General features: G+C 43.6%; 38 protein-coding genes (2 of these 38 cut by a window edge). 15 read left to right on the plus strand and 23 right to left on the minus strand.

The window, feature by feature from the left end; translation table 11 throughout:
- The 5 genes from BMW53_RS07400 to BMW53_RS07420 form a co-directional block, all read left to right on the plus strand.
- Nucleotides 1-1,425 carry the 3' portion of a carboxylesterase/lipase family protein gene (locus tag BMW53_RS07400; protein ID WP_051567505.1) on the plus strand. The gene continues 141 nt to the left of window position 1, outside the view, so 1,425 of the gene's 1,566 nt are visible here — the last part of the coding sequence; its start codon lies off the left edge, out of view; it ends in the stop codon at nucleotides 1,423-1,425.
- A gap of 12 nt (nucleotides 1,426-1,437) precedes the next feature.
- Nucleotides 1,438-3,756 (plus strand): glycoside hydrolase family 3 protein, encoded by a 2,319-nt coding sequence (locus BMW53_RS07405; RefSeq protein ID WP_038554388.1) that lies wholly within the window; start codon nucleotides 1,438-1,440, stop codon nucleotides 3,754-3,756.
- A gap of 422 nt (nucleotides 3,757-4,178) precedes the next feature.
- On the plus strand, nucleotides 4,179-5,360 hold the full coding sequence (locus tag BMW53_RS07410; protein WP_038554386.1) for a glycoside hydrolase family 88/105 protein: 1,182 nt from the start codon (nucleotides 4,179-4,181) through the stop codon (nucleotides 5,358-5,360).
- 24 nt (nucleotides 5,361-5,384) lie between these two features.
- Nucleotides 5,385-6,239, plus strand: a complete 855-nt coding sequence (locus BMW53_RS07415; protein WP_051567504.1) for a DUF4861 family protein — start codon at nucleotides 5,385-5,387, stop codon at nucleotides 6,237-6,239.
- Nucleotides 6,240-6,242: 3 nt separating this feature from the next.
- Nucleotides 6,243-7,235: an alpha/beta hydrolase gene (locus BMW53_RS07420; protein ID WP_074780418.1), complete on the plus strand. Its 993-nt coding sequence runs from the start codon at nucleotides 6,243-6,245 to the stop codon at nucleotides 7,233-7,235.
- 19 nt (nucleotides 7,236-7,254) lie between these two features.
- On the opposite strand, the gene BMW53_RS07425 is transcribed toward BMW53_RS07420, so the two are convergent.
- The 16 genes from BMW53_RS07425 to BMW53_RS07500 form a co-directional block, all read right to left on the minus strand.
- Entirely contained in the window at nucleotides 7,255-8,250 is a 996-nt protein-coding gene (locus BMW53_RS07425) for a glycoside hydrolase family 43 protein (RefSeq protein ID WP_038554382.1), read from the minus strand.
- A 39-nt stretch (nucleotides 8,251-8,289) separates the two neighbouring features.
- Nucleotides 8,290-9,414 (minus strand): glycoside hydrolase family 88/105 protein, encoded by a 1,125-nt coding sequence (locus BMW53_RS07430; protein ID WP_038554380.1) that lies wholly within the window; start codon nucleotides 9,412-9,414, stop codon nucleotides 8,290-8,292.
- Nucleotides 9,415-9,568: 154 nt separating this feature from the next.
- Nucleotides 9,569-11,473, minus strand: a complete 1,905-nt coding sequence (locus BMW53_RS07435; protein ID WP_074780421.1) for a glycoside hydrolase family 28 protein — start codon at nucleotides 11,471-11,473, stop codon at nucleotides 9,569-9,571.
- On the minus strand, nucleotides 11,470-14,322 hold the full coding sequence (locus tag BMW53_RS07440; RefSeq protein ID WP_074780424.1) for a glycosyl hydrolase: 2,853 nt from the start codon (nucleotides 14,320-14,322) through the stop codon (nucleotides 11,470-11,472). The genes BMW53_RS07435 and BMW53_RS07440 overlap by 4 nt, the downstream gene beginning before the upstream one ends.
- A gap of 25 nt (nucleotides 14,323-14,347) precedes the next feature.
- Nucleotides 14,348-16,441 (minus strand): beta-galactosidase, encoded by a 2,094-nt coding sequence (locus tag BMW53_RS07445; protein ID WP_074780427.1) that lies wholly within the window; start codon nucleotides 16,439-16,441, stop codon nucleotides 14,348-14,350.
- 182 nt (nucleotides 16,442-16,623) lie between these two features.
- Nucleotides 16,624-18,342, minus strand: coding sequence for a T9SS type A sorting domain-containing protein (locus BMW53_RS07450; RefSeq protein ID WP_074780430.1), 1,719 nt, complete (start codon nucleotides 18,340-18,342; stop codon nucleotides 16,624-16,626).
- On the minus strand, nucleotides 18,318-19,274 hold the full coding sequence (locus BMW53_RS07455; protein WP_038554377.1) for a pectinesterase family protein: 957 nt from the start codon (nucleotides 19,272-19,274) through the stop codon (nucleotides 18,318-18,320). Before BMW53_RS07455 ends, BMW53_RS07450 begins: the two co-directional genes overlap by 25 nt.
- Nucleotides 19,275-19,276: 2 nt before the next feature.
- Nucleotides 19,277-20,014, minus strand: a complete 738-nt coding sequence (locus BMW53_RS07460; RefSeq protein ID WP_038554374.1) for a rhamnogalacturonan acetylesterase — start codon at nucleotides 20,012-20,014, stop codon at nucleotides 19,277-19,279.
- 11 nt (nucleotides 20,015-20,025) lie between these two features.
- The gene (locus BMW53_RS07465) at nucleotides 20,026-21,711 is read right to left on the minus strand and encodes a glycoside hydrolase family 28 protein (RefSeq protein ID WP_038554371.1); all 1,686 of its coding nucleotides are present in this window, start codon (nucleotides 21,709-21,711) and stop codon (nucleotides 20,026-20,028) included.
- Nucleotides 21,708-22,691 carry a pectinesterase family protein gene (locus tag BMW53_RS07470; RefSeq protein ID WP_051567501.1) on the minus strand — a complete coding sequence of 328 codons (984 nt, stop codon included), beginning with the start codon at nucleotides 22,689-22,691 and terminating at the stop codon, nucleotides 21,708-21,710. Before BMW53_RS07470 ends, BMW53_RS07465 begins: the two co-directional genes overlap by 4 nt.
- 3 nt (nucleotides 22,692-22,694) lie before the next feature.
- On the minus strand, nucleotides 22,695-24,317 hold the full coding sequence (locus BMW53_RS07475; RefSeq protein ID WP_038554368.1) for a glycoside hydrolase family 43 protein: 1,623 nt from the start codon (nucleotides 24,315-24,317) through the stop codon (nucleotides 22,695-22,697).
- 1 nt (nucleotide 24,318) lies between these two features.
- A complete protein-coding gene (locus tag BMW53_RS07480; RefSeq protein ID WP_051568124.1) occupies nucleotides 24,319-25,701 on the minus strand; it encodes a pectate lyase family protein in 1,383 nt (460 codons plus the stop codon).
- A gap of 111 nt (nucleotides 25,702-25,812) precedes the next feature.
- Nucleotides 25,813-27,396 (minus strand): DUF5123 domain-containing protein, encoded by a 1,584-nt coding sequence (locus BMW53_RS07485; protein ID WP_038554365.1) that lies wholly within the window; start codon nucleotides 27,394-27,396, stop codon nucleotides 25,813-25,815.
- 32 nt (nucleotides 27,397-27,428) lie between these two features.
- Nucleotides 27,429-29,198 (minus strand): RagB/SusD family nutrient uptake outer membrane protein, encoded by a 1,770-nt coding sequence (locus BMW53_RS07490; RefSeq protein WP_038563475.1) that lies wholly within the window; start codon nucleotides 29,196-29,198, stop codon nucleotides 27,429-27,431.
- 17 nt (nucleotides 29,199-29,215) lie between these two features.
- A complete protein-coding gene (locus BMW53_RS07495; protein ID WP_081804730.1) occupies nucleotides 29,216-32,452 on the minus strand; it encodes a SusC/RagA family TonB-linked outer membrane protein in 3,237 nt (1,078 codons plus the stop codon).
- 356 nt (nucleotides 32,453-32,808) lie between these two features.
- Nucleotides 32,809-36,900: a hybrid sensor histidine kinase/response regulator transcription factor gene (locus tag BMW53_RS07500; protein WP_175463507.1), complete on the minus strand. Its 4,092-nt coding sequence runs from the start codon at nucleotides 36,898-36,900 to the stop codon at nucleotides 32,809-32,811.
- A 205-nt stretch (nucleotides 36,901-37,105) separates the two neighbouring features.
- On the opposite strand from BMW53_RS07500, the gene BMW53_RS07505 reads away from it, so the two are divergent.
- Nucleotides 37,106-37,435 (plus strand): cupin domain-containing protein, encoded by a 330-nt coding sequence (locus tag BMW53_RS07505; RefSeq protein ID WP_038554357.1) that lies wholly within the window; start codon nucleotides 37,106-37,108, stop codon nucleotides 37,433-37,435.
- 207 nt (nucleotides 37,436-37,642) lie between these two features.
- Here BMW53_RS07505 and BMW53_RS07510 read toward each other — a convergent pair whose 3' ends face one another.
- Together BMW53_RS07510 and BMW53_RS07515 are read right to left on the minus strand one after the other, a co-directional pair.
- A complete protein-coding gene (locus tag BMW53_RS07510) occupies nucleotides 37,643-41,833 on the minus strand; it encodes a two-component regulator propeller domain-containing protein (RefSeq protein WP_168136375.1) in 4,191 nt (1,396 codons plus the stop codon).
- A 152-nt stretch (nucleotides 41,834-41,985) separates the two neighbouring features.
- A complete protein-coding gene (locus BMW53_RS07515; protein ID WP_038554350.1) occupies nucleotides 41,986-44,823 on the minus strand; it encodes a TIM-barrel domain-containing protein in 2,838 nt (945 codons plus the stop codon).
- 725 nt (nucleotides 44,824-45,548) lie between these two features.
- On the opposite strand from BMW53_RS07515, the gene BMW53_RS21255 reads away from it, so the two are divergent.
- The 4 genes from BMW53_RS21255 to BMW53_RS07530 all read left to right on the plus strand — a co-directional run bounded on the left by BMW53_RS21255 (nucleotide 45,549) and on the right by BMW53_RS07530 (nucleotide 49,323).
- Nucleotides 45,549-45,770 carry an alpha/beta hydrolase-fold protein gene (locus tag BMW53_RS21255; RefSeq protein WP_245749019.1) on the plus strand — a complete coding sequence of 74 codons (222 nt, stop codon included), beginning with the start codon at nucleotides 45,549-45,551 and terminating at the stop codon, nucleotides 45,768-45,770.
- On the plus strand, nucleotides 45,748-45,990 hold the full coding sequence (locus BMW53_RS21260) for a hypothetical protein (RefSeq protein ID WP_245749020.1): 243 nt from the start codon (nucleotides 45,748-45,750) through the stop codon (nucleotides 45,988-45,990). Before BMW53_RS21255 ends, BMW53_RS21260 begins: the two co-directional genes overlap by 23 nt.
- Nucleotides 45,991-46,022: 32 nt before the next feature.
- On the plus strand, nucleotides 46,023-47,702 hold the full coding sequence (locus tag BMW53_RS07525; RefSeq protein ID WP_038554347.1) for a carboxylesterase/lipase family protein: 1,680 nt from the start codon (nucleotides 46,023-46,025) through the stop codon (nucleotides 47,700-47,702).
- 328 nt (nucleotides 47,703-48,030) lie between these two features.
- Nucleotides 48,031-49,323 carry a serine hydrolase domain-containing protein gene (locus tag BMW53_RS07530; protein ID WP_074780436.1) on the plus strand — a complete coding sequence of 431 codons (1,293 nt, stop codon included), beginning with the start codon at nucleotides 48,031-48,033 and terminating at the stop codon, nucleotides 49,321-49,323.
- Nucleotides 49,324-49,392: 69 nt separating this feature from the next.
- Here the strand turns inward: BMW53_RS07530 and BMW53_RS07535 are convergent, their stop codons facing one another.
- Complete coding sequence (locus tag BMW53_RS07535) at nucleotides 49,393-49,839, minus strand: Dps family protein (protein WP_038554344.1); 447 nt, start codon at nucleotides 49,837-49,839, stop codon at nucleotides 49,393-49,395.
- Between the two features lie 107 nt (nucleotides 49,840-49,946).
- Here BMW53_RS07535 and BMW53_RS07540 point away from each other — a divergent pair, with 107 nt between their 5' ends.
- The 3 genes from BMW53_RS07540 to BMW53_RS07550 are packed head-to-tail and all read left to right on the plus strand — an operon-like array spanning nucleotide 49,947 to nucleotide 51,519.
- Nucleotides 49,947-50,888: a hydrogen peroxide-inducible genes activator gene (locus tag BMW53_RS07540; RefSeq protein ID WP_038554340.1), complete on the plus strand. Its 942-nt coding sequence runs from the start codon at nucleotides 49,947-49,949 to the stop codon at nucleotides 50,886-50,888.
- An 18-nt stretch (nucleotides 50,889-50,906) separates the two neighbouring features.
- Nucleotides 50,907-51,212, plus strand: a complete 306-nt coding sequence (locus BMW53_RS07545; protein ID WP_038554337.1) for a hypothetical protein — start codon at nucleotides 50,907-50,909, stop codon at nucleotides 51,210-51,212.
- On the plus strand, nucleotides 51,172-51,519 hold the full coding sequence (locus BMW53_RS07550; protein ID WP_051567499.1) for a DUF6686 family protein: 348 nt from the start codon (nucleotides 51,172-51,174) through the stop codon (nucleotides 51,517-51,519). Before BMW53_RS07545 ends, BMW53_RS07550 begins: the two co-directional genes overlap by 41 nt.
- A 179-nt stretch (nucleotides 51,520-51,698) precedes the next feature.
- Here BMW53_RS07550 and BMW53_RS07555 read toward each other — a convergent pair whose 3' ends face one another.
- The 3 genes from BMW53_RS07555 to pflB form a co-directional block, all read right to left on the minus strand.
- Nucleotides 51,699-52,484 (minus strand): formate/nitrite transporter family protein, encoded by a 786-nt coding sequence (locus tag BMW53_RS07555; protein WP_038554334.1) that lies wholly within the window; start codon nucleotides 52,482-52,484, stop codon nucleotides 51,699-51,701.
- Between the two features lie 180 nt (nucleotides 52,485-52,664).
- Nucleotides 52,665-53,414, minus strand: coding sequence for a pyruvate formate-lyase-activating protein (gene pflA / locus BMW53_RS07560; RefSeq protein ID WP_038563468.1), 750 nt, complete (start codon nucleotides 53,412-53,414; stop codon nucleotides 52,665-52,667).
- A gap of 69 nt (nucleotides 53,415-53,483) precedes the next feature.
- Entirely contained in the window at nucleotides 53,484-55,712 is a 2,229-nt protein-coding gene (gene pflB / locus BMW53_RS07565; RefSeq protein WP_038554332.1) for a formate C-acetyltransferase, read from the minus strand.
- 144 nt (nucleotides 55,713-55,856) lie between these two features.
- Between pflB and BMW53_RS07570 the strand changes: the two genes are divergently transcribed.
- Both BMW53_RS07570 and BMW53_RS07575 read left to right on the plus strand, forming a co-directional pair.
- Entirely contained in the window at nucleotides 55,857-56,780 is a 924-nt protein-coding gene (locus tag BMW53_RS07570; protein WP_038554330.1) for a cation diffusion facilitator family transporter, read from the plus strand.
- A gap of 126 nt (nucleotides 56,781-56,906) precedes the next feature.
- Nucleotides 56,907-57,122, plus strand: a complete 216-nt coding sequence (locus BMW53_RS07575; RefSeq protein ID WP_038554327.1) for a hypothetical protein — start codon at nucleotides 56,907-56,909, stop codon at nucleotides 57,120-57,122.
- 8 nt (nucleotides 57,123-57,130) lie between these two features.
- On the opposite strand, the gene BMW53_RS07580 is transcribed toward BMW53_RS07575, so the two are convergent.
- Nucleotides 57,131-57,671, minus strand: the 3' portion of a protein-coding gene (locus tag BMW53_RS07580; RefSeq protein WP_051567498.1) for a response regulator transcription factor. It continues 56 nt past the right edge of the window; 541 of the gene's 597 nt are visible here — the last part of the coding sequence; the start codon falls outside the window, past its right edge — the gene reads right to left on this strand; the stop codon is at nucleotides 57,131-57,133.

Raw genomic sequence — 57,671 nt, forward strand, 5'->3', positions numbered from 1 at the left:
ATTACCACTTTCAAGGGAATTCCGTTCGCTGCTCCTCCGGTGGGCAATTTGCGCTGGAAAGCGCCTCAGCCCGTTGAACCCTGGGAAGGCGTGAAACAATGCACTGAATTTTCAGCCAGCCCGATGCAGGCAACGCCAATGCCGTTTAGTATGTGGACACAAGAGTTTATTGCCCCCAAAGAGCGGTTAAGCGAAGATTGTTTGTACCTGAATGTGTGGACTCCGGCCAAAGATGCCTCTGAAAAACGGCCGGTGCTGGTTTACATTTACGGTGGTGGTTTTTCAAGTGGCGGAAGTGCTGTGCCTATTTACGATGGCGCAGAAATGGCGAAGAAAGGCCTGGTTTTTATCACTATAAACTATCGTGTTGGAACCTTAGGATTTTTGGCGCATCCGGAACTTACGGCTGAATCGCCAAACAACGCTTCAGGAAATTACGGTTTGCTCGACCAGGTTGAAGCCCTGAAATGGGTAAACAAAAATATTGCTGCTTTTGGCGGCGATCCTGAAAATGTTACCATTGCCGGACAGTCGGCAGGTGCGTTTAGTGTAAATTATTTGGTGGCTAGTCCGTTAACAAAAGGCCTTATTCACCGGGCCATTGCCGAGAGTGGTGGCGCCGTGCTTTCAACCAATGCGTTGGCACGTGGTGGCAGCCTGAAATCGGGAGAAGAAGCCGGTGTAAAATTTGCCGAGTCACTGGGCGCATCAACTATTGAAGAACTGCGTGCCAAAAGTGCCGAAGAGATTTTAAGTGGCAAAGGTGGTGGTGCACCCATTGTTGATGGTTATTTTTTGCCCAAACCGGTTGGCGAGATCTTTGCCAACGGCGAACAAAACGATATTCCTGTAATTATTGGATGGAATGAAGATGAAGGTTTTGGAGGAGCACCTGTTTCTGCCGATCAGTTTAAACAACGTGTAAAGCAACAATTTGGCGATATGGCTGATGAATTTCTGGCTAAATTTCCGATAAATACCGAAGAAGAAGCCAAGGCCATTCAAAATGATCTGGGAGCGCTGCAAACTTTTGGTATCCAGTCGTACAAATGGATGCAGCTGCAAAATGAAAAGGCAACATCGAAGGTGTTTATGTACCGTTTTGAGCGCGATGTGCCTTTTGCCGATGAAATGCAGGATTTTGGAGCTTTCCATACCGGAGAAGTTCCGTACGCTTACAATAACCTGAAAATGAGCCCGCGCCCGTGGACAGAAGCTGATTATAAACTAGCCGACCTGATGTCGGATTACTGGGTGAATTTTGCTACATCAGGCAATCCAAATGCTGAAGGTTTGCCCGAGTGGGAAGCGACCTCGCCCGATAACCTTAAAGCGATGCATTTTGACACCACATCAGCATGTGGCGATTTGCCAAGTGTTGAACTGCTCAAATTTCTTGATAAATATTATTCCGAAACCAACTAAAACAAGATCTATATGAAAAAACAAATTTCAGGAGTACTGATTGCGATCGTTGCAATTACTCTACTTAATGGCTGTGGCCCCAAGTGGACAGAAGAAGAAAAGGGAGACTTTCATCTCGTTTACAACGAAGGAGGAGCAACTTTAGGTTATTCTCCAAAGTCAGGAGTAACACTTCTTACCGATGGAGGTTATGCTTTTAAAGACCTCAACCGGAACGGAGAGCTGGATGTGTACGAAGACTGGCGCAAACCGGTTGATGAACGCGCCAAAGATCTGGCCTCAAAAATGTCGGTGGAACAAATTGCCGGATTAATGTTATACAGCGGACACCAGTCGATTCCTGCGGGAAGTGGTGGTTTTGGTGCCGGAACCTACAACGGCAAATCGTTGTTGGAAAGTGGTGCAAAATCAAGCGATCTTACCGACCAGCAAATTAAGTTTCTTACTGAGGATAATTTGCGTCATGTGTTGATTACTACCGTTGAAAGTCCGGGCGTGGCTGCGCAATGGAACAACAACATGCAGGCGTTGGTTGAAGGACTTGGTTTGGGAATTCCCGGAAACACAAGTACCGATCCGCGCCACGGAACCAGGGCGGAAACCGAATACAATGCCGGTGCCGGTGGCGATATCTCCATGTGGCCCACCACATTGGGTTTGGCAGCCACTTTCGATCCTGCTGTAATGAAAAAATTTGGCGAAATTGCTTCGATAGAATACCGCGCTTTGGGAATTGCAACGGCGCTTTCTCCACAAATTGATTTATCGACCGAGCCACGTTGGAGTCGGTTTAGCGGAACAATGGGCGAAGATCCCGGGTTGGCAGCCGACCTCACGCGTGCTTATGTCGATGGATTTCAAACTTCATCGGCGGATAAAGAAATTACCGGCGGCTGGGGATTTGAAAGTGTAAATGCCATGGTAAAACACTGGCCGGGCGGTGGCCCCGAAGAAGGTGGCCGCGATGGCCATTTTGGTTACGGAGCTTACGCCGTTTATCCGGGAAATAATCTGTCGGATCAGTTAAAACCTTTCACTGAAGGTGCCTTTAAACTGGATGGCCCAACGGGCAAAGCAGCAGCCGTAATGCCTTATTATACCATTTCGTACAACATCGATCAGAAGAATGGCGAAAACGTAGGAAACGCCTACAATAAATACATTATCACCGATTTGTTGAGAGGCGAATACGGATACGATGGCGTGGTTTGTACCGACTGGATGATTACTGCCGATACGCGCAGTGTGCACGAATTTATGGGGAAATGCTGGGGAGTAGAAAATCTTTCAGTTGCCGAACGTCACTACAAAGTTATTGAAGCCGGAGGAGACCAGTTTGGCGGAAACAACGAAAAAGGGCCGGTTCTGGAAGCGTACGAAATGGGTGTGAAAGAACATGGAGAAGAATACATGCGCAATCGTTTTGAGCAATCGGCAGTGCGTTTACTGAAAAATATTTTCCGCCCGGGATTGTTTGAAAATCCGTACCTGGCAGTTGCCGAATCGGAAGAAATTGTTGGTAATCCGGAGTTTATGAAAGCCGGTTACGAAGCACAACTGAAATCGGTGGTGATGCTAAAAAACAAGGATGGTGTTTTGCCGGTTGAGAAGAAAGTGAAAGTTTATATTCCTCAAAAATACAATCCGGGTGGCACAAACTGGTTTGGAATGGTTACCAAACCAAGCTGGAGCGACGCTGCAAATATGGATATCGTGGTCAACTATTTTGAAGTTGTTGATGCTCCTGAAAAAGCCGATGTTGCCATTTGTCTGATCTCAAGTCCGCAGGGCGGAACAGGATATTCGCTTGATGACAAGGAAAAAGGCGGTAACGGATATGTTCCTATTTCGCTTCAGTACGGACCATACACTGCCGCGTATGCCCGCGAGGAAAGTATTGCCGGCGGAAGTCCGTTTGAGGATTTTACCAACAGGCGTTATAAAGGAAAATCAATCGAAGCAGCCAATGTTTACGATATGAAAATGGTGAACGAAACAAAAGCGAAAATGGGTAACAAACCTGTAATTGTTGTGGTAAATGTGGCCAATCCGTTTATTCCTGCCGAGTTTGAAAAGAGCGCCGATGCTATTCTCGTTCACTGTGGTGTGCAGGATCAGGCAATTATGGATTTGGTTACAGGTAACGCCGAACCATCTGGTTTGTTGCCTTTCCAGCTTCCTGCCAACATGAAAACAGTGGAAGAGCAGTTTGAGGATGTGCCGCGCGATATGGACTGTTACACCGATGAAATGGGCCATGTTTACGACTTTGCCTACGGAATGAACTGGAGCGGAGTTATTGATGACGAAAGAGTAAATACATACAAATAAAACAAATGTGGTTTTTCGTGGACCTTCGGAATCTTCGGAGGTTCACGAAAAATTTCTTAACCCGAATTCCCAAATTTTACGAATATTTTTGAAAGAGTTTTAGCCATAACGGATCGGATCCTAACTTTTTAAAAGGAAGTAGATTTGAGTACAGAGATTTGAGTATTGAGACTCATTTCCCTTTCTCTCTACTCATTACTCAATACTCATGTCTCCTCTGTCAATTATTCTTCTCTGAATTTCATTCAATCTTAAACCTATGTACTTCCAGTGCATAGTGCTTTAGTTGGAATTTTCCTTTCGAAACAGCCCGACAACTCGGCTTTTACGTTCTTTGGGAAAATCTACCCTCTATCTGATACGTTTTAATTCTTGAAAATCTCGCAGGTAGATTAGTTTTGTAATCAAACAAGATTAAACCAATGAGAACATTTTCTATTTTCTTTCTATTTGTTGCCCTTATCGGATGCAATTCAAAAAATACCAAACAAAATTCAGCACAAACTGCCGAACCTTTGTGGTCGGTAAAATTTGCCGAAACCGTATTGCATGAAGCCGACAGTCTGATCTATTATCAGCGCGAAAAACCCAAATACGAATACGATTATGCTTTTCTGGGCGATGCCATTTACAAACTAAAGGATGTTGATCCGAAGTACGGCGCTTATCTGAAAGATTATATCGACTATTTCCTGCACGACGATGGAAAAATCGACGGGCAGAAAACATCGGATTACAACATCGACCGGGTGCGCCCCGGAAATAGTATGATTACCTTGTACCAGGACTACGGCGATGAAAAATATAAATTAGGAATTGAAACGTTGGTGGATCAAATGAAAGGGCAGCCACGCACCAATTCGGGTGGTTTTTGGCACAAAAAAATGTATCCCTACCAAATGTGGTTGGATGGGTTGTACATGGCCTCACCATTTTTGTCGCGCTATGCCAACGAATTCGGTCAGCCGCAGTGGTTCGATGAGGTTACTTTTCAGTTGCAGGAGGTTTACAAACATACGCTTGATGAAAAAACGGGGCTGGTTTACCATGCCTGGGACGAGAGCCGCGAGCAGCGCTGGTGCAACAAAGAAACCGGGCAGTCGAAACACTTCTGGAGCCGTGCCACTGGCTGGTATATGATGGCTTTGGTTGATGTGCTGGAGAATTTGCCCGAAGAGCATAAAGACAGGGAAACGCTGATAACCATATTAAATGATTTAAGCGAGGCCGTTCTTAAGGTTCAGGATGCCAAAACCCAATTGTGGTACCAGGTAATGGATAGGGGGGGCGAAGAACGCAACTACCTGGAGGCATCGGGATCGGCAATGATTATTTACACTTTTGCCAAAGGCGCCAAAAACGGCTGGTTGCCGCAAAGCTACCTGGAGGCTGCCAACTCGGCTTTCGATAGTATGATTGAAAACCTGGTTTCGGAAGATGAAAACGGTAGGTTAACTTTAACCAATACATGTGGTGCCTGTGGTTTGGGAGGAAATCCGTACCGCGAGGCCGATTACAATTATTACGTGTCGGAGAAAAAGGTGGATAACGACCCGAAAGGCGTTGCCCCGATGATTATGGCTGCCATTGAATTAAATAAATAATTTCAAACAAAAACGAATACGAAAATGAGAAGATTTGTCCTACTATTATTTGCCGTTATTCTAATAACACAGGCCCATGCACAAAATACAACCGACGTGAGTTTATTTATGCGTTCGGATAGTTTGCAGCAGAATGAAATTAGTGCCGAATCAGGCGATTTATACAAAACAATCGGGCATCATGGACCGGCTGTAGAAAACGAGTGGATGGCACTGCGTATTTATTTTAGTGATAAAGCAGCTATCGATGTTTATTCAAAAGCGAAAGCGCAGCTTGAGCTGAAGGAAAAAACGTGGTATCCAACCGCTGAAGATCAAAAAACGGGTTGGGGAGCCGATTATTACAAAGTGGGCCAAACAGTTGGTTTAGGCGGAGTGCGACTTTGGGATGGAGAAAAAGTTGTAAAACTGAATCCTGTTTCAAACCGAACAGCGCGTGTTGTAAAAGAACCTACCTGCTCGTACATGGAAATGTTATCGGAAGATGTGCCTTATAAAGGGAGAAATGTTGATGTGCTGGTGCGCGTAACTGTTTATTCAGGAGAAAGAAATGCCAAGGTTGAAGCGTTTGCGTTAACCGACGAACCCGTACAATTTGTCACCGGAGTAAATTACCACAAAGGACAGGAGATATACAAAAAGGATGGATTGATAGCTACCTGGGGTTTACATCCGGAAGATGTTGCTGCTGAATTGGTTGAAATTGGCGCCGCTATAATTTACAATCCGGCTGATTATGTACAAACAGAAGATGATGGCACACAGTTTCTTCTCATCAGTAAACCGGGCAAACAGTTAACAACATGGGTATCGTCGGCTTGCGGTCGCGAGGCGGAGATCAATACCATGAAAAAGTTTATTGACTTTCTTGAAAAATGATAAATGGATGCAAAGCAACTTAAAATAAAGTGTCTTTTCCTTTTTTTTCTGACACTTCATTTTGTTGGTTTCTCGCAGCACGACACTATTCGTTTTTCGCGCGATACCTCGTTTAACGTACAAAGTGCCTACCGGAAGATTGCGAAAGATTTTACGCAGGCAACCATCGTTAAAGCGTTTCCTATTCGGGCAATCAACGAAAAACGCAACATGGTTTATCATTCGTTGGGTGAGCGCGATTTACACATCGATATCTTTTATCCAAAAATCAGTAAAGTCAAACCGGTTCCCGGTGTACTGCTAATTCATGGCGGAGGCTGGGCATCGGGAACAAAATCGCACCTGGTTCCCATGGCGCAGAAATTAGCCGAAGCCGGTTATGTGGCTGCAGTTGTTGAATATCGTTTGTCGCCTGAAGCCAGATACCCGGCAGGTGTTATCGATTTGAAAACGGCCTTAAAATGGCTGCGGATTCATGCCAGTGATTTTGGCCTCGACACCAGCCGGATAGCAACTTTGGGAACTTCGGCCGGAGCAACATTGGCTACCCTCGTGGGAACTACCGCTGGAAATCCCTTGTATTTGTCTCATCCGAAAAGCCAGGCAGTAAGTGATAAAGTGCAGGCCATTGTTAATATCGACGGCGTGCTGGATTTTACCGATCCCAACGAAAGCGGCAAAGATCACGACCCCGCCAAACCATCGGCCGCAGCACGTTGGTTTGGTGCCACCTACAAACAAAATCCGGAACTGTGGGTAGAAGCATCGCCATTAACTTACGCGAGCGGAAAAACGCCACCAACACTATTTGTAAACAGCGCATTACCCCGCTTTCATGCCGGCCGCGATCAATATGTGGCTGTGTTGAATAAAAACGGAATTTACAACGAAGTGCATACCATTGACGAAACACCGCATCCTTTTTGGCTCTTCCATCCTTGGTTTGATAAAGCCGTGCCACTTGTTATTTCTTTTTTGGATAGGGTATTGAAATAGGATCTTTTGTTATCCCTTTTTATGGCTGAAATGGTCCAATAATAAGCAGTTTATCGCCCGAATCATCCACCTCAAACAAATGAGGAATCCGAACGTAACGGCCGTTTACATCTTTATGACTGTGTGCCGACAAGAGTAATTTCCCCTCGAATGTGCGGAACAGCATACCATGGCCAAAGTTTGGAGGAGTAATCGGTTCTTTCTCCTGTATCCACGGGCCATCCAAAGTGCCGCTTTCGGAGTAGGCCACGCCCTGAACATAATCGCTAAAAACCCAGCTGGTCCATAACATGCCCAGCTTGCCGGTTTGCGTTTCGAATAACCATGGTCCGTCGGTAACTTTATTCGGGATACTATTTCCGTGCTCATCTTTCTCGCGGCTCCATGGCGAGTCAAACGCGGTGAAAAGAACTTTTCCTTCTCCAATTGATCCCGAAAGATCCGGTTTCAATTCTATCTTTTCAATGGTGCCGTTCCAGTTTTGGAGCCATTCGTAGCAATAAACCATGTAAGGTTTTTTGTCTTTATCCACCCAGAAAGTTCCGTCTAAAGTGGGTTTGTCTGCCGGCAGGTACAAGGAGTCTTTCATCGGAACATAAGGCCCGTCGGGTTTGTGGCTCACCAAAACATGACTGGCTCGCCGTTCAATTTCATTCCCTTTTACCGTGTCGATAATCACTTTTCGATTTGTGAAAGTGGCAAAGTAGTAGTACCTGTCTTTGTATTGGTGTAATTCGGCCGCCCAAATCATGGGGTGCGGTCCCATCCACGAATCAGGATCGGTTTGTGCTACCACAAAAGGGCCTGTCCACCATTTCAGATCTTTACTTTTCCATAGCAGTCCGCCCGTTCCGGTCATGTAATAAGTGGCGGTGTTTGTATCGGCCATAATACACGGATCGCTTAAACGAATGGAATCCAGTGGAATATTTTCTTTAACTACGGGTTTCCAATTTTGCGCAAAAAGGGGAGCAAATACGGCGATTAAAAGTAATAGCGTTAAAAGTTTTTTCATTGGTCTCATTTTATCCTGTTATCAATTCCGAGGGATGTGTTATTTACACAATTTGTACACTTCGCTGCCTGCCAAAAGGAAACAGCCCAAACCGTAATCTTCAAAATCGGGTTTACTGGTGTAGCTTACCGGTTGCCCGTCCTTGGGTTCTTTCCCGGTGCCTTGTACATAGCCCAAAAAACCATTTTCGTGAACCGATTCGGAGGCCAGTGCATTCCAACCTTTTGTAATGGTTTGCATGTATTTTTTTCCACTCAAAATACCATTGTTCACTCCCCAGGCTATTCCGTACACAAAAAGAGAAGTGCCGGTTGCTTCTTTCCCTCCGTAATTGTTCGGATCGTGCAAACTGGCGTTCCAAAAACCGTCTTCGCGCTGAAGGGGAAGTAGGGCTTTCATCATCGCTTTGTAAGTTTTCAGGTACTCTTTGTAGTGCGGATCAGCTTCCGGTAAAATATCCATTACCCGAACCAGTGCGGCCACCACCCAACCGTTGCCGCGGCTCCAGTAACAATCTTCACCATTGGGCTCGGTGTAGGGCGGTTTAAAATCGGCATCGCGCCACCACAAACCATCTTTTTTATTGTACAGGCCCTGCGTTACTTTCGTGTCCATATACATTTTGTACATGCGCTCGCTGTATTTATCATCTTCGGTAAGCACCGATAGTTTAGCGAATACCGGCATGGCCATTTGCAGCGCATCAATCCAATTCCAGTCGTCTGTTTTTTCCGTTTTCAGCATTAAATCCACCGACGTTTTTATGTCTTTTATGCGCTCCGGTTTTTGATCGATGTTATATAAATCGATATAAGTTTGTCCGGCGCACTGGTTATCCGCGTTTCGTGTTTCTAACCCGTCGCGCAATCCCCATTGGTGCGCTTCTCCCCATTCGATGGCATATTGCAGGTAGGCCGGATCGGGCTTTATCGAATAAAAAGCCATTAATCCTTCGTAATACACAGCGCGGGTCCACAGGTTGCTGGTGCGTTCTTTATTCGTGATGACATTCACTCCCGGATCGGGCCACTTTTTCATCAAATGCGCATTGGTAAGTGTCATTTTATCAATCACTTCCTGTTTGGCAGGAAGCAGCTGTGCTGTTGATATTGTAACTGACAGAATGAGTAAACTCAGTAGAAAAAACAAGGATTTAATTTTCATGATGAATATGTTTTTGATGATAAGCTACATGGTGTTATTTATAGAATCAGAAATACAGAGTTCTTTGCACGGGATTTGCCCAGCCGAAAAATACCGGCGGGTGGCAGGGAGAAATGTTATGTTGGTTTTTAGCTGCCCGATCATTGTTTCGGTTTTAATCATCTATTTGGATGGAAAAGTTTTTCCCTTTAACTTGAATAATGGCCTGGCGTGTATTTTCCTGGTAATTCCAGTTATCGGCGCCATAAATACTTTTGGGTTTGGTTGCCCGGTTAACAAACAGGGTGTAATCATGGTCTTTTTGCCCTTTTACCTGAATAAGATTCCCGTTTTGGCTGGTAATGACCTCCACTTCCGAGTAGTAAAATCCATCGCCAAGCGGTTCGTAGAAATGCAGTGTGGCATCTTCTTGTCTAAGAATATACAGGCTGAATTCCTTCGAATACAAAGTGCTGTCACCATTCGTTAAAGCCTTTGTTTCTGTTGGATTTACCGGAATGATAACCACATCGCCATTTCGGTTTATGGTTTGAAACTGTTCTTCCAGCGTGCGATTTGTTTCTTCCTGAATGGGTTGTGAATTGGTTTTTATTAATTCGGGTTGCTGAATATTATTGCAATCAATTAGCGTGATGGGCTGCCCGGTTGCCGTTTTTAGCACAACATCATTCATGGTCCAGTTGCTGGCATAACTCAGCTGGCCGCTTTCTTCGGCTTCAACCGAAACATTTTCCCAGTTAATGTGGTGAATAGGACGCTCGGGATAAGCGTTGGCATAAAATGCACGTTTAGCTTTTGTTACCTTTATATCGCTGAGTTTGATATTCCTGAACTCGGGAATTCCCTTTTCTTCAGGAACAACGCGCTGGCTCAGCACCCGCCAACGGTCTTTTATTTCTTCCTCGGGAATATCGTCGGGAATGGTGCAGTAGCTGTATTCGGGATACCAGTTCAGCTCAAAATGAAAAGGGTTGGCCACATTCTCCATTTTTATGTCGTGAAAGTGGATGTTTTCGATAATTCCACCGCGTACTTTTGCCGATTTAAAACGTATGCCAATATTGGTGCCCATGGCTTTTAATCCATACACTTCGATGTTGCGCATGCCACCCGAGGTTTCGCTTCCCAGGGTTATTAAACCATGCCCGGCGCGTGTGATGCAATTTCGGTAAACGATATTTTCGGCGGGGCGGTTTACGCGCAATCCATCGGCATCTTTACCGGCTTTTATACAAAGGTTGTCGTCGTTACAGTCGATGTCGCAATTTTCCACCAACACATCTTTTGACGAGTCGGTATCAATACCATCAGAGCTTGGTCCGTGGCCGCCAATGTTGTTACGAACCACCAGTCCATCCACATGCACGCGGGTACTGTAGGTTAGCGAGATGGTCCAGAACCCGGCGCGTTTTACGGTAAAGTCTTTGAGCAGCACATCTTCCGATTTCCAGATAACGACCGGGCGCACACGCTCGCAATCGTAATCAACTGACCAGCGAATTCCTTTGTCTTTGTACTCGCCCCACATGCCGCCACTGTATTTGGGGTCGCCCCAAAATTTATCCCACCAGTATTTGCCGTTTCCATCAATCACTCCTTTTCCGGTAATGCGCACATTTTTCTCATCGTAAACATTGATCAATGCTGCCGGCCACTCCATTTCAATTCCTGCTATGCGGGTCCACTTTCGCGGGTAATAATCGTTGTTTTGAATGGCCTGAATTATAACGCCTTCTCCGATATGAAGTTCCACATTCGACTTTACAAAAAGAGCTCCCGACAAATAGGTTCCTGCCGGGAAAATTACTTTTCCGCCTCCGGCTTCTGCCGCTGCATCAATGGTTTGCTGAATCGCTTCGGTGGCCAGGGTCTTTCCGTCTGCTATGGCACCAAAATCGGCTACATTAAAAGATTTATCTGGTATTACAGCAAAGTCATCGTTGTAAAAAATGCTTTCCAAATGTTTCACCAACTCACTTTTGTGGGCTTTCTGCGCCTGCTTTTGCGAACAGGATAAAAGCAGCGAAAAAAGTAGGATGGCTATCGATAATCGTTTCATTTTAGTTGTTTTTGATCTTTTTCAGTTAGTTGAATTAAGCGCACCGGCCCCAACAAACCGGAGGGGAGTGGCTCCCAGTTGGCTGCTGTAAAAGTACCGTTGGTCCCAACGTTTTCCCTATGGTGAGCAGCAAAGTTGATGTTGTAGAATTTTTTGTAGTTCACCTGGTTTTTGTCCATGTCGATTATTCGGTTGGCCATCAGGTTGGTAACTTTTAGTTCGAGCGTATTGTGCGCCTGCAGTAATTCTTTTGGCAGAATGATTTGATATACCGGCCCAATCAGTGTTCCAATTTTATGTTCGTTTAGCCACACTTCGGCCGATTCGTGTACTTCGCCCAAATCAAGCAGGTAATTATTATCGCCGCTTTCAGCATTTTCAAAATTGGTTTTGTAACTGGCTGTTCCGGAGAATTTTTGCAACTCTTCGGATTGTACAGACCACGATTTTAATTCATTGGTTTTTAAAGAAGCTGGTAAAGTCGGGCCTCCTTTCTCAAATGTAATTTCCCACTCAACGGTCAGTTCTTTTTTTGTGTCTGCTTGTTCCCAAAGTGGATAATCTTCAGCTTCAACTTGGTTCGAATACCACTGCAGGATCTGTGTTTCGCCGGGTTTTAGTTGAAGGTAAACTTGTGTTTGTCCCTCACTATTTTTTTGCGTACAAGCTTTCCCAAAAGTGTTATTCATTGGATTGAACCAAACCGCTGTTTTGCCTGATTTCTGAAGAGTGATCCATTTATCCATTTCGTTTCCGGTCCAGTTCGAAATGAAATAACAGGTTCCTTCCTGTCGTTCAACTCTGTTGTACCAAAGTTCTTGCTGAGCCAGTTCTTCACCATAAACTCCGCTTGCATTTAACAGGATTTTTACATCATTGCCAACCATGATTTTTCCATTACCAATTGTGGCCGATTGGTAATTTTCTTCGGGTTGAAATTCTAGTTCACCAATCAGTTTCTTTACCTCCGCTTGTTGGCTTTCAAAGTTGTTTAACCCGGGAACTTTTACGGGGATTTCATTCTTAAAAATGATGGTAGCTCCGTTTTGCGCCAGTGAAAAAAGGTGTTTCAAGGTTTCCAATGGAATGGCTGTACAAGAGGGAACTACAATGGTTTTATAGTCAGCTCCGGCAGCTTGAATTTTCCCATTGGAAGTGTTTAACTTTCTGATTTGCCTGTCGGAAATGTAATCGAACGAAAGTCCCCGGGCAAGGAGTTCGTTGCTGATTTCAGCTGTTAGTTCTTCGTTGCTTCCGCCAAAATGTGGAAGGATATTTCGGTCTCTTTCCGTCCATGCGTCGTATATTGGGAAATACAACAGGATGTCGTTATCGGGTGTTGAATTCTGCATAAACGACTGGCAATTGGTAATGTATTCATTCACTACTTTTAAATCGTTCCACCAGGTGTTTGTTGGCGCAAAATGTACGGCGGCGTAAAACATCCACCCGGGCCATTTTTCTTCTACAGGCGAGTACGGCGTACCATGATAAACGATGTGATTAACACCGTTGCGCAGGTAATTGTCGGCATTTTGTTTTACATCGGCCAGGGTGCTTAAAAAGTGCTCGTTGAGCCAGGTGGCAGCTTCGCAGGCAATTAGCGGTTTGCCCGAAGTATGTCCGGCAGAAGTGGCCATTTTTATGCGCATCGGACTGGTTCCTTCGGTTTCGGGAATATGGCTGGCTTCGTACAAATCGAGAATGGCAGCCGGCGAACCGTGTGCCTGATTACGAACGATCGTTTTGTACGATTCGGCCCAATCGGCCCAAACTGTGGTGAATTTTTCCAACAGTAAATCGGAAATAGTTTCGCGGTAATCGCACAAAACACGCCGGTTGGTTTCTTCGTCCAGATCGCCAAAAAGCGCAGGAAGTGTTGTTTTTAAATCGTATCCTCTGCGTTTTTCAAACTCCTCAAAAAACAGGGGAGTCCAGTTGGCATCGCCGTAAGCATCGTCCACTTCGTACGAATCGTTAAAAAATGCCCGAAGCCCTGACAAGTCGATGTTTCTGGCATTTTTATCAAAATCGGTTAAAAACAGTTTAGTGGCTTCTTCCGAAAAATGGTCAATCACATTTCCTTCGCCACCGGTTCCTGCGCGCTCTACCATTTTACCGTGCCAGCCCTGAAAAACGGCGTATAAATCCCAGTTCCCTTTGGGAGCTGTCCAGTCGAGAATTCCGTTGGCGTTAACGAAATTGGTCAAATCAATAGTTTCTCCCTGCTTATTAACAGCCATCAGCGTTTGCAGTGGCAGCGGCTTTTCAAAACGTACCTGGTCGAGTGCCAAATCCTGTAAATTAGTATTGCTGCGAATGGGGAATTTTACTTCCGAAATATCAACTTTTTTATTTACGGCACGCACCAGCGACGGCTGGATAAACTCAACTTTCTCCTTCAGTCGTTCACCCGTTTTTAATTGGTATTTTTTGTGTTGAACGTTTTTACAGGCATGTTCAGCATCAATCCAAGGGCCTCCAAACGGCCACCCTGATGCATTGGCCAGATCGACACCCAACCCAAGTCGTTTCGCTTCTTGTAAGGTAAACTCAAACATTTCCATCCACTTCGCCGATTGAAATGAAATGGATTGGTCTTCGTAGCCTTTTACATCGTAAATGGGTGTGATTTCTACTCCTCCAAAACCGGCTTCAGCCAGTTCTTCCAGGTTGGCTGTTAGATTGGTTTTGTCAACAGCGCTTCCGTGCCACCACCAGCGTGTCCACGGTTTGGTTTCGTTGGTTTGTTCAGGCCACTGAGGGACAATTGTTTTTTCGCACGATGAGAATATCAAAATGACGAAAATTAGGATGAACGATCGGTTTAGGTTTATTGCTTGTGTCATCGGCAGAATTTGCGTTATCGTTGCTTTATTTTGTTTTCCAAACCAATACGCCGGCAGTTGGAAGAGTTGTGTTACCTATCAGAATTTCGGTACCGGCAGGCAATTCCATCGGGTAGGCAATGTTCGAGTAATTCACTGCAATTCCGTAACCATCGCGGTATTCCACCATTACACCTTCAGGATAATCTTTTACTTCGATAGCAAGACGATCGTAAAGTTTGTCCAGAACTGCACGCTCCAGTTTGCCATCGTGACTGTCGACGCCAACGTAAGTAACTGTTCCGTTACCCAGCTTATTAAATGTTACTGCAGTTTTCCCTGCATAATAATCGCCGCTGAAAGTTCCCCAGCTTTCGGTGCCTTTGTTGGTGTGCATAATATCGCCCCAGCTTGTCCATGCGTATCTTTTATTGTCCATCACCACGGTGTCGGGTGCAAATGGGCGGAGCAAATCGTAGAATTCAATTTCGCCGCCAATCAGTTCGTAGAGCGGCTCGGCATGTTTTGCCTGCCATAGATGCCCGAACTCATCCTGATGCCCGGTGCGAACCGACATTACCAGGTTGCCGCCATTTTTTACATATTCCGTTAGCTTGTCAATCAGCTGTAAACTCATTTGCTGGTAGGCCGGGGCAACAATCACCGGGTACTTTGCAAAATCCATGCTGTCGCGAATAAAATCAACCGGTGCACCAAATGTTTTCAGTGCTTTGTAGTATTTCAGTACATGGCCTTCGGTATCCCAAACGTTGGTTTGTTTGTTGTTGTTTATGGCAACGGTATTGTCGGGATCGTACAAAATAGCTGTTTCCCGATTTAAGTAATCCTGTGGAATTTGCCCCTTGGAAGGATTGTTGCGAAGCATTTTTATTTCTTTTATAAACGCTTCGTATTCCAGTCCGCCCGGAGTCGGTGTTACGCCGTCGGGACCCACAATTCCGTAATGATATTGCTCGTAGCCATAAATGGGTGCACGAAAACGATAGGTAAAAGTGAATTTGCTACCTCCGGCAAAAACGTGCCACAACCACAGGCGAACGGCTCTGGGCAAGGGTTGCGAGTTAATCGATCCCCAGTTTACCTGTCCGGGTTGCAGTTCCATAACACCATAAATTGGCGATAGTGGACGGTAAAAATCGTTGGCCATTGCAATGCGCGAGTATTCGCCTACACGGTAACCTTTCGGGCCAATTCCATGGTGCTCGCCGTAAATCATGTAGCGGGTGTAGCTAATAAAATCCAGCTCTTTGCTGGCGCCGGCATAGCGCGCATCGTAGTAGGGGATGTAGTTGGTAGTAATCCACTGATTAGGATTGGCAAACTGACGAATAACCACTGCCTGGTCATCCAAAAAGCTTGATGTTTCGTAATCACAAAAACGACTGTGATCCAAACGCTGGTACAAATTCATTCCCCATTGCGTGTGTTTTGGGATGTTTATCTGGTCGAAAGTAGTATAAGTACCACTCCAGAAGTTGGTTCCCCAGGCATCGTTCAGTGCTTCAATGTTACCATATTTTTCTTTCAACCACGCTCTGAAACGTTTTTGGGCATCATCGCCAAAATCAACATTGGCAGCAGGTTCGTTGTCGAGTTGCCAGCCAAAAATCCGGTCATCGTTGCCATAATGTTGGGCCAGTTCTTCAATCATTTTCAGCGAATAACTTCGGTAATACTCATTCGAGAATGACGCATGTTGGCGCGATCCGTGGTCCATTTTTGTGCCGTCTTCATGCTGTTTCAGAATATCGGGATGTTTGCGCACCAGCCAAACAGGTGGGGTAGCTGTTGAAGTGCACATTACTACTTTCAGGTTATATTTGTCGGCCAATGCCACAGCACGGTCGAGCCACGAGAAATCGTAAACGCCTTCTTCCGGTTCCAGTTGAGCCCAGGCAAATTCAGCAAAATGGGTAAATTCAAAACCCATTTCTGCCATTTTTTTAATATCGCGTTCCCACTGGCTTTCGTCCCAGTGTTCGGGGTAATAATACGCGCCAACGGAAGTTAAATCTTCAGGAGGAAAATAATTTCGACTTTGTGCTAATGTGCTTGTTGAAAACAGAGTAACTAAAAGGAAGTTAAGAAGTAAGAATCTGAAAAGTTTTTGTTTGCTCATGAATTTTGGTCTTTATTTGAATTGTGGATCGATTGCACATTATTACGACGTACAATTTTTCGAAAATGTCTAATCGGAAGCAATAAAATTACGAAAAGTAGGAGATTATTCAGGCTCAGTACAAATTGTTTTGACGTTTATTCTAATCGTGACTTGTACAACAGGATTCGGTATTCGAAGAATTAAAACACAGCTATTTTTCTGGTATGAATTTTATTATCTGAATCCAGAACACGAACGAGGTAAATTCCTTTACTACCTACAGAAATTGGCATTTGAACCACCACTGAATCAAATGTTTGTTTTGCGATAAGTTTGCCTGTAATATAATACAACTCAACGCTTTTTACCTCAGTGGAATGATCGATAATCAAGTTTTGGTTACTTCCGTTATAATAAATGCTGATTGTTTTCTCGTTTCTTGCAATATCGTTAATTGCTGTGTGTATTCCACCTTCATCTTGTTGTTCAGTAATTTCAGCTACAAGCGAATTAAGGTAAACTTCAACGTTTGGATAGAGGCCGTCAACAGTGGTTAGCTGCACATCCGATGGATCGTTCGGATTTAATGCATTTGCAGTTTCCCAGTCATCTGGCATACCATCTTCGTCGGAATCATCAGGTGCTTCATTTGATTTTAACAGCGGCCAACCCCCAACTGATCCCTGCGTATCGATTAAACCGTTTGTGCTGCCATTTCCTCCATCGGTAAAAGTGACGGTTCCGGTAGCTGTTTCATTAAGAATTCGGATATCAACAGCATCGTATATCAAGCTGGCACCGGCAAAATCCAATACTTTCAAAAAGGCTTCTTCTGCGGTGTGTGTGATTACTTCTCCGGCTTCGTATTCCATTTCCGCTTTAATGTCGTCTTTGGTAACACCCCGCGCATAAGTTGAAAAAGTAGAATGCATGTTTACGCCCAACCAGTTATCCTGCGTAACCTGATCACTGGCAGTTGTAATATTTCCATCGATGTAAAACGTTCCGAAAGTACCCGCCGGTTGGTTATTTTCACCATTATCGGCATAGGGTTGGATAATTCTGGATTTGTTGGATGAAGCCGGTCCGGCCTGGTAATAATTATTAACCAGGTTGTAGCGCCCACCTTCAGCCGCGTAAGCGCTGTTGGCGCCCCAGTTGTAAATTACGTTGTTTCTGAAATCAACCAATTCGTATTCCGCGCGATCAGAATAGCGACTTCCGCAAAAGCGCGGATTACGACTGTCGTGATGAGCCAGCAGGTTGTGATGAAACGAGGCCTTTTCGCCGCCCCAGATTCCGCCGTAACCATGTGTTCCCTTTTCGTGCACCGAAATACGCAAACTCTCCGAAAGAATGCTCCATTGCAGCGTGAAATTCTCGTTGTTGTAAAACGAAGCACATTCGTCGGTTGACCAGCTCATGGAACAATGATCGATTATTATATTTTTTTGATAACGTCCGCTAAGGGCATCGTCTTCCTGCAAGGCTTCGTCGCCCATTCGGAAACGCATGTAACGGATGATGACATTATCTGCCTGAATTTTTACCGGGTAATCGCGCAGAGTAATCCCATCGCCCGGTGCAGTTTGGCCGGAAATGGTTATATCGTTATTGGTAATTTTTAATGCCGATCGGAGCTGGATTGTTCCCGAAACTTTGAAGATCACAATTCGCGGATAAGCCTGATTCACTGCATAACGTAAAGTGCCTTCCTGAAGATTGTCTTCCAGCGAGGTAACAAAAATTACCTTTCCGCCACGTCCGCCGGTGGTATATTTTCCAAAACCTCCGGCACCCGGAAAAGCCGGTAGTTTATCTTGTGCCAGTACAGGAACAAGGATTAGTAACAGCACGAGCAGACTGAAAATTGTTTTGAAGAATTTTTTGGGGCTTACTCGTTGATTTGTGTTGTCCATTCTCCCAGAATATTTTTAAGGGTGTATTTTGCTGCTTCTTTGCGGCTTAACTGCTTTGCCCATTCTACCCGGTTTTGACTGGCACCGGGGCCTGTGCTGTTGTACTCGGCATAAAATGTGGTGCCTTTATCTTCTTTGTTGCTCCATGCTGCCCAACCTTCGCTGCAAATGTGTTGGCCCAAAAAGCAGTTTAAAAACACGGTTTTGGCGTAAGGCCGCCACGGTCGTCCGAGGTAAACTTGCTGAACTCCTTCGTCGGCTTGCAGGCTGCAATCGATGAATACAAAACCAAAATCATTGTTTTTCCGGGTACTTGCCGCCGTTATGTAGGAATCTTTTTTGCTGATTATGGTACAATTCTGAAAAACAACAGTTGCCGAACCAAAAATAAAATCGGTACTTCCGGTTATGATACAGTTCTCGAACAGCTGATGACTGTTTTCTCCATCGAGAAATACAGTATCCTGATTGCCCAGAATTTTACAGTTTTTAAACCGACACCGATTACCTTCAACATGCAAGGCCACGGCTTGTCCAACCGGGCCGGCAGCATTCGAAATAGTCAGATTCTCGGCATAAAAATCATCGGCTTCCACTTTAAAGGTGTAAGTGAAAAATGTGCTGTTTCGTCCCCGGTTAATTTGGTCGAAATAATCATCCCAAATGATAATGGTTTTATCCCGGTTTTCGCCGATAAACGAGAGCTGATTATTCCACGCGGGTACGCACACTTTTTCGCGGTACAAGCCATTTTTTATAAATATCGTGATTCGTTGCGGAGGGTAGGCTTTGGTGGCATCAATGGCTTCCTGTATCGATTCAAAATCGCCGCTTCCATCTTGTGCAACAGTCATTTCGAACTGAATATTGGTTTGCGCCCCAGCGAAAAATACCGAGCATGCAAACAACAGAATAAAGCCCAATTTTCTCATAATTACTTTAAATTCGTTGCCAATTCAGGTATGTTTTCTTTTAGTGCTTCGGTAGCCAACTGAGCTACTTTATGCGCCCCTTTCTGCGATAAATGCGTGTCGTCTTTTCGTGGTTCCGGGTGGCGTTCATTCGTAATGTCAGTCCACAAATACATTTGTTTTGAGGCTTCATCGCCAAGCGAATTTACCCATTCTTCGGTAATTTTTTGCAAATCGATAAGCGGTACATCCAATAAATCAGCCACTTTGCGGGTAGCCACCGGATAATCGCCATGTGTATCGTTTAACTTCCCATTCTCTCCAAACTTTCGCCGAACTATGGAAGTGAAAAGCACAGGTATTGCACCTTTTTCACGCGACTCATTTATAAACTTACTGAGGTTTTCGGTGTACGAACCAAACGGAGTGGTGTAGCGTGTAGAGTCGTACGCTTTCTGGTCGTTGTGTCCAAACTGAATAAAAACATAATCGCCGGCCTGTAAGCTGTCGAGCACGGTTTGCCACCTGCCTTCGTCAATAAAACTTTTTGAACTTCTGCCATTTCTCGCATGATTTTTTACGGCAACGTTTGGAGTCAAATATTCGTCTAGCACCATACACCATCCGGTTTCCGGAAAAGCATCAGCCTCTTTGTTGGCCATCGTGGAATCTCCAACACAATAAATGCTGAATTGTTTTGGCTTTTGGCAGGCGCTAAAGAAGATCAGAATAAGTACGCAGAAATAGAACAGTCGTTTCATGGTTCACGCTATTAAAATTTAACTGCTTTTTCAGGTACCTCTGATCCAATTGTTGTGTATTGTTTTACATTGGTTTTCGGGTTCGAAATGCTTATGTTGTTACACTGCGAACCATTGATTGTAATGGCATCAGCCGCTTGATAATCATAGGCAAGATCATTAACATCAACATCTGCGCTGTTAAAAATATGCAGGGCTATATCGTTACGGGTTATCAGTTTTGTATCGTTGATTTTAACCCCTTTCGCATCAATAATCTGGAATCCGTTATCGGCTTTCAAATAGAGGTTATTCAGCTCAATATTTTCAAGGGGCATTTCCGGAAGTCCCTGAAGAAAAACGGCCTGCTGTGCTCCGTTAACCGTAACATTGGAGATTTTGATGTTTTTAAACTGCGGTGTTTCTTCGGTAACAGGAACAAGTTCTGTTGATGTTTTCATTCCGCCTGCAGCCAACATTTCAGAAATGGATTGTCCGCCGTAATACAGGTTAAACGAAATGGCATTTGTTGGTATGTTGGTCATGTAAACATCGGAGATAAAAATATTCTCGACAACGCCGCCACGGCCGCGGGTGCTCTTAAAACGCAAGCCCACATCGGTGCCCATAAAGGTGCAGTTCGAAACGTGCATGTTGCGCACTCCGCCCGACATTTCGCTGCCAACGGTAACACCACCGTGCCCGTGGTAAACAATATTGTCTTTAATGATGAGGTTTTCGCACGGAATTCCGTAACGTCGCCCGTCTTCGTTTTTTCCCGATTTTATACAAATTGCATCGTCACCCACATCGAAATTACAGTTTTGTACCAGTACATTTTTGCACGATTCGATATCGATTCCGTCGCCATTTTGTGAATACCATGGATTACGAACGGTTAGGTTTTTTACGGTCAGGTGTTCAACCCTTAACGGATGAATATTCCAGGCGGGTGAATTCTGAAACACAGGGCCATCGAACAGGATGCGTTTACTGTTTTGTATGCTTACAAACACCGGACGTAAATAATCACGTATGGTTTCAAATTCTTCTTTTGTTTGCAGATCGTCGCGCACGTTTTGGTCGCCACTTCCTTCGGCACCAATTTTATATTGCTCTGACGGATACCAAACATCGCCTTCATCGCTTACAATACCTCCTGATTTTACCAGCTCTTTCCAAGCACTCTCCGTAAGTTTCGATTTTTTTACTGCACGCCAGGCGTCGCCGTTTCCATCCCAAACGCCTTTACCGGTAAATGCAACATTTTCAATGTTTCGTCCGTGTATGGGCGACAGACAACGATAAGTATCCAAACCTTCGAAATTGGTAGCGATAACCGGATAATGATCTTTGTTGGCTGAGAAAAGAATCACTGCACCTTGCTCGGCATGCAATTCCAGATTGCTTTTTAACTCAATGGGGCCGGTTAGCCAGATGCCGGGAGGAATGGTTACTTTCCCGCCTCCTTTATCTGTAACCTCGTTTATGGCAGCTGCAAAAGCTTCGGTATTTATTTCAATTCCGCCACTTATTGCACCAAAATCGGTTATCGATACAGCGTAGTCAGGAATTTGTGGTTCCTGAATTATCGGCATTTCAAACTCAATTGTTTCGTACAAGTTATTGGCGGTTTTGGGAGGTGCACTTTTTTCAGTACATCCCACCGCGAAAACCGCAGCGGCAAGTATTAGATTAGAGATCTTTTTTACTATCATTTTTCAACGTTTTTAATTTCTTCCAGGTTGGAGAACAGTTCTTCTGTCCAGTCTCCAAAAATCTTTTCAACAGCGTATTCTTGTGCTTCTACATCGCTTAGCTGGTGCGACCATGCAACTCTGTTCCCGGTGCCGGCACCTTCGCCGGTATTTTTGTATTCAGCAAAGTAGGCTGTCTTTTCTTTCTCAGGATCGCGCCAGTTGTGCCAGCCTTCAGGTTTTATTTGTTTTCCCAGCTTGCAGCCGATAAAAACGGATTTGCCATAAGGTCGCCACGGACGGCCCAGGTAAAACGAGTTTTCGGGAGCATCACCGGTGATATTACAATTCAGAAAAACAAAGCCATACTCTGTATTTTCTTCTGTTGATGGGGCAGTAATGTAACCAGCTGTTTTGCAAAAAATGGTGCAGTCTTCAAAAACGGCTGTCGACCAACCGAAAATAAAATCAACTGTACCTTCGATGTAGCAATTCCGGTAGTACTGTCGGCTGTTTTTTCCGTGCGGATAAAGGGTGTCCTGATTTCCCAGGAAGCGGCAGTTCTCGTAAGCCACTTTGTCGCTCTCGATACGCACGGCAACCGCTTGTCCAACCGGGCCGGCCGAGTTTTGAAATGTTATGTTTTTAGCAATAAAACCTTCTCCAAAAATGAAAAACGAAGAGGAGCCGGTAGTGCCCATTTCTTCGCCAAAGCGGTTCTTTTTGCTGGCGTAATCATCGTACGTAAGGATGGTTTTTTCGAGCTCCTCGCCAATAAAAGTTACCAGCGTTTTGCTGGCCGGTAATACAAGTTTTTCTTTATAAACACCTTTTTTTATGAAGATTGTAGTGCGGTTTTTCCTGAAATCGGGAACCGCATCAATAGCTTGCTGAACAGATGTGAAATCGCCGCTTCCATCTTTTGCCACCACAAAATCCCAGGCTTTTGCCGAGGCAGCCATCAACAGTAATACAAATGATATGAAGAGTTTATTTTTCATTGCTTATTTCTCTACCCTAAACCAATCAATATCAACTGTTCCCGAGTCGTTTGTAATGCCTTCGCGCAGGGCAAAGTAGCCTATTTTTGCACCGATCCATCGGCCCGGTTTTGCTGTAAATGCTTCGCCAACAGTTTTAAATGTTTTTCCGTTGCTGCTATAACTAAAAGTGCATAGCGCATCTTTTTTTACATTTATTCTGAAGTAGATTTCATTGCTGTCAAAAGTTTCCGAATGTTGTTCAATTACCTTTCCGCCAGTTCGTGCATTTTCGCATTTTGCCACACGCAGCTGAAGTTGCTTGTTTATTTGTTTTAACGAAATATACTGGTAATCTTCGCCCATTACCACAAAACCTGTTTCTTCATTGTTGGTGCGGGCATTGAATGTTATTTTAGTAGTGGCCGTAAATTCTTCGGAAGGGAACTTTTGTAACAACAGGTTTGGAATGCTCCAAAGTCCGTCTTCTCCCTCGGGTCGCACAATACAATTCAAACGATAAAAACCAAGGTTTCCCGATGGAAAGCCATAGGAAATGTGTTTATTGGCCTGCCATTGCCATTGAATTCCCAGCTGAGAGCGATTAAACTCATCACTCTCAGGAGGAGTTGAAATCGGGTAAGTAGCTCCAACATCCGGTTTTTGGTAGGTAAGCACCGGTTCGCCAATTCCATCGCCATCTTTATCAATGCCAATTACCGGCCAGTCGTTTTGCCAGGTCATCGGATTTAAGTGAACAACACGCCCGTAAGCTTCTTTATCCTGAAAATGGATGAACCAATGTTCGCCGCTTTTTGTGTTGACCCAGGCTCCCTGATGCGGACCGTTAATAGCGGTTTTGCCCTGAGCCATTACTGTTTTTGTTTCGTACGGGCCATACACATTTTTCGAGCGGAGCACAAGTTGCCAACCGGTTGAAACGCCACCTGCCGGAGCAAAAATGTAGTAATATCCATTGGCCTTGTAAAATTTCGGTCCTTCAACGGTAGGATGAGCGTCGTGCCCATCGAAAACCATTACTTCGTCGCCGATAACCGCTGTTCCTTCGCTGTTCATTTCCTGAACAAGGAGCACCGATTTTATGCGTGCTCGACTACCTGCAAAGGCATGTGTTAAATACACTTTCCCGTCGTCGTCCCATAGTGGCGACGGATCGATCAAACCTTTTCCGGCTTTTACCAGAATTGGTTCCGACCACGGACCTTCAGCCTGTTTGGCTTTAATCTGATAGATTCCAAAATCAGGATCGGGGTAATAAATATAAAATTCGTTATTGTGGTAGCGGATGCAAGGCGCCCAAACACCGTTTCCGTGTTGCGGAATGTTAAACACGTCTTCAGGAACCTGTTTCGGCAGAGCATAAGTTATAAGTTGCCAGTTTACCAAATCTTTTGAATGAAGTATTGGCAAACCTGGAACACAATTAAATGATGAGGCTATCATGTAATAATCGTCGCCAACGCGCACCACATCCGGATCGGAATAATCGGCATGGATGATCGGATTTTTATAGGTTCCGTCGCCGTTATCGGCTACCCAAACCTTTGAAATCTCCGTTTGTGCACTGCAGAAAAGCGACACACCGCAAAGGATTATCAGGATTATTATCGTTGGTTTCAGGTTCATGTTATTTCTTTTGGGCTACAATCGAGTTCAGGTAAACTTCAATGTTGGTATATTCTTTATTGAGCTTGTAATCGTTGTTATCCACTTGTTCCGGATTCAGCCCGTTTTGTTTTTCCCACTCATCGGGCATTCCGTCGTTGTCGGCATCGGGTGGAGGAGGAGTGGAGCGTAAAAGCGGCCAGCCTCCCACATCGGACTGGCTGTCGATGATTCCTTTTCCGCCATCTCTGAATTGTTTGCCGACGCTTTCTTTTCCGGTGTTGGCTTCGCGAATTATGCGTTTGTCAACGGCGTCGCGCTGAAAACTGGCACCGGCATCGCGCAGTACTTTTTTGAACGCTTTTTTTGCGTCATCAGTTTTTATGGCAGTATGTTCAACCGGACTGGTGAGCCGCGATTGATCGATCATTTCCTGTGTGAGGTGTTTTACCTGCACACCGCCATCCCAGTTATTTTTTGAGATTTCTTTATTTCCTTCAATTATATTTCCGGCAAGGTAAAACCAACCTGCGCGGAGTGTGTCGGTATTTCTGCTTTCGCTGAAAAAACTTTGTGTGAGGTTTAGGATGCGGTCGCGCACATCTTTTTTTGTTGCCGGACCGGGTTTGTAATAATTATTCACCAGGTTGTAATGGCCTTCTTCGCCACCATAAATGCTGTTGTTTCCCCAGTTGTAAATTACGTTATTTCTGAAATCGGCTTTTTCAAATTCCGGATTGTTGGTGTAGCGCGATCCTTGTAGCCGCGGATTCCGGCTCACATGATCGGAAATAAGGTTGTGATGAAAACTGGCATTTTTTCCGCCCCAGATACCGCCATAACCGTGTGCTCCTTTGTGATGATCGGAAAGGTTAAAACTTTCGCTGATAATACACCATTGCAGTGTGAAATTTTCGTTGTCGTAAAACGAAGCTACTTCGTCGTTGGCCCAGCTAAAACTGCAATGGTCTATTATAATATTTTTATTTCGCATTCCGGTAATGGCATCCATTTCCTCGTGTGCATTGTCGCCGGGGCGTACACGCAGGTAGCGTATAATAACATTGTCGGCGTCAACGCGTACTCCGTAATTTTTCAGGCAAATTCCATCTCCCGGAGCGGTTTGCCCGGCAATGGTAAGATCGCCGTTTTTTATGTGAATGGTTTTCTCCAGTTCAATGGTTCCTGATACTCTGAAAATAATGGTACGCGGTCCTTCTGCCTCAATGGCTTTTCTAAAACTTCCGTTGCCTTTATTATTCAGGTTATCAACAAAAATAATCTTGCCACCGCGACCTCCGGTTGTGTATTTTCCACCTCCTTCAGCCCCCGGAAAGGCGATTTGCTGTTGCCCGAAAACCGTTTGAAAAAGGAGAATCAGAATTATGCTTACCTGTACTTTCATGAAAAAATTAATGATAGAATCCCCGGGATCCATACTCCCGGAGATTCTTTTTAACTAACTAAAAGACTAACTAATTGATAACTTAAATATATCGTTTCGTTATTTATTAAATTATTTCCATCGTGGGTCGCCTGCGTCAACAGCATCGAAAGCGAACGAGAAATCGCCATTGTCAGGATCTTCCCACAAACCGTCGTAAGTAACACCCAGCGAAGTCAACTGATCAACAATTGAATAGTCGGAGTTTACAAAGTCGGTGGTTGCATATGAATTGGTAATGGTTACCACCACATCTTCGGGTGCACGAATACCAGTGATTGATGGTTCGTCGCCATAAGAAGTTGTGCCGAAAATACAGTTCGTAACCTGAACGCCGCTTGTGATAACAGCATTTCGGATATCCATTAAATAACGGCCCGAGCTAAACGGTGTTTTGTTGAATGTACAGTTTTCAACAATAATACTTTCGCATGCCACAGGATCGTCGTAGCGGATGAAATGGCATTTTAAACTGTCGATGGTTGAGTTGGTAATTTTTACAACAGTTGCATTTGTATTGGTTTCGGTAGCGCAGAAAACGCCATAACTACCACTGCTTTTACCCAGGTTGTGAATGATACAGTCGTCAACCAGGAATTCGCCAATGGTTTGGTCTGAACCACCACGCAGACGCATAATCTGGCGGCCCATGTAGTACATTTTACAACCAATGAATTTAACGGCGCCAATGTTACAGGCTTCGCTTTCCATATCAAAAACACCACGGATTTGCCCTTGCGAAGCGTCCATATTCGTGTAACCGCTCATATTCAGGTTCTCGAAAACAATTTCTTCGGTTGGGAGAATGCTTGCTCCAATGTAAAACATACGGTCGCCGCTTGTGGCATAAATTACCGGAAGATCACCATCGAGTCCTTTAATTTTTATGGCTCTTTCCAGCATCATATCGCCTTCGAAACCAAATTGTGCCCCGGCAGCCAGAATAAGCACATCGCCCGATTCGGCACCGCTGATTGCTGCAGCCAGATCTTCGCCGGCATCAACAAATACATCGCCTTCCATGATGTAATCCTGTACTCCGCGACCTTTGTTGCCATTCAGGATCGTGATCACATATTCGCCATTTGGCAGATCGGTGATCGATTTCATTCCGGCAGTTTTCTCATCAGCAGAGATATCATAGGTAATTTCACCTTCGCTTGAAACAAAGCTTAACGCAGTAACTGCTTTTCCGGGAGTCCAGCTAACATCGATGCTGTTCAGCCCGGTCATGGCTACGTCATACTTATTAAAAATATTCTCGGGCAATGATTTAAATGCCAGTTCTGCCCATTTTGAGTCGGCAATACTGTCGTTCATCCCTTTTACACGTGCCGAGTATTGCGAGTTACCGGCTGGCAATTCGTAAACGTAAGGCAGATCGTCGGGGCCAACCGTTGCGGTATGAATAATATTGGCAAACGATAAGCTGTCGTCGCTGATTTCCAGTTCATACGTTTGTACTTTTTTGTTGAATCCCCAGCTTAAGGATACTACCGTTTGGTTGCTGATTTTAGCTTCCAGCTCCAGGGGCGTAAATACCCTGTCGAATTCCAGTTCTTCAATAACCGGAGTGATATCATCTTCGCAGGCGTTTATTGCGAATAAAGCAACAATGCCCAACAAGATTCCAATATTTCTAAATATTTTTTTCATCTGATTCTTTTCTTTAATTCACAAAAACGATTTTAGTTAACCGGGTCGTTGTTCAACATCCCGTTACTTGCATCAATAAACACCTGCCAAATTGGCCAGTACTGGTTTTGGTCAGGATCGTTGGTATAGAGCGAATTGATCTTGTCGTCTTCAAGCTGATCTGGTCCGGCCCAGTTTTCTGCGTAATCGTATTCGGTCAGCATATCGTCGGTTTCGCCTCTTTCCAGTCCGTAAAAATCGAGCGTTTCGCCATCGGGCAGGTAGTTGTAGTAAATTTTTGACGGAACATCGGCATATTCACCGGTGCGGTTACGCAGGTCGTCCATTTTCTGTTTTGTTTCGTCCATTTTCGATTTCAGCAAATTCCAACGGATAAGTGCCTGTTTGCGTTCCATTTCGCCACATAACTCAAAACCATGTTCATCAACAATGGCGTTAAACATCGCTTCTTTTGAATTCAGAGCATCAACATAAGCATCAACTTTTGTCGACCAGTCTTCTTCATTAAACGCTCTTTGGCGAATCATTTTTAAATAAGGTGCTGCTGCTGAAGGACCGTTCAATTCATTTTCAATTTCGGCGGCCATTAAAATAACCTCGGCATAACGCATGTAAATTTTGTTTACACCATCGTCGTTGGTTGATGTTACGTAACGAGTCATCCACTCGTAACGCCATTTTCCGAAATACCAGGTATCAATTCCCATCAGTTCCTGAACGGCAGGATTTGATTTACTCCAGCTGTAAGGAACACAAGTTACATCGCGGCGGGTGTCTTTAGCATCGAAATCGTAAAATACATTTGGAGTAGGACCGTAGCTACCTCCGCGTGGCTGACCGGTGTATTGGTCGGCTGCCTGGTGACGCACGGCGTAAGTAAATAAATGGCGTCCGCGACCTTCGGCAAACGGTACTTCCCAAAGCGACTCGCTGCCAGCAGTAATTACCTCTTCGCAGTTCTTCCGCCAAACGGTTTCGAAAGAAGGCTCGAGCGATGCCGTTCCACTGTTTATAATGTCTTTACATTCCTGCAAAGCGATTGGATACAAAGTGCTTACCGATAGTTCAGGATCAGAACTTCTGCTGATAGAACTTCCGCGTTGTGAATATCCGGCTGCTGCCATGCATAAACGTGCGCGCAAACCTTTTACAAATGCTTTGTTCACCTGCTCGGTGGTGGCAGTTGCTTCGGTTTCGCCCGGCCAGGCTACCAACGTTGCAGCCTCTTCCAAATCGGCAATTACATGCTTGTAAATCTCGTCTCTGTTCGATTTTGGTAAGTAAATCGTTTCAGAAGAAATAGGCTCGAAACGGGCTACAATATCGCCATGCGATTTTAACAGGTCAGCGTAGTAAATCGACCGCAAAGTAATCGCTTCACCCAAAAGTTGACCCATTGCAGTTCCCGGCTCAGGATTTCCGTATGTGCGCAGTCCTCTGATACAAATGTTGGCACGCTCAATTCCGCGGTACAACATTGCCCAGTATACGTTATCACGGTTCATATCCGAGTTGGTTGGTGAATTTACGTAACGCGACAAATCGCCACGGGCATTTTCAGAGGTTGAGTTGTTCCACTCAATATCGGTGTTCGAACCGTAGTGGGTAAGAAATCGACCACGATACGAGTTGGTTTGTCCCATCGGTTCTTTAATTCCATCGATGGCTCCCTGCGCCAACTCAACGTTCGAGAAGATCAACGATTCATCCATTGTTGATTGCGTAGGAGCATCAAGGTATTCATCGCATGAGGTGAAAACCACCGCGAAAAATAATATCGTTATATATGCTATTTTATTCATTTTCATCGTAGTTTCAATTAAAAGTTAATGTTTAAACCAAAAATGAATTGTCTGCTTTTTGGGTAAGGCGAGTAATCAACACCTGGTGTAAGTGGTGTTTTTCGTCGAGTTGAAACCTCAGGATCAAATCCAGAATAATTGGTAAGAACAAATACATTGTTGGCTGTGGCGTACAACCTTAAATTTTCAATATGTACTTTTCTAGTAAGTACCTTAGGAACTGTGTATCCCAATGTTAACGTATTCAGTCGCAGGAACGAGCCATCTTCAACAGCCCAGTCGCTAAGAACATATCTATCCATGTATGGCGACCACATTGTGGTATTGGCATTCATGGCTTCTAATGTTGCCGGATCGTTTACCAGCTGTCCGCTTTCGTCGATGTTGGTCCAGCGTTTTCCGTCGGCCATAATATCGATCATATTTCGGTAAGGATATCTACTTGTTGATGTGTACTCGATTTTGTTGGCGTTGTAAACGTCGTTTCCAACACTCCAGCTAAAAATGGCCGAAAGATCGAAGTCGTAAACACGAGCCGACAAGTTAAAACCACCTGTAGCTTTTGGATTGACATCGCCGATAATGGTATTATCGTCAACGGTAACTTCGCCGTCGCCGGTAATATCTTTCAGTTTCATCGATCCCGGACGAACGGTACCTATAATGCTGGTATTGTCGGCAACGCCATCTTTTAAAATCCACTCATTGGCATCTGCGTCGTAGCCCTGGAAATCGGAAACTTCGTACCTGCCGTCAGAGAGGTAACCGCGAATCTGGCCAACCGGACTTCCCTGTTCGATCCAGTAATCGGTACCAATTTCGGTAGAGGCCCAGCCTGATGCCACGCCAAAGTCTTCCATAATTCCGAGCGACTTAATTTTATTCTTGTTCATTCCGAAATTAAAGCCGAAGTTCAGTCCGAAATCCTTTTTATCAACGGCTACCCAGTTAATTGAGGCCTCGATACCTTTGTTTTCGGTTTCACCCATGTTTCTGAATTGCGAGCTGTAACCTGTTCCCGATACCGGGAAGTCGATCAACAAATCGGAAGTAGTATTCAAATAAGTTTCCACAGTTCCGCTCAAACGGTTGTTGAACAAGCCAAAATCGAGACCAACGTTTCGGGTTACGGTTGTTTCCCAAATCAGATCGGGATTCGCCATCCGCGATGAAACTGCCCAGTACCCCGATACATCATTAATGTAAGTGGTATTGCTGGAACTGAATTCCTGTACCATTTGCCCCGATACAATATTGTTGTTACCGGCGGTACCGTAGCTCACTCTTAGTTTTAAGTTGCTGAGTGTTGAAGATAGGCCTTCCATAAAGCTTTCTTCCGAGATGCGCCATGCAACAGCTGCCGATGGGAAATAGCCCCAGCGGTTACCTTCGGCAAATTTACTTGAACCGTCGGCCCTGAATGTTGCAGAAACGAGGTATTTTCCTTTGTAATCGTAATTGGCACGACCAAAAAACGACAGCAGTTTATTGTCGGCACTGATTTCATTATCGATACTTAACGGAACGCCTTGCGTTGTTAAACGAAATACTTCGCTTGAAGTAAAGAATGACGGGTATCCCTGAACGATATCGGTAAGTGTGCTCGATTTTCCGTAAAGTATTTCCTGACCTGCCAGTAACTTCACGCTGTGGTCTTCATTATTAATAATGTTTTTAAAGTCGAAATTCAGTGTATTTGTATTCCTGAACGTTTCCTGTTTGCGTTTTTCCATTTCGGCAGCCGGTAAACCCTGGTAATCGGCGTCGGTGTAGTTTTTTACGTAGTAGGTACTTGGTCCGTAAAAACGATCGCGATCGAGGTCGTAGGTTTGGTAACCCACTTCAGTTTTAAAAGTTAAACCGTCGATAATGTCCCACTGGAAACTTGCACCCAAATTCAGAGTGGTTCTTCTCTGCTCCTGATCGTTATCAGCAACAGCAGTCAATGGGTTGATCATATAACTTGAAACTTCTTCATCGGCATAATCTTCCAGTCCGTTCAATGGAATAGGAGAGTAGATCATGGAGTGTTTTACACGCGAATCGGTTGGAGTAGCTGTGGTTTGCTCGATGGCACCACCACCTCCAATTTTTGTCTGCGCGTAACGCATCGAGTAAGATAGCTTCACATTGTCAGCCGGGTTGTGATCTAATTTAAAGTTCACATTATCACGTTTATAATCCGATCCTAACATGATTTCGCGATTTTTAACACCGGCGTAACTGAAATTGTAGGCAAATTTTTCCGATCCTCCGCGAACACTTAAATCGTGGTTAAAAACGCGTCCGGTACGGCCATAAACCTGTTCCATCCAGTCGTTACCCACTTGTCCTGCATATAAATCGATATCCTGGTATTTACCAAAATACCGTTCGTACGATTGCAGGTTGTTTTCTTCGTTGCGTAAATTGGCAAGTTCGTACTGCCAGTGTACAAAGTCTTCAACACTTAACGTGTTAAGTGTATTGGCAATATTTTTAAAACCACTGTACATGTTGTAGCTCACTGATACTTTTCCTGTTTTTCCGCTTTTAGTGGTAATAATAATTACACCGTTTGCACCACGTGCTCCGTAAATTGCGGTTGACGATGCATCTTTCAACACGTCGATCGATTGAATTTCGGAGGCAGGAATATCCGATATTGTACTCACCGGAAATCCATCAACAATATACATTGGCGAGTTGTCCTGAGTGATAGAACCGCCACCTCGAACACGGATTTTAATTTCGGCGTCAGGCGATCCTTCAGTGGCCATTACCTGCACACCGGCCATTTGTCCGGCCATTGCTTCGGCAGCCGAAGTAACCGGAATGGCTTCCAGCGCTTCACCACTTACCGATGATACCGATCCGGTAATGTCTCTTTTCTTTACGGTACCGTAACCAATTGCCACCACTTCTTCCAGTTCTGTTGCCTCCATTTCAAGCGCAACATTTATTTCGGTTTGGTTATTTACAGGAACCTCCTGGATTGTATATCCGATAAAAGAAAACTGTAATGTGGCGGTTGGGCTTACGTTAAGTTCATAGGAACCATCTGGCTGGGTAATTGTACCGTTGGTAGTTCCTTTTACAACAACATTAACTCCGGGAAGCCCTTCTCCGGAATCCTGGTCGGTTACATTCCCTTTTACTGCAATGGTTTGCGACCAGGCGGTAAAAGAAAGAACTGTTTGAAACATAATCAAAGCTGCAATAGCAAGAAACTTGCTTAAGTGCAGACTCCGACTTTTTCGTTTAAGATTTACCATACTTCACATTTTAGGTTATTATAGAATTTTTATTTGGTTTCAACACCACGAATTATCCGGCTTATTTAAAAATGAGATTGATCAGGATTATGATCAGAATGATAAGGACGATCGTAGCGATGATGATCATCCCGTCAGTTTTTTTCAATTTTCGTTTGATCTTACTCATTTAGTTAGGCGTTCAATTTCAATGTGCAAGATAGTGTAGGCGCCGCAAAACAAATTGGCGGTATTTCCCAATATAAAATGGGCGCCTTCCCGATAAGGGCAAAATTTCCCAAATGGCGGGATAAATTTCTCGGTCATAAAGTCAGATGATTAACATGTGTTGTGGTATTGTGTTGTGGCTTAGTGTATTAGCGTTCGTTTGGCTGGCTTGTTTCTACTTTCTTATTTGTAAGATATTCCGAGGCACTCATACCAAATTCGCGCTTAAAACATTTGCGGAAATGGGAGAGATCTTTGAAGCCAACCTGATAGGCAACTTCCGAAATATTCAGCTTTTGCTGTTCGAGCAATTGGGTAGCTCGTTTTAAGCGGATATGACGGATGAACTCTTTTACGGTCATGTTGGTAAGTGCATTCAATTTGCGGTACAGTTGCATGCGGCTCACTCCAACTTTTAATGCAAAATTCTCGATATCCAGTTCGCTGTCGGCAATATTTTCTTCTATCACATCAACTACACGTTTCAGGAATTTCTCGTCGGGCGATGCCAGCACTACGTTAGTAGGTTCGAGCACCATTGTTGAGGTGTATTTTTCTTTCAGCGAATCGCGGATAGAAAGCATATTTTCCACTTTGGCCTGCAACACCGACAGGTCGAATGGTTTTGTTATGTAATCGTCAGCACCTTTGGCTAAGCCTCTTAACTCATGGTCTTTCGAGTGCATGGCGGTGAGTAAAAGCACCGGAATATGCGAAGTTCGTTCGTCGTTTTTTATTCGTTTGCACAACTCGTAACCATCCGATTCGGGCATAATAATGTCGCTGATAATTATATCGGGAACCACTTCCAGCGCTTTCTCCCAACCTTCTTTACCGTTTACTGCCTGGTGAATCTGGTAGAAGTTCATAAAATGCGAACTGATAAACTGGCGAACGTCGGCATTATCTTCTACAATCAGCATAATTTTTGAATTTTCGTCGGTAGGTTGAACGGTTGCCGTTTCCGGTGCCGGATTAATTTCCTGAACACTGGTTGTTACTTCCGGTGCAATGGTTTTATTGCTTTCAGTTCCTTCGTTGTACGGAATGCGAATGGTAAAACGTGTTCCTTTACCCTCTTTGCTGGTAACAAAAATTTCACCTTTGTGTAATTTTACCAGGTCTTTAACGAGAGCAAGCCCAATGCCCGCGCCGGTTTTGGCATCGGTTTCATCCGACTGGAAAAAACGCATAAAAATACGGTCGATATTTTTCCGCGAGATGCCTTTTCCGGTATCTTTAATGTTGATCTCAATGTATTGTTTCTCTTCGCTTTCGTCGCTAAAATCCTCATTCTCCGAGTCGAAAACCAACGAGAGGTTTACCGTTACCGATCCCTGTGCTTCGGTGTATTTAAAAGCATTGGTTAGCAGGTTATTAATAATTTTCTCGATCTTGTCCGGATCGAACGACACAAACAGTCTTTTTTTCAGCGTGTTAAAAGTGAGTTTTATGTCTTTTTCAATGGCGTAATGGTTAAACGATTCAACAATATTGCGAACAAAACTAACGATGTCGGCTTCAGTAAGGTTCAGTTTCAAATTCCCCGATTGTAATTTCCTGAAATCCAGTAACTGACTGATAAGCCGGTCGAGGTTTTGTGCATTTCGCTGCATTAAATGCAGGTTCTCTTTGGTTGATCCGTCCAGCGTTTTTGATTGGATCATTTTATTAAGCGGCCCCAAAATAAGTGTTAAAGGTGTACGTATTTCGTGCGAAATATTAGTAAAAAACTTCAGTTTCATCATATCTATCTCATGCAGTTTTTTTGCATTCGAACGCTCAATGATTAACTGCGATTTTATTTTTTCACGATTGATGAAAAACTGGATTATGGTGTAAATAAGTGAAATGATCAGCAAGATAATCAGCCCCAGGAACCAGTTGGTTTTCCAGAATGGTGGTAAAATGGAAATGGCCAGTTGCAGCTCGTTGCTTTCGCGCTCCTGCCCCGGAATTACACGTTTTATGCGAAGGGTATAATCACCGGGATTCAGGTTGGTGTAGGTGGCTGTGCGGTTTTTACTCGGTTCGATCCAGTTGGTGTTAAAACCTTCAAGTTTGTAGGTGTACAGGTTGTTTTCGCTGTTTACGTAATTCAGCGCGGCAAACTCAAGGGTAAATACATTTTGTTTGTGGTTAAACGTAAGGTGTTTTGTTTCGGTAATACTTTGCGGTAAAATTGCCTTTTTGTCGTTATCAATCGGAACCGATTTATTAAACACTTTCAAATCGGTAAAAACCAGTGGAACATCCGTGTCTTCGGCATTAATCTCGTTCGGATTAAAAACGTTAAAACCGGAAACGGTACCAAAGAAAAGTGCTCCGTCGTCGGCTTTTAATGCGGCTCCGTAACAAAACTGGTTGTTCCCGAGGCCATCGTTGCTGGTGTAGTTGTGAAAAATTTCGGTTCCCGGATTAAATTTCGAGAGCCCGTTTAAGGTGCTTATCCACAAATTTTTATCGTCGTCTTCCAAAATGCAGAGTGCCTGGTTGTTGGCCAGCCCTTCTTCTTCGCCGTAGTATTTCAGCGCACCACTATGGGCCGAGTATTTGGCTAGTCCTTTGTCGTTTGTGGCAATCCAAATCTGGTTCTGCGAATCCTCGAACATGTGGCGTGTACGCTCGAACCAACGGTTTATTTTGTTAGTTTGCTGGTTAAAAACGATTAGCTCATCATCACTTCCCATCCACAGATTTCCCTGCGAATCGTTATCGATCCATGTAATTTGCTCGTTTCCGTTTAACTGCGGATAATGAAGAAACAGGTTTGTTTTTTTATCGAAGCGATCAATTCCTTTCGAAGAGGCGATCCAGATTTGCTCGTTTTCGTCGATGCAAATATCCCACACCCGGTTGTCGGATAAACTTCCGGGAACATTGGCCTGGTGACGATGGTTTTTTATTTTTCCGGTTGCCAGATCGATTATGTCAATGCCACCAAGAAAAGTTGCCACCCAAAGATTTCCCTTATTATCAGGAGCCAGGGCTTTAACACAGTTTTGTGCAATGGTGTATCCCGGTTCTCCTTCGGTTGTCAGGTATTGGTAGGTTCCGGTTTTCGGATTGTAGATATTAATTCCCCCATCTTCGGTACCGCACCAAAGCCGGCCGCTTTTATCCATCCAGAAAGTATAAATGGCGCTGCTGTTGAGGTAACGGTTATCGTCGGGTTGAGCCGTAAAACTATGAAAAACCTGTTTGCTTCTGGCCAGCAGGTTTAATCCTCCACGCGTTCCAATCCAAGTTTCTCCTTTGTTATCGTGAAAAATGCTGAGCACAGAATTGTTGGAAAGGCTGCGCGGTTCCTGAATGTTGTGCCGGTAAAAACCTTTTACACCGCTTTTTTTAGAATAAAGAAAAAGTCCTCCACGGGTGCCTATCCAGTAATCGCCAAACACGCCTTTTGAAATGGCTTTTATGGTTTCGGTGCGTTCGGCAGCAGGCTTAAGGTTTATTTTGTTGAGCTTTTTTGTGCTGGTGTTTACAATAAACAAACCGATTGAATAGGTTCCGATCCAAAGGTCGCCGTCGTTATCCAAAAACAGTTCCCAAATTTCTTTGTTTTGTGCCGATCCGAAAGGGAGTTCAAAGCGTTCGAGCGTATTAGTATGTTTGTTGTAAATATACACGCCATTGTTTGTTCCGATCCACAAATTATCCTGGTTATCGTAAGCCAGGTTGCGGATAAAAACTTCTTCGATGCCTGCAGTTTCTTTTCCTTTTATCGGATTGAGCGGTGTAATCATTCCCGTGCTGTCCATTTTCAGCACGTTAAAATCGCTGGCCAGCCAAAACGAGCCGTCGGGATTTTCAACAATGTCGTTCACCGAAAAATCTTTATCGCCATAAACCGGATCGTATTTAAAGGGCTGCGAAAAAATTTCTTTTTCACGATCGAAAATATTTAGTCCGCCATTTTCGGTACCAACCAGCAGATTTCCTTTAGCGTCTTCTTTTATTACCCTGATGAGGTGTCCGCTCAGGGAACATGAGTCTTCCGAATCGGGCAAAAAGTTGGTAAAATTATAACCGCTAAACCGGCTAAGGCCCTGGCTGGTTCCAATCCAAATCCAGCCTTTGTGATCCTGGTAAACACACTGTATCTGGTTATTGGGCAAACCATCTTCAAGTGTAAAAATATCGAAACTAAGCTCGGCCTGTGCCTGTATTTTTCCTGTTGTAAAAATGAAAATGACTAACAGAAACAGAGTAAGTTTTTGATTTAATGTGTAATTCATTTTATCGATCAGTTTTGCAACGAACATTGGACTTAGCGCAACCAACATTTAATGCGTCCAATGTGAAACAGGTGGAAATATAATCAAATATTTTGCATTTATAAAAAGTACAATAGCATGGTTTTGTAGGTGCTCAAAATTAAAAACAGTACCGGAAATCTGTTAGTTTTGTGTGGTCAACTATTTTAAATATTAGCGATAGATTATGGCAAGCGAGAAAGTATTAAGAAGCAGTAAACGCTGGGAAGACCTTGGCAATGGCATGGCGCGCCAGATCATGGGCTGGGATAACCAGATTATGATGGTAAAAGTAAAATTCGAGAAGGGTGCCGTTGGTGCCGAACATTCGCATTTTCATTCGCAAACTACTTATTGCGAAAGCGGTAAGTTTGAATTTACCATGGCTGGCGAAAAAGTAATTGTTGAGCCCGGCGATGGTTTATACATAGAGCCCAATATGTTACACGGAGCGCTTTGTTTGGAGCCGGGAATTCTGATCGATGTTTTTAGCCCGATGAGAGAGGATTTTTTGTAAGGACTGAAGGACAGAGGGATTGAAGGACAGAGGGATTGAAGGACTGAAGGTTTGAATGCATGAATGCCGAAATGCTTTAATGCGTAAATGGGAAAACTCTGTGATTAATACTTTTGAATTGTAAATCTGAAAACTGCGACTGAGAACTTGTAAACGATCTCTCGCTGCGCTTCGAGATGACAGTTGTTTTTAGGCTTTTGCCTTTCACTAAGAAAATTTGTCTTTTACATCATCTGACAGATCGTTTGTGGTCTTGCGGTTTTTCTCAATATATTCCGATGGTAGCATTTCATATTCTTGCGAGAAATACTTCGAGAAATAGCGCGGGTTATTAAATCCAACACGATAAGCCACTTCTGCTACCGAAAGCTGACTTGTTTCGAGCAGGTGAGCAGCTTGTTTTAACCGGATAACGCGGATAAATTCGATGGGTGTACGATCGGTTAAAGCCAATAGTTTTTTGTAAAGACTTACGCGGCTCATGCCCATTTCGGCGCCAAAATCTTCAACGGTAAACGACGCTTCTGCCAGGTTGGTTTCAACAATTTTTAAAGCCTTTTTAATAAATTTCTCGTCTTCCGAGTCGATCGTTATTTTTTCAGGATTTAAACCTGTTATCGACTGGTACGAAACACGCAGTTGTTCGCGCGAGCGCAGCAGGTTCTCAATGCGCGATTCCAGCACTTTAAAATCAAAAGGTTTGGTAAGGTAGGCATCGGCACCCGATTTGTATCCTTCAACAACCGGAGCGGAATCGGTTTTTGCCGTTAGCAGAACAACCGGAATATGACTGGTTTTCCTGTTCGATTTTATCTTGGCACACAGCTCAACGCCGTTCATTTGGGGCATCATTACATCGCTAATTACAATATCGGGCAATTGTTTTTCAAAGTTCGCCCAGGCTTCAGCGCCGTTTTCGGCCTCAATAATGTTATAGGTATGTTTAAAATTCTCTTTTAAATAGAAACGCAAATCGGAGCTGTCTTCAACAATGGCAAGCGTTTTTTTCGCCCGGTCGAAAGCCGGAGTTTTATCGGTTGCTGCTGATGTGTGCTGTTTGTAGGTTTTGCGTTCTGTCGTTTCAAGCTGCTTGTTGGCGGCAATTTCTTCGTTGGTAAACAATTCCACCGGAATTTCAACAGTGAATGTACTTCCTTTATTCAGCTGGCTGTCCACATTTACATCGCCACCTAACAGCGTAAGGTATTCTTTTACCATCGACAGGCCAATTCCCGAGCCCTGGTTGATTTCAGTTTCCGAATTATCGGTTTGGTAAAAGCGGTTAAAAATTTGCATTTGCTGCTCGGGTGCTATCCCAATTCCGGTATCCGAAACTTTTATGGTTAAAACAGGCTTTTCGGCCGATGAATTCAGCTCAATTGCCACGTTTATTTTTCCGCCGTTTTTGGTGAATTTACAGGCATTGCTTAGCAGGTTGGTAACTATTTTGTCGGTTTTGTCCTGATCAAAATAGGTATAAAGGCTTTTGTGGCTGCTTGAAAATTGAAACGCGATATTTTTACTTTCCATCAGGTCTTGAAACGACGCTGAAATCTCGTGAATAAAGCCGATTATTTCGCCCCAGTCTTTTTTTACTTTAATTTTTTGAAGCTCCATTTTTCTGAAATCGAGCAGCTGGTTTACCATGGCCATTAGCCGGCGGGCGTTTCGCTGAATTAAAATAAGGTGTTTTCTATCGTCGTCGTTTTTACTGCTTTCAATTAACTTGTCGATGGGCGCGATAATTAGTGAAAGTGGTGTGCGAAATTCGTGACTGATATTTGTAAAGAATCTGGTTTTTAATGTGTCAACCTGGTGAATTCGTTCGGCTTCGCGATGTTCTTGTTCGGCCTCAAATTTCAGGCGCTGACGTTCGGCCAAAATCTTCCAGGTAATAAATAACAAGGCGGCAATAAGCAAAAAATAAAGCAGGTAGGCATAGCCGGTTTCCCAAAATGGCGGAAGAATTTTAATGCTTAAAGGTGGGCTCATTTCGCGCCAGTTGGAATTATCGTTGCTTACCCTGATGCGCAGCTGGTAATCGCCGGGATTAAGGTTGGTGAATGTTAGCTCGTGCATTCCGCGGTTAACTTCCATCCACTGGTTGTTAAAACCACTCAGTTGGTATTGAAAATTGTTTTTCTCGGGATGAAAATAGCCGATGGCGGCAAATTCAACCGAGAACACATTCTCTTTATGCTTTAAGGTAATTTGCTTGCTGTAGGTAACCGATTTGTCCAGAATAATCCTCTTATGGAAAGGCTTGTTAACTTCAATATTCTGATTAAAAATTTTGAAATTGGTAAGCACTATTTTTTCGTTTGGGGTTTGTACCACAATATCTTCGGGATGAAATAAATTGAAGCCGTTGGCCCCACCGAAAATCAATTCTCCCGAACGTGTCCGATAGGCAGCCTTTTGGTTAAATTCGTTGCCCTGCAGGCCATCGTGCAATCCAAAGTTCTCGATATCAACCTCCAGGTTTGCAATGGGCAGCTGGTGCGCATAATTTTCGATGCTGATTTTTGATATGCCTTTTAAGGTGGCAATCCAAAGGTTTCCGTATTCGTCTTCCTGAATGGTTTTTATGTTTGAATTGGCCAGCCCGTCGGCTTCGGTATAAACTTTAAAAGTGCCCTGTGTTTTATTTAAAACATTTAAACCTTGCGCAGTTGCCGCCCAAATTAAGCCCCTTTGGTCTTCGTGAATGTCGTTTGCATTGTTGTCGCTTAACTGTCCGGGTATTTTTGCATCGGCATTGTAATGTGTAAAACGTTTGGTGTTCAGGTTTAACACATCAAGCCCGCCGGAAGTGCCCAGCCAGAGGTTTTGCTCGCTGTCTTCCATTATCGACATGATAAAATTAGAGTTTACCGAGTTTACTTCGTTTGTTGTGTAATGAATAAACGTTTCTTCAGCGCGGTTAAAAAGGTTCAAGCCGCCATTTAATGTGCCAATCCAAAGGTTTTGTTTCGAGTCTTCGAAAACCGACCAAACGCGGTTATCCGACAATGAGGCGGGATTGTCGGGGTTGTGCAGGTAATGTTTAAACGTTGTTCCGTTAAAACGGTTTAATCCGCCCTGGTAGGTTCCGGTCCAAAGCATTCCTTTGCTGTCGATGTGCAGCGCAACAATAACATTTGCACTAATGGAGTTGGGATTGTTGGCATCGTGCAGGTAGCTTTTGAAGGTGTTTTTACTGCGGTCGAAATAAATCAACCCCCCACCGTTTGTACCAATCCACAGGTTGCCCCGATTATCTTCAACAAAACAGTTTACATCGTTGTAGGGCAGGCTGTTTGGCACCTCGGCCGAGTACCGGTAGTGGTTAAACGGAATAAGGTTTTTGTGGTAATAGCTAAGGCCTTTTTTATAGGTGCCGGCCCAAATAATATTTTCGTTGTCGCGATACAGGCAGGTAATACTGTTTTGTGCAATTCCAAATGTATTCTGGTTATTGTTTTGTAAAGCGGTAATGGTTTTGTTGTGCTTGTTAAGGATGTTAATTCCGCCGTGATCAGTACCGATCCAAATGGCTCCGTTATCGTCTTCAATAACCGACGAAACCAAATTGGCCGAGAGCTTAAACGGGGATGACGACTGGGTATATTTGCTTATTTTTTTGGTTTGATGATCAAAAAAGAACACGCCATAAGGTAGGCCGGGCGAATAAATCCAGATATCGTTATCGGAATCGATGAAAAGCCGGAAGTTATTGTGTTCGTTCAGCACTTCATCGCCCAGAAAAAATGTCTGCTCGGTTTGTTGGGTTTCCGGGTTGATTTGCAAGAGCTCGCCGGCCCGGGAAATAATCCAAATCATGTGCGCGCTATCTTCAGCAATATCGCTTAAGGAGTTATCGTAATCAGGTCTGTCAACTTTTGAAACGAATTGAATGGAATCAACAGTTTGGCTGGAAGGATTGTATTTGTATAAACCGTAGTTGGCATTCACCAGCCAGGTGTTTTTTTTGCTATCGGTAAATAACGAATGCAAACCGGCCACGGGAATACTGGTTTCCCGGTAATTTTTTCCCGGTGCAGAAAAGCGTTCGAGGACGGGATCGTAAATCGAAAACTCGGCATAGGAGCGAATCCACAAACGGCCGTCAAAGTCTTCAAACAAATATTCAATTCCGTTAAATGGTATCGAGGTGCTGTCGTTAAAATCGTGCAGAAAGGTTTTAAAACTTTCGCCATTATAGCGGTTTAATCCCTGCGCCGTTCCAATCCACATAAAACCTTGTTGGTCTTTTACTATCGCCCTTATTTCGTTATTTGATAAACCGTTGTTAATGTTAAGGTGCATAAACTTATAAGGCTCGTTTCCGGGAATGGAAGTGGCCTTAGCGCTTCGTACAGGTAATAGTGCAAGGTTAACAATGAATAAAAACAACAAGAGTTTATGCCGTAAAGCGTTCATTTCAGGTTACAATCGGTTATACAAAAAGTCCGGTTTCAGACTCTTGCGAATGTAAGCATAAAAATAAAAACGGGAAACAGAATGGCATTTCTGTTTCCCGTAATTGAAAATCAACTAAATCTTGTTGTTTATAATTCTACCTTAATTTCTTTTCCCTGATATTGTACTGATTTAACATTACTTGCTTTTCCGAGCATAGCTACTGGTTTATCGCGCGAAACTTTAACAATTCGGAATTCGCGGTTTTTAACCATTTCCGGATATTCGCCATTTCGTGCGCCAATAACCAGGCTATTATCACTTTCTGAATAGGTAAATTCAATGGTGCTGAATTTTCCACCTTCGTAAGCGTAGGTTGTACCTTCGTCTTCGTATAATTTAAACGAAGCATCTTTTCCTGTATAGACGTAAATATCAATCGGTGCACCTTTTTTCTCGTCGGTGTACTGAATTTCAGGTCCAACAGGAATAATTGATCCTTCGCGCACAAACAGCGGCATTCTTTCGTAGGGCGCATCAACGCTTAACTTTTGGCCGCCGGCCAGGAATTCACCTGTGTATAAGTTATACCAGCCACCATTGTTCGGGAAATATACGTCGCGTTTTGTGGCTTTATATTCGTAAACCGGGCAAACCAGCAACGACTGGCCAAACATAAACTGATCGCCAATATTCAGTACGCGGCGGTCGTCGGCGAAATCCATCGCCAAACCACGCATAATGGTATAATCGTCGTGATAAACGGCACCGGTTAAACTGTAAATGTAAGGCATTAAACGGTAACGCAGTTTGTTGTAGTACAACATCGATTTGTAGGCCGGATGATTTTCAGGCGCAATGTTGTAAATTTCGCGGTAAGGATACTGGCCGTGAACCCTGAACAGCGGTGCAAATGCACCAAACTGGTACCAACGGGTATTTAATTCACGCCATTCTTTCATGGCTTCGCTGCCTTCGGTGGCACGCTCAAATTTCTTTTGCACGCAGAAACCGCCAATGTCCATGGTCCAGTAGGGGAGTCCCGACATGGAGAAATTGATACCTGCCGAAATTTGCGCTTTCATATCTTCCCAGGTGGTGCCAATGTCGCCACTCCAGGTGGTTGTTCCGTAACGTTGCATGCCGGCAAACCCCGACCGGGTAAGAATAAACACGCGGTCTTTCGGGTTTTCTTCGCGCTGCCCCTCGTAAATTCCTTTGGCGTTCATCAGTGCAAAGGCGTTAAAATATTGCGTTGATGATCCTAACGCAGTTGGATTCATTAATTTTTTACGGTAGGCCATGCTTGCATTCGAAAGAATGTCGGGTTCGGTAGCATCCAGCCACCACGAGTCGATTCCCAGCGAATATAAGTGCTCGTTAATTTGTTCCCAGAACAATTTTCTGGCTCCCGGATCGTAAGCATCGTAGAACGAACCAATATACCCCGGATAAATCCAGTCGCGAATGCTGTCGTTAATGGCTTGTTTATACATCCAGCCATTTTGGTCAAATTCGTTGTAGTGTTCGGTTCCTAAATAAAACTTAGGCCAAACCGATATTAATATTCTTGCATGGTTGTCGTGCACCATGTCTATCATGCCTTTTGCATCGGGGAAACGCGCTTTGTCGAACTCGTGGCTTCCCCATTTGTCAACTTCCCAGTACGACCAGTCCTGCACAATATTATCGATAGGAATTTCTCTTTTTCTGAATTCCTTTAACGTACTTTCCAGTTCTTCCTGCGTTTTGTAGCGCTCGCGACTTTGCCAGAAACCCATGGCCCATTTTGGCATTACCTGCGCTTTCCCGGTAAGTGTGCGGTAGCGGCTGATCACATCGTCCATGCTGTTTCCTTTCATAAAGAAATAGTCGATCTGGTCGCCCATTTCAGACCAGAATGAAATATTGTTCTGCGCATCAGGATCAACCGGCGATAAGGCTTTCAATCCGATGTACGAAACGCCACCATCAGGAATCCAGTCGAGTTTTACGTGGTACTTTTCGCCGGCTTTCATGTCGTACTGAAATTTAGCCACCGACGGGTTCCATGCTGTGCGCCATTTGTCGGCCATCAGTTCGCCGTTCACCCAAATTTTGGTGTAACCAGCGTAGTACAACAGAAAACGGAAGATGCCACTTTCTTCGGGCTCAATATCGCCTTCCCAAACTATGCGGGCCTGGTTAAAATCGAAGCCTTCAGGGAAATTCTCGATGGTTTCCAGGTTTTCGTAATCAATTGTCGATTCAATACGACTTGTATAAACGTGGTTGTTTTCGTTGTTGTCGATGTAGGTAGCAGTTAAACCGCCTTCATTACCTTCGGTATCGTAAAGTTTAAACTGATCGATTTGTCCGTAAGGGCGCGGATCGCCAAAACGCGAAAGCGAGTAGTTGTCCCAAAGCAAACCGTAGTTATTTGTTGAAACAATAAACGGTACCGATACTTTTGTGTTGTATTGGAAAAGCTCCTCGTTTTTTCCTTTGTAGTTCATTTCGTCGGCCTGGTGCTGGCCAAGTCCGTAGAGGGCTTCATCGTTTGACGATTCGAAAACCTGGCGCGTGGAATAAGCATTTACGCCATCCACTTCAATCGGCTCGAACCATTTTCCACCGTTTTCCTTTTCCTCAAGAATTGGATTTCCGTTTTCATCCAGAAAATCGATTTTGCCGGTTTCTGTTGATACTTTAACTTTTGTTTTGGTGGTTGAAATGATCAGGTGATCATCATTTTCTTCAACTGTAAAAGGTACTGTTTCGTTTTGCGGAAGTGCAACAAGGCTTTCCTTCGCGACAAAAGTTTTTGTGGCGCTTGCCGATACTTTAATAATCTCGTCGTGTACCGGTGTAATTTTAATGGCCTGCGCCTGTTGCTTTCCGGCTTGTTGGGGGTAAACAATTACAGCATCCTGGGTTTTTTCCCAATTCTTTTGCGAACAGGAAACAGCCAGAATCCCGATGAACAGGAATAGAAATAGTTGTTTCATTTTGTATAGATATTTGTTTTGTATTAAAGTTATGGATTATTTGCATGAAACGCCTATGGATACAGGGATTTTCATTTTTGTGTCAGTTTTGTTTTCCGAGGATCTAAGCTTCGGACAGGCCTGTGTAACCTGCCCGAACTTAAATCCATGTAAAACATCTAACTAACTTAATTATTGAACTTATGATTTTGTTCTGTTTTTAAAATAAGGGTGAAACCCTTGGTAAAAACTTTGTTCCATTAAAAACGATTTTTGGTTAGGTAATCTTATTTTATTGCTGCTGTAAAAATAGATTGAAATGACGAAAAATGCCTGAGAATTTGTTTCGTGCCGGGGGGTATTTTGATAATGTTACGGTATAAGATGTAAAAATAAAGTGTATAAAATGTTAAGGAGCTACTGGTTATTTCGTTCAAAAAAGAGGCACTGTAAAGCGTAAATGGTTCTGCTTTATACAGTTGTTTAGTGAAGAAGCAGAGGGCGAATAGCTTGTTTTTAACCGGAAGGTTTTTATCATTCTATAAAAGTCTGTTTTTTTGAATATTTTTAATGTGTCATTTAAACATATTGCATTGTTTGTAGTCAAAAACAAATCATATTTAATATAAAACGGTGAATACAATTCTAAAATTTAAATACGACCCAATTATGAAGAAAAGATAGATGCAGCGCCCGGAAAAGGACATGATGGTTTTTACAAGCCAAATTTTATGGCGTCAAAAACCATGGACCGAAGCTATAAAGCCAATTTTATGGATATCATAAAGTTTGTAGAAGGCAACTATCGCGTAAAAGCAGATAAAGCTAATCGTGTAATTGCAGGCCTTTCAATGGGAGGCCTGCATTCATTCCATATTTCACGATACGATGAAAATACCTTCGATTATGTGGGGTTATTTTCTGCCGCATTAATGCCCCGCGAAGATGCCACCGGAAAAGTTTTATGATGATATGGACGGCACGCTAAAACAGCAGATGGATAATGTTTATAAACTTTATTGGATAGGGATTGGTAAACCCGATTTCCTGTACGATGCAAATAAAGAATACAGAGCAAAGCTTAATAGCATGGGAATGAAATATGCCTATACGGAAACCAACGGTGGTCACATTTGGCGAAACTGGCGGATTTACCTGTCGGAATTTGTGCCACTACTGTTTAAATAATATCTTAACAATTTAACTAAAACCAAAAAATTATGAAGACTAACAGAAGGACCTTTTTTCAAACCATGGGAGCCGGAGCCGCCGGATTTGGACTGGCTTCAACATTACCGCTGGCCTCATGTGCAGCCCCCGCTGAATCTACAGCAGCAGCCGACGACGAGCAAGTTCTTTTTATTGGCGACGATATTGCCATTGCCGACACGGCGTACGGAAAAGTAAAAGGATTTATACTTCGCGGAATAACGCAGTTCAGAGGCATTCCTTACGGCGCTGATACCGGTGGCAAAAACCGTTTTATGCCTCCGCAAAAACCTGAACCATGGAATGACATTAAACCTGCCGTGTGGTGGGGAAATACCGCTCCGCAGTTAATGGATGGCCGTTATGCCAACGCTTATTCTTCGTTTGTTGACCATTGGAATTACGACGATGTAAGCGAAGATTGTTTGCGCCTGAACGTTTGGACACCGGCTCTGGATGATAAAAAACGCCCTGTTATGGTGTGGTTGCATGGCGGCGGTTACACCAACGGAAATGGTATTGAGCAAGACGGTTACATGGGCGAAAACCTCAGCCGAAAAGGCGATATTGTTTTTGTCTCGATTAACCACCGCCTGGGGCCAATCGGGTTTTCTGATCTGTCGGGTGTTGGTGGCGAAAAATATAAACACTCGGGCAACGTTGGTGCGCTTGATATGGTAGCCGCATTGGAATGGGTGAACGAGAACATCGCCAATTTTGGTGGCGACCCTGAGAATGTTACCATTATGGGCCAATCGGGCGGAGGTGCCAAAGTTTGTACGCTTGCCGCCATGCCTGCTGCAAAAGGTTTGGTGCACAAAGCTGTTCCGTTAAGTGGTTCAACCACCGAGGGCATGAATCAGGGCTATGCGCAAAAGCTCGGAGAATATGTACTGAAAGAAGCCGGTTTAAAACCTTCGGAAGTTGATAAATTGCAGGAAATTCCCTGGAAAGAATACATTCTTATTGCCAATAAAGCCAATGAGAGAATGCGTGAAGAAGAAGGTGGAAGCGGATTGGTACGTATCGGATTTGCCCCTGTTGCCGATGGAGTAAATATACCGAAAGGAACATTTTATTCGGAAGCTAATGGTGTTTCTTCGGATGTGCCAATGCTGATCTGTACTACTTTTCACGAGTGGGGAATGGCGCGTACCATGCCCGAACTGGAAAAAATGACAGCTGAGCAGGCCAAAGAAATGTTGAAGGAACGAGCCGGTTTCAGAGGGGGCCTGGGCGACAAAGCACCGGAAGTTTACGATGCCTATGCAAAGGTATTTCCGGATGCCAAACCTATTGAGATTATGACCTTGGTTGCCAGTAACCGAAAAGGCGCGGTTGAAACAGCTACTGCAAAAAGTAATCAGCAGGCCCCGGTTTATATGGCCTGGTTTGGCTGGGAACCTCCCTTGTTTGATAACCGAATGCGGGCCTTCCACTGCCTCGATATTTGTTTCTGGTTTTACAACACCGACCTGATGCTGACACACACCGGAGGAGGTGCCCGGCCCCGTAAATTGTCGGAAAAAATGTCGGATGCGCTGCTTGCATTTATGAAGACCGGAAATCCGAATTGCGAAACTATGCCGGCGTGGCCAGAATTTACGGTGGAGAATGGCGAGGTGATGATTCTGAATGATGTTTGCGAGGCCAAAAATGATCCCGATCGCGAAGCCCGAAAAATGTTGTAAGGCTATAGTCGTAAAAGGATATAAATAAGAGTGAAAGGGCAGCAAGTGTCCTTTCGCTCTACATACAAATTAGCTGCAGTAGCAAGCCCTTGAAAACCTATTGGAACGAGATAGTTTATCTGTGCTGTTTTAACGAAGTTATATTGAATTGTGATCTTTATTGTTCTCGGAACCAGGAAAATGCAGATAGAAATTAATGCGTAGTTTGTATTTTGTACAATAAGTCAGCTTATTCCGTTGAAGTATTTGTATTTTTGGAAACAATAAAATAACAAACAAGTATTACGGCCCATCTGCTGTAGGTAATGGGTTACAAAATTTTAAATCAATGAAAAAGTTTACACTACTTTTTGTTCTATCCCTTTTCTTATTTAGCTTATCCGATGCCCAAACCCGTTCAATATTAAAATCGTCTAAGCTGGTAGAAGCGGCACCCGAAAGTGCCGGTATTTCTGCTGAACGATTGGCTCGTATTGATAAAATGTGTGAAGAGGAAGTGGCTAAAGGTAACCTGCCAGGAATTGTTTCGCTGGTGGCAAGAAACGGAAAGATCGTTCATTGGAAGGCTTACGGAGTTGCCAATGAAAATGGCGATGAAATGAAACGCGATGCTATTTTTCGTATCGCCTCACAAACAAAAGCAATTACTTCAACGGCGGTGATGATGTTGTGGGAAGAAGGAAAATTTCAGCTGGATGATCCGATCTCAAAATACATTCCGGAATTTAAAAATCAGCAGGTTTTAACGAATTTCCGTTACAGCGATACCACCTGGACAGGCGTTCCTGTAAAAAACGAAATTACTGTTCGTCATTTATTGACACATACTTCGGGTATTGGTTACGGAATTATCGATAGCGATGAACGTTTTAAGATGTTATACCAAAAGGCTGGTGTTACCGACCTGTTCACTACAAAAAATATTACCATTAAAGAGAGTGTGAAAAATTTGGCTAAAATGCCATTACACTGCGAACCTGGAACACAGTACAGATACTGCGAAGGGCTTGATGTGTTGGGATATTTCATTGAAGTGGTTTCGGGAATGCCATTCGATCAGTATCTGAAAATACATATTTTCGATCCGCTTGGAATGGAAGACACCTGGTTTTACCAACCCGAAAAAAATATCGATCGCGTAGTTGATGTTCTGCAGGTGGTTAATGGCGAATGGCAAAAATATCCGGTAACTTTCTACGATGCTGATTATCCGGTAAAAGGAGCCAAAACATTTTTTTCGGGAGGTGCCGGTTTGTCGAGCACCGCAAAAGATTATGCCATTTTTCTGCAAATGTACCTGAATGGTGGCGAATACAACGGGATTCGTTTATTGAGCCGTACAACCGTTGATGTTATTCTTTCGAACCAAATAGGAGATCTTTGGGTTGATTCGGATAGCAAATATGGCCTGGCTTTTGGACTGTTAACAGCAAAAGGAGAGAGTAAAGGAGGTATGGGAAGTGAGGGGACTTTCAGCTGGGGTGGTTATTTTAATACGCAGTATTTTGCCGATCCCGGGGAGAACGTAATCGGAATAATTCTGAAACAAACTCAGGGGCCGGTTAACGATGTTACTGGTTGGAAATTCGGCCAGCTGGTATTTCAAGCTATCGATGATTAGTAATGATACAGGAAATGAAAAAAAGCCTCGCAAATTGCGAGGCTTTTGTTTCTGTTTTCTATTGCTTTGTTATGCCAAAAATGATTCCAGCATCCATATTTCTTTTTCAGTATGTCCAATCCAGTCGCTCATTAGTGCAGCAGTTCCTTCGTCGTTGTTTTCTCCGGCAACTTCCAGAATTTCGTGAAAGCTATTCAGGAAATAACGCTGGCTTTCCAAAACACTTTCTACAGCTGGTTTCGCCTCCGAAACGTTAGCTACCACACCCAGTTTTGCCGTTTTTGTGTAGTCTTCGAAAGTGTGCAAAGGCTGGCCTCCCAGCATTAAAATACGCTCTGCAATTTCATCCACAACTTCTGATGCCTGGTTGTAGTATTCTTCGAAACGGGCGTGCAGCGCAAAGAATAACTGGCCTTTAATGTTCCAGTGTAAACCGCGCAGGTTTTGGTAATGAATTTGATAATCTGCTAATAACTGATTCAATTTCTCTACTGTAAGCTGATTTTTTGCTTTCATAATAATTAATTTTTAAAGTTTTAATTTTTGTTCTTTTGTTTTAACACCACAAATATACTATTAGCAGTATTTATTATATTTATGGTGTTATTAGTAATTCTTATGCTATGAATATCGTACAACTGGAGTATCTGAAAGAAATTTATGTATCTGGTTCCTTCTCGTTAGCTGCCGACCGGCTGGGAGTTACACAGCCCGCCTTGAGTTTGCAAATACAGAAACTGGAAGAAGAGCTGGATTTCAAATTGATCGACCGCACGAAACGGCCCTTTCAATTTACTGATGAGGGGAAAGTGTTTTACGAAAAGTCGCTGGAAATTTTAAAGCAGATTGAAGCGTTGAAACAGATTTCCATCAATATAAGCGAAGAAGTGAGCGGTAACCTGAAAGTCGGGATTATTCCCACGCTGGCGCCTTATCTTGTTCCGCTTTTTATTCATCAGTTGGGTAAAGATTATCCGGCTTTGCAGCTGGAAATATACGAGCTGAAAACCGAGGAAATCATCGATGAAATTAAAATGGGCGATATTGATTGTGGCATTATTTCTACGCCGGTTTCGGCAACAAATATCTCTGTAACACCACTGTTTTACGAGCGGTTTTATGCTTACTTGTCGGAAGATCATCCCTTATTTGAGCAGGATGCTATCGATATCAAATCAATCAACCCGGAAGAGATCTGGTACCTGGAGGAGGGGAATTGTTTTCAGAATCAGGTGAATTCGATTTGCCAGATCAATCCGCAAAAGAAAAACAAACAACGGCTGGTGTACCACAGTAACTCCATTGAATCGTTGCGGCGTATTGTGGAGTATAAAAGTGGCCTGACTTTTATTCCCGAGTTGGCAACAATAAATATTCCGGCCGGGCAGGAAGAGCTAATCAAGGAAATCGTGCCCAACGAACCTGTTCGCGAAATCAGCCTGATAACTGCCAAACGTTTTGCCAAAGAACGGCAGGTTGATGCCTTACAAAAGGTTATTAAAAGCAGTATTTCGGCACGCATGCTTAAAAAACCCGAAGGCAAAACAGTGGATACACTTTTGTAATACCAAATTGACCACAAAATGCCGCATATAAATTTGTTCTTTTCCGTTTCTACTGCGTTGAAAAACTATAACGTAGCCCCAGCTATGCTAAAATTTTTCGCCTTGTACAAACAGAAAATAACCGGCATATCCAATACGGCATTTTATAATCAAATTGGTATAAATTATAGTGATGCTCTCACTCAAAGTGAGGGTATCACTACTAAAAAATCACAAGTTCTTGGGATTGATTTGTATTTCGTTTTGCGCTTATTTTGTGTTGTATCAAAGAAAAGTTCAGCAAATGGAAGTACTAATAGAAACACAAAATGGGAAGATTTTTAAATGCGTAAAATGCGAAGCTATACATGTTGAGTACAAAAATCTAAACTTCAATCTCAAGGAAGAAGACTTCTGGAAGTTTGCCAGTTATATCCAAAATCTTGATGGCGAAGAGTGGATATTGCGGAACAAAACATCAAACTTTAAGCGAAAAATTATTATTCCCGTTGGCAGTCATATCTTTAATGCATTGCTTGATAGCAAGGAGCTGAATGAGCTGAGAAGCTTGCTTAATTTTAAGAAAGATTCAGCGTTTTTTCAGCAAACCATAAAAGCTGGTGGGCTGGAGTTTACCTCGCATTTAAACTAAAATCGTCGGTTGCTATATTTTCCATTGATAAAATGTCATGCTGAACTTGTTTCAGCATCTGTTCGAGAGGAAGCTGTATTTATTAAACAGAATCCTGAAACAACTTCAGGGTGGAGTATTTAATGTGACTTTTTTTGAAAATTCAGAAAGTTAAGATGAATCATTATCCCAGATTTTTGCTATTTCTCTTTGGCATAAGCATACCAGTACAAAGTGCCAACAAAAAAGCCGCCTCCAACAATATTTCCAAGTGTTGCCGGAATCAGGTTTTTTACCACAAAGGTTACCCAGCTAATATCTACTCCTTCAAAAATGGCCAGAGGAATAAAAAACATATTGGCAATACTATGCTCGAAACCCATGGTAACAAAAGCCATAACGGGCCACCAGATGCCTAAAATTTTTCCGCTGGTATGTTGCGCCGACATGCCCATCCACAGTGCCAGACAAACCAGCCAGTTAGCGCCAATCCCTTTTAAAAATGTAGTGAAAAACGGATTGGAAATTTTTCCAATGGCAATCTTTTCTACCATATTTATCCAGGGGGCGGCATTGACCAAATGGGTGAGGTGCACCAAAAAGTAGGCAACAAATACAGCGCCTACAAAGTTTCCCACATAAACCAACGACCAGTTGCGAAGCGGTGCGGTCCAGCGTTGTTTGCCACTAAATACATTGGGCATGAAATAGGCGTTGTTGCCGGTAAAAAGTTCGGCCCCGGCCATAACAACAATCATTAGTCCAACGGGGAACATGGCCCCCATAAGAAACTTCGGGATTCCCGGGTTTTCAGCTCCTATTTCCGGAACACCGCCACCAACCAAAATTGCCAGCAGTCCGCCAAAAGCAATGTAAGCTCCGGCTAAAAATGCCAGTGTCAGTATTTTTTTTGCCGAGTAGCTGTCTTTTGCAATGGCCAGTTTTCCGGCCTGGTTAATTATTTCTTTTGGTGAATATAAACTCATGGATATTTCTTTTTGCGATACCTGATGCCAGAACTAGATACTAGTACTGGATACTAGATACTAGTACTGGATACTAGATACTAGTACTGGATACTAGATGCTGGATACTAGATGCTGGATTCTCGATACTTTTAACTTGTTGTGGCTTTCTTTTGCGGTTACTGTTTTTTTGCCTTTTACTTATTTCACAATTACGTCTTTAAAATGCGGTTTCAGCATTTCAAAAGCCCGTTCGATTTGCTCGGGCGTATTCTCTTTTATTTCTTTAAACTGATAATCCATTCCCAACGATTCCCACTTGTAAATTCCCAGTTTGTGGTAGGGGAGTATCTCAAGTTTTTCCAGGTACTTATTCCCGGAGAAAGTTTCGATTAACCAACGTAACGATTCTTCGCTGTCGGTGTAGTCGGGCACGAGCACGTAACGCAGCCAGTACGGTTTTTTACTTTGTTCACGAAGTTGAATATTCTCCAACAACCGACCAAGTCCTTTTGCTCCTGTAATCGTTTTGAAACCTTCTTCAGTTGTGGCTTTCACATCAAACATTACGAGGTCGGACAGTTCCGAAATCAGCTGTTTGGCTTCCGGTATTCGTATCAATCCGTTGGTGTCGATATTGGTGTGAATACCTTCTTTTTTCAAGGCTTCAAAAAAGGGAATCAATACCTTACTTTGTAACATGGGTTCTCCTCCCGAAACCGTTACTCCGCCATCGTCGCCAAAGTACGTTTTCATATTTACGGCACGTTTTACCAGGCTCTCCATTTCGGTTGGTGTTCCGCCTTTTAAGGCAATGGTATCCGCATTCTGGCAGTATTTACATTGCAGGTTGCAGCCCTGTAAAAATACCACCAAACGAATTCCCGGACCATCGTGTGTGCCAAACGATTCGATGGAATGGACGATTAATTTATTTTCAGTTGAAGACATACTGTTTAACACAAAAGCATGCCAGCAGTTTAAACCGGCCGGCATGCAAGTGTAGTATTTTGTGAAAATTTACATTGTTTCGTGGAACGAGCGCGTAAGCACTTCCTGCTGTTGTTCGCGGGTTAAACGAACAAAGTTTACGGCGTAACCCGAAACCCGAATTGTTAGCTGCGGGTGATCTTCAGGATGCTCCATAGCGTGAAGCAGCGTGTCGCGGTCGAGCACGTTTACGTTTAAGTGCTGGGCGTTGCAGCCAAAGTAACCATCAAGCGTGCGAACAAGGTTTTCAATACGCATTTCAGGTGTTGCTCCCAGCGATTTAGGTACCACAGAAAGGGTATTCGAAATACCATCCTTCGAATCTTTATAATCGATTTTGGCCACCGAATTCAACGACGCAATTACTCCGTGTGTATCACGTCCGTGCATCGGGTTAGCTCCCGGCGCAAAAGCAACGCCTTTCGCACGTCCGTCGGGAGTAGCTCCGGTTTTCTTTCCGTAAACCACATTCGATGTAATGGTTAACACCGACATGGTTGGCATGGCATTTTTGTACACCGGAAGTTTTTCCAGCTCCAGGTTAAAATGCTCCACCACATCGCGGGCAATGTGGTCAACACGGTCGTCGTCGTTACCATATTTCGGGAAATCGCCTTCGATTTCGAAATCTACAGTCAGGCCGTTTTCATCGCGAATTGGTTTTACTTTGGCGTGTTTAATGGCCGAAAGCGAGTCGGCAACAATCGATAATCCGGCAATACCGTACGCGATATTAATTTTCGGGTTGGTATCGATAAGCGCCATCTGGGCTTTTTCATAGTAGTATTTGTCGTGCATAAAGTGGATGATGTTCATCGCTTCGTTATATACACGCGCCACTTCTTTCATGGCTATTTTAAAGTTGGCAATTACCTTGTCGTAATCCAGGTATTCCTCTTCAATAAACGGAATCCCATCCACCATTTGCGTTCCTGTATTTTCGCAGCGGCCACTGTTAATGGCTAAAAGCAATGTTTTGGCCAGGTTGGTACGCGCTCCAAAAAACTGGATGTGTTTTCCAAGCTCCTGCATCGATACGCAACATGCAATTCCATAGTCGTCGCAATTTGAGCTGGTACGCATCAAATCATCGTTTTCGTACTGAATTGATGAGGTTTCGATGGATACTTTGGCGCAATAATCTTTAAAACCTTTTGGCAGGTTTTTCGACCAAAGAATAGTTATGTTTGGCTCAGGCGACGGCCCCAGGTTGTAAAGCGTATTCAGGAAACGGAACGATGTTTTGGTTACTTTGCTACGTCCGTCGATGAGCAAACCACCAATACTTTCGGTTACCCAGGTTGGGTCGCCGGCAAAAATCTGGTCGTAAGCTTCCATGCGCAGGTGGCGAACCATTCGCAGTTTCATTACAAACTGGTCGATGTATTCCTGTGCATCGGTTTCGGTGATTTTTCCGTCCTGAATATCTTTTTCAATAAAAATATCGAGGAACGATGAAACACTTCCCAACGACATTGCAGCACCGTCTTGTTCTTTAACCGCTGCAAGGTAGGCCATGTAAGTCCACTGAACGGCTTCCTGTGCATTTTGTGCCGGGCGCGAAAGATCTAAACCGTAAATGTTACCCATTTCAATCATGTCGCTCAAAGCGCGGATTTGCTCCGAAACTTCTTCGCGCAAACGAATGGTAGCATCACTCATCGGGCCGGTAATTTTTTGCAGATCCTCTTTTTTTGCTTCAATCAGGCGGTTGATACCATACAAAGCTACACGGCGGTAGTCGCCAATAATTCGCCCGCGGGCATAATTATCGGGTAAGCCTGTTAGGAAACCCAGCGAGCGGAATTTCCGGATTTCATCGGTATAGGCATCAAAAACACCGTCGTTGTGGGTTTTGGTGTATTTGCTAAAACTCTCGTGAATGATCGGGTTGGGTTTTAAACCGTGTTCCGATAATGCTTTTTTAACCACGTTGTAACCTCCGTAAGGTTTCATGGCACGTTTTAGCAACTTGTCGGTTTGCAAACCAACAATCACTTCGCTTTCTTTGTCGATGTATCCGGCCTCGAAAGCCGTCAATCCCGAAACTACATTTACATCCACATCGCGTAAACCATTGTTCTGGCGCTCTTCTTTAAGGGCTTCTTTGCAGATATCCCATAATTTGCTGGTGCGCGCCGTGGGGCCTTCCAGAAATTTGTGATCGCCGGTATACGGGGTGATATTTAAAGTTACAAAATCTTTCACTTCAATGACTTTACACCATCGTCCTGTTTTGAAAGTGTTTTCTAAATCCATAAACTAACCTTTTACAATAAAACAATAACTAAACCAATTTATCCTACAAAAATAGTAGTAAATAACGATTAATAATATCCCTATTAATAGGGATTTGATTTAAACTATAATTGTTAATATTTGTATTACTTTAAAACGAAAAAAATGGCAGGTCATCATCACGATCATGGGCATCATCACCACCATAATCACGAAATAAGAGGGAGGAAATTACTTTGGGTAACGGTTTTAAATCTTTCGATTACCATTGTGCAGATTATCGGTGGAATTATTTCCAATAGTTTGTCGTTACTATCTGATGCACTGCATAATCTGGGCGATTCGTCGGCAATTTTTATTGCGTTCCTGGCGGGTAAACGAAGCCGCAAACCTTCGGATGAACAAAAAACCTTTGGGTATAAACGCGTTGAAATACTGGCCGCTCTTTTTAACGGAGTGGTACTGATTGGCATTTGTTTGTACCTGTTTTTTGAAGCCTACGAACGGTTTGTAAATCCTGAGCCGATAAAAGGCAAAATCATGTTTATTGTGGCAACCTTTGGTTTGCTGGCCAATCTTATTTCGGTTTTTGTGCTGAATAAAGATAAAGACCATAACCTGAATGTACGCGCTGCTTACCTGCATCTACTGGGCGATACCTTTTCGTCGGTAGCCGTAATTATTGGTGGTATTGCCATCTGGAAATTCGAAGTTTTCTGGATCGATCCGTTGATTACCGTTCTGGTGGGGATTTATATTATTTATCACACCTGGGATGTGGTGAAGGAGACGGTAGATATTTTAATGCAATCGACACCCACAAATATTGATTTGGGAAGTATAAAAGAGGAAGTTGAAAAGATTCAGGGGATCGACAATATTCATCATATTCATGTTTGGAAACTCGATGATACCCAGATTCATTTAGAGGCGCATATTAATATGGAAAGCAACATTAGCATGTTGGAGTTGATGGAAGTTCGCGCAAAAGCCGAGAAACTGCTTCACGATAAATTTGGCATTGAGCACATAACGCTGCAGGCCGGTTACGAATGTTGCAGCAATAATGCGGAACTGCTTGCACATTAAGAGATTAATTTGTCTGAATTCCCCTTTTTAAGGTAGTGATCTTGAATCAAAATCATCATTTTACGCGATTGTCAGCCCGTTAAAAAACACTGAATTTTACAGGGGCAATTTTAAAACGACAAGCGTATGATTTTTTCATTTATATCGTCACTCACGGTTAACTCATCGCAAAACGAATTGGTGTCGTCGGTATTTATCGATTTTTCATTTTATCTCATCATTGCAGGGTTAGTCGGGTGGGCCTTATTCCGAAAAGAAAAAGGAAAATACATTAGCAAAGCCTTGATAACCATAATGATTGTAGCTCCTTTGCTCTTTCTTATTTTAAAGTGGGGAAAATAATGAAGCTTTTATTCGGTAAAGCCATCAACATCGATTAAACCGTTGGCCACAGCATAAATAACCAGTGCGGCTGTTGATTTTACGCCAATTTTATTACTGATGTTTTTGCGGTGCGAAATAACGGTGTGGATACTGATAAACAGTTGTTCAGCAATTTCTTTATTCGATTTTCCGGTGGCCAGCAGCTTCAGTACATCTACTTCTCTTTCGCTTAAGGTATTGTCGATGTCGTTGTTTCCGGCAGGTGTTGTTTTAAACCGTTTCGAAATAATCTGTGTAATGGTTTCGTACCTGTCGGTAATAAAAATATTATCGGCAAAATTATCGTAAAGCGTGCGGTCGTAGTGGTTGGAAATCAAACCCACAACATTGGTTTTATGATAAAGCGTGAGCAGGTTGTTCAAATTCTTTCTCGAATTGTTTAGGGTAACCGGATTAATGAATACAATTTTAAAAAGATCGGATTGCCCGAATCTCAATGCCTCTTCCAGCGTGTCGGCAAACGACAGTTCAATGCTGTCTTTCATTTGATGCAGAATGGCAGCAATT

It is taken from the genome of Draconibacterium orientale (assembly GCF_900111425.1).
Taxonomy (GTDB): domain Bacteria; phylum Bacteroidota; class Bacteroidia; order Bacteroidales; family Prolixibacteraceae; genus Draconibacterium; species Draconibacterium orientale.

Coding starts and splice junctions, on each gene's coding strand:
- BMW53_RS07570 (WP_038554330.1), top strand. CDS start 55,857: ATGGCAGGTCATCATCACGATCATGGGCATCATCACCACCATAATCAC.
- BMW53_RS07405 (WP_038554388.1), top strand. CDS start 1,438: ATGAAAAAACAAATTTCAGGAGTACTGATTGCGATCGTTGCAATTACT.
- pflA (WP_038563468.1), bottom strand. CDS start 53,414: ATGTCTTCAACTGAAAATAAATTAATCGTCCATTCCATCGAATCGTTT.
- BMW53_RS07455 (WP_038554377.1), bottom strand. CDS start 19,274: ATGAGAAAATTGGGCTTTATTCTGTTGTTTGCATGCTCGGTATTTTTC.
- BMW53_RS07500 (WP_175463507.1), bottom strand. CDS start 36,900: ATGAATTACACATTAAATCAAAAACTTACTCTGTTTCTGTTAGTCATT.
- BMW53_RS07410 (WP_038554386.1), top strand. CDS start 4,179: ATGAGAACATTTTCTATTTTCTTTCTATTTGTTGCCCTTATCGGATGC.
- BMW53_RS07435 (WP_074780421.1), bottom strand. CDS start 11,473: ATGAAACGATTATCGATAGCCATCCTACTTTTTTCGCTGCTTTTATCC.
- BMW53_RS07555 (WP_038554334.1), bottom strand. CDS start 52,484: ATGAGTTTATATTCACCAAAAGAAATAATTAACCAGGCCGGAAAACTG.
- BMW53_RS07530 (WP_074780436.1), top strand. CDS start 48,031: ATGAAAAAGTTTACACTACTTTTTGTTCTATCCCTTTTCTTATTTAGC.
- BMW53_RS07575 (WP_038554327.1), top strand. CDS start 56,907: ATGATTTTTTCATTTATATCGTCACTCACGGTTAACTCATCGCAAAAC.
- BMW53_RS07460 (WP_038554374.1), bottom strand. CDS start 20,014: ATGAAACGACTGTTCTATTTCTGCGTACTTATTCTGATCTTCTTTAGC.
- BMW53_RS07475 (WP_038554368.1), bottom strand. CDS start 24,317: ATGAACCTGAAACCAACGATAATAATCCTGATAATCCTTTGCGGTGTG.
- BMW53_RS07420 (WP_074780418.1), top strand. CDS start 6,243: ATGGATGCAAAGCAACTTAAAATAAAGTGTCTTTTCCTTTTTTTTCTG.
- BMW53_RS07485 (WP_038554365.1), bottom strand. CDS start 27,396: ATGAAAAAAATATTTAGAAATATTGGAATCTTGTTGGGCATTGTTGCT.
- BMW53_RS07450 (WP_074780430.1), bottom strand. CDS start 18,342: ATGGACAACACAAATCAACGAGTAAGCCCCAAAAAATTCTTCAAAACA.
- BMW53_RS07425 (WP_038554382.1), bottom strand. CDS start 8,250: ATGAAAAAACTTTTAACGCTATTACTTTTAATCGCCGTATTTGCTCCC.
- BMW53_RS07505 (WP_038554357.1), top strand. CDS start 37,106: ATGGCAAGCGAGAAAGTATTAAGAAGCAGTAAACGCTGGGAAGACCTT.
- BMW53_RS07525 (WP_038554347.1), top strand. CDS start 46,023: ATGAAGACTAACAGAAGGACCTTTTTTCAAACCATGGGAGCCGGAGCC.
- BMW53_RS07415 (WP_051567504.1), top strand. CDS start 5,385: ATGAGAAGATTTGTCCTACTATTATTTGCCGTTATTCTAATAACACAG.
- BMW53_RS07535 (WP_038554344.1), bottom strand. CDS start 49,839: ATGAAAGCAAAAAATCAGCTTACAGTAGAGAAATTGAATCAGTTATTA.
- BMW53_RS07495 (WP_081804730.1), bottom strand. CDS start 32,452: ATGGTAAATCTTAAACGAAAAAGTCGGAGTCTGCACTTAAGCAAGTTT.
- BMW53_RS07480 (WP_051568124.1), bottom strand. CDS start 25,701: ATGAAAGTACAGGTAAGCATAATTCTGATTCTCCTTTTTCAAACGGTT.
- BMW53_RS21260 (WP_245749020.1), top strand. CDS start 45,748: ATGCCACCGGAAAAGTTTTATGATGATATGGACGGCACGCTAAAACAG.
- BMW53_RS07545 (WP_038554337.1), top strand. CDS start 50,907: ATGCCGCATATAAATTTGTTCTTTTCCGTTTCTACTGCGTTGAAAAAC.
- BMW53_RS07490 (WP_038563475.1), bottom strand. CDS start 29,198: ATGAATAAAATAGCATATATAACGATATTATTTTTCGCGGTGGTTTTC.
- BMW53_RS07430 (WP_038554380.1), bottom strand. CDS start 9,414: ATGAAAATTAAATCCTTGTTTTTTCTACTGAGTTTACTCATTCTGTCA.
- BMW53_RS07470 (WP_051567501.1), bottom strand. CDS start 22,691: ATGAAAAATAAACTCTTCATATCATTTGTATTACTGTTGATGGCTGCC.
- pflB (WP_038554332.1), bottom strand. CDS start 55,712: ATGGATTTAGAAAACACTTTCAAAACAGGACGATGGTGTAAAGTCATT.
- BMW53_RS07465 (WP_038554371.1), bottom strand. CDS start 21,711: ATGATAGTAAAAAAGATCTCTAATCTAATACTTGCCGCTGCGGTTTTC.
- BMW53_RS07540 (WP_038554340.1), top strand. CDS start 49,947: ATGAATATCGTACAACTGGAGTATCTGAAAGAAATTTATGTATCTGGT.
- BMW53_RS21255 (WP_245749019.1), top strand. CDS start 45,549: ATGGACCGAAGCTATAAAGCCAATTTTATGGATATCATAAAGTTTGTA.
- BMW53_RS07445 (WP_074780427.1), bottom strand. CDS start 16,441: ATGAGCAAACAAAAACTTTTCAGATTCTTACTTCTTAACTTCCTTTTA.
- BMW53_RS07515 (WP_038554350.1), bottom strand. CDS start 44,823: ATGAAACAACTATTTCTATTCCTGTTCATCGGGATTCTGGCTGTTTCC.
- BMW53_RS07550 (WP_051567499.1), top strand. CDS start 51,172: ATGGAAGTACTAATAGAAACACAAAATGGGAAGATTTTTAAATGCGTA.
- BMW53_RS07440 (WP_074780424.1), bottom strand. CDS start 14,322: ATGACACAAGCAATAAACCTAAACCGATCGTTCATCCTAATTTTCGTC.